51 protein-coding genes and 1 tRNA gene (1 of these 52 only partly in view) are annotated in these 56912 nt (G+C 61.8%); 30 read left to right on the top strand and 22 right to left on the bottom strand.

The features are described from left to right. The 4 genes in view from pstA to phoB are tightly spaced (at most 25 nt apart) and all read left to right on the top strand, a layout consistent with a single transcriptional unit that may run on beyond the window. Positions 1–756: the 3' portion of a phosphate ABC transporter permease PstA gene (pstA, locus tag JO965_RS21930; RefSeq protein ID WP_203441092.1), read on the top strand. It extends 147 nt beyond the left edge of the window; 756 of the gene's 903 nt are visible here — the last part of the coding sequence; the start codon falls outside the window, past its left edge; its stop codon occupies positions 754–756. Further along, a complete protein-coding gene (gene pstB, locus JO965_RS21925; protein WP_203441091.1) occupies positions 753–1571 on the top strand; it encodes a phosphate ABC transporter ATP-binding protein PstB in 819 nt (272 codons plus the stop codon). Before pstA ends, pstB begins: the two co-directional genes overlap by 4 nt. Positions 1572–1596: 25 nt before the next feature. Then, a complete protein-coding gene (phoU, locus tag JO965_RS21920) occupies positions 1597–2310 on the top strand; it encodes a phosphate signaling complex protein PhoU (RefSeq protein ID WP_203441090.1) in 714 nt (237 codons plus the stop codon). Positions 2311–2312: 2 nt separating this feature from the next. After that, on the top strand, positions 2313–3029 hold the full coding sequence (gene phoB, locus JO965_RS21915) for a phosphate regulon transcriptional regulator PhoB (RefSeq protein WP_203441089.1): 717 nt from the start codon (positions 2313–2315) through the stop codon (positions 3027–3029). A 75-nt stretch (positions 3030–3104) separates the two neighbouring features. Here the strand turns inward: phoB and JO965_RS21910 are convergent, their stop codons facing one another. After that, entirely contained in the window at positions 3105–3641 is a 537-nt protein-coding gene (locus tag JO965_RS21910) for a GcrA family cell cycle regulator (RefSeq protein ID WP_203441088.1), read from the bottom strand. A 373-nt stretch (positions 3642–4014) separates the two neighbouring features. On the opposite strand from JO965_RS21910, the gene JO965_RS21905 reads away from it, so the two are divergent. From JO965_RS21905 to JO965_RS21895, 3 genes are read left to right on the top strand one after another with little or no spacing between them, the layout of a single operon-like run. Further along, positions 4015–5223: an aspartate aminotransferase family protein gene (locus JO965_RS21905; RefSeq protein WP_203441087.1), complete on the top strand. Its 1209-nt coding sequence runs from the start codon at positions 4015–4017 to the stop codon at positions 5221–5223. Continuing rightward, positions 5220–6146 (top strand): ornithine carbamoyltransferase, encoded by a 927-nt coding sequence (gene argF / locus JO965_RS21900; protein WP_203441086.1) that lies wholly within the window; start codon positions 5220–5222, stop codon positions 6144–6146. Before JO965_RS21905 ends, argF begins: the two co-directional genes overlap by 4 nt. After that, entirely contained in the window at positions 6143–7132 is a 990-nt protein-coding gene (locus JO965_RS21895; RefSeq protein WP_203441085.1) for an Hsp33 family molecular chaperone, read from the top strand. Before argF ends, JO965_RS21895 begins: the two co-directional genes overlap by 4 nt. A gap of 135 nt (positions 7133–7267) precedes the next feature. Here JO965_RS21895 and argE read toward each other — a convergent pair whose 3' ends face one another. Both argE and apaG read right to left on the bottom strand, forming a co-directional pair. Beyond that, on the bottom strand, positions 7268–8440 hold the full coding sequence (argE, locus tag JO965_RS21890) for an acetylornithine deacetylase (RefSeq protein ID WP_203441084.1): 1173 nt from the start codon (positions 8438–8440) through the stop codon (positions 7268–7270). A gap of 8 nt (positions 8441–8448) precedes the next feature. Further along, entirely contained in the window at positions 8449–8841 is a 393-nt protein-coding gene (gene apaG / locus JO965_RS21885; RefSeq protein ID WP_203441083.1) for a Co2+/Mg2+ efflux protein ApaG, read from the bottom strand. A 203-nt stretch (positions 8842–9044) separates the two neighbouring features. Between apaG and JO965_RS21880 the strand changes: the two genes are divergently transcribed. The 4 genes from JO965_RS21880 to JO965_RS21865 all read left to right on the top strand — a co-directional run bounded on the left by JO965_RS21880 (position 9045) and on the right by JO965_RS21865 (position 12132). Continuing rightward, complete coding sequence (locus JO965_RS21880; protein WP_203441082.1) at positions 9045–10136, top strand: 2'-deoxycytidine 5'-triphosphate deaminase; 1092 nt, start codon at positions 9045–9047, stop codon at positions 10134–10136. A gap of 64 nt (positions 10137–10200) precedes the next feature. Continuing rightward, positions 10201–10275: transfer RNA gene (locus tag JO965_RS21875), tRNA-Gly, on the top strand. A 394-nt stretch (positions 10276–10669) separates the two neighbouring features. Further along, positions 10670–11167, top strand: a complete 498-nt coding sequence (locus JO965_RS21870) for a GNAT family N-acetyltransferase (protein WP_203441081.1) — start codon at positions 10670–10672, stop codon at positions 11165–11167. 98 nt (positions 11168–11265) lie between these two features. Next, entirely contained in the window at positions 11266–12132 is an 867-nt protein-coding gene (locus JO965_RS21865) for a polysaccharide deacetylase (RefSeq protein ID WP_203441080.1), read from the top strand. Positions 12133–12139: 7 nt separating this feature from the next. Here the strand turns inward: JO965_RS21865 and JO965_RS21860 are convergent, their stop codons facing one another. Next, positions 12140–13030 (bottom strand): LysR substrate-binding domain-containing protein, encoded by an 891-nt coding sequence (locus JO965_RS21860; RefSeq protein WP_246776648.1) that lies wholly within the window; start codon positions 13028–13030, stop codon positions 12140–12142. Between the two features lie 146 nt (positions 13031–13176). Between JO965_RS21860 and JO965_RS21855 the strand changes: the two genes are divergently transcribed. The 9 genes from JO965_RS21855 to speB all read left to right on the top strand — a co-directional run bounded on the left by JO965_RS21855 (position 13177) and on the right by speB (position 22820). After that, positions 13177–14163 (top strand): IS481 family transposase, encoded by a 987-nt coding sequence (locus JO965_RS21855; RefSeq protein WP_203444173.1) that lies wholly within the window; start codon positions 13177–13179, stop codon positions 14161–14163. Positions 14164–14290: 127 nt separating this feature from the next. Then, complete coding sequence (argH, locus tag JO965_RS21850) at positions 14291–15697, top strand: argininosuccinate lyase (RefSeq protein ID WP_203441078.1); 1407 nt, start codon at positions 14291–14293, stop codon at positions 15695–15697. 178 nt (positions 15698–15875) lie between these two features. Then, positions 15876–16673 carry a transporter substrate-binding domain-containing protein gene (locus tag JO965_RS21845; protein ID WP_246776647.1) on the top strand — a complete coding sequence of 266 codons (798 nt, stop codon included), beginning with the start codon at positions 15876–15878 and terminating at the stop codon, positions 16671–16673. Positions 16674–16696: 23 nt separating this feature from the next. Then, complete coding sequence (locus tag JO965_RS21840) at positions 16697–17689, top strand: NAD(P)H-quinone oxidoreductase (RefSeq protein WP_203441077.1); 993 nt, start codon at positions 16697–16699, stop codon at positions 17687–17689. Between the two features lie 28 nt (positions 17690–17717). Continuing rightward, positions 17718–18560, top strand: a complete 843-nt coding sequence (locus tag JO965_RS21835) for an amino acid ABC transporter permease (RefSeq protein WP_203441076.1) — start codon at positions 17718–17720, stop codon at positions 18558–18560. A 13-nt stretch (positions 18561–18573) separates the two neighbouring features. Beyond that, positions 18574–19362: an amino acid ABC transporter ATP-binding protein gene (locus JO965_RS21830; protein ID WP_203441075.1), complete on the top strand. Its 789-nt coding sequence runs from the start codon at positions 18574–18576 to the stop codon at positions 19360–19362. A 96-nt stretch (positions 19363–19458) separates the two neighbouring features. Beyond that, the gene (locus JO965_RS21825) at positions 19459–20241 is read left to right on the top strand and encodes an ABC transporter substrate-binding protein (protein ID WP_371826896.1); all 783 of its coding nucleotides are present in this window, start codon (positions 19459–19461) and stop codon (positions 20239–20241) included. 98 nt (positions 20242–20339) lie between these two features. Further along, positions 20340–21740, top strand: a complete 1401-nt coding sequence (locus JO965_RS21820; protein WP_203441073.1) for an MmgE/PrpD family protein — start codon at positions 20340–20342, stop codon at positions 21738–21740. Between the two features lie 24 nt (positions 21741–21764). Next, a complete protein-coding gene (gene speB, locus JO965_RS21815; RefSeq protein ID WP_203444304.1) occupies positions 21765–22820 on the top strand; it encodes an agmatinase in 1056 nt (351 codons plus the stop codon). A gap of 587 nt (positions 22821–23407) precedes the next feature. Here speB and JO965_RS21810 read toward each other — a convergent pair. The 13 genes from JO965_RS21810 to JO965_RS21750 form a co-directional block, all read right to left on the bottom strand. Beyond that, on the bottom strand, positions 23408–24703 hold the full coding sequence (locus tag JO965_RS21810; RefSeq protein WP_203441072.1) for a M20/M25/M40 family metallo-hydrolase: 1296 nt from the start codon (positions 24701–24703) through the stop codon (positions 23408–23410). A 156-nt stretch (positions 24704–24859) separates the two neighbouring features. Further along, positions 24860–26470 (bottom strand): amidohydrolase, encoded by a 1611-nt coding sequence (locus tag JO965_RS21805; protein ID WP_203441071.1) that lies wholly within the window; start codon positions 26468–26470, stop codon positions 24860–24862. Between the two features lie 458 nt (positions 26471–26928). After that, positions 26929–27945: an LLM class flavin-dependent oxidoreductase gene (locus tag JO965_RS21800; protein WP_203441070.1), complete on the bottom strand. Its 1017-nt coding sequence runs from the start codon at positions 27943–27945 to the stop codon at positions 26929–26931. A 190-nt stretch (positions 27946–28135) separates the two neighbouring features. Further along, on the bottom strand, positions 28136–29170 hold the full coding sequence (gene ltaE, locus JO965_RS21795) for a low-specificity L-threonine aldolase (RefSeq protein WP_246776646.1): 1035 nt from the start codon (positions 29168–29170) through the stop codon (positions 28136–28138). A 145-nt stretch (positions 29171–29315) separates the two neighbouring features. Then, on the bottom strand, positions 29316–30398 hold the full coding sequence (locus JO965_RS21790) for an NAD/NADP octopine/nopaline dehydrogenase family protein (protein WP_203441069.1): 1083 nt from the start codon (positions 30396–30398) through the stop codon (positions 29316–29318). Positions 30399–30460: 62 nt separating this feature from the next. Beyond that, positions 30461–31477 (bottom strand): ABC transporter ATP-binding protein, encoded by a 1017-nt coding sequence (locus tag JO965_RS21785; protein ID WP_203441068.1) that lies wholly within the window; start codon positions 31475–31477, stop codon positions 30461–30463. Then, positions 31477–32472: an ABC transporter ATP-binding protein gene (locus JO965_RS21780; protein WP_203441067.1), complete on the bottom strand. Its 996-nt coding sequence runs from the start codon at positions 32470–32472 to the stop codon at positions 31477–31479. The genes JO965_RS21785 and JO965_RS21780 overlap by 1 nt, the downstream gene beginning before the upstream one ends. 6 nt (positions 32473–32478) lie before the next feature. Then, positions 32479–33342 (bottom strand): ABC transporter permease, encoded by an 864-nt coding sequence (locus JO965_RS21775; RefSeq protein ID WP_203441066.1) that lies wholly within the window; start codon positions 33340–33342, stop codon positions 32479–32481. Further along, positions 33342–34283 (bottom strand): ABC transporter permease, encoded by a 942-nt coding sequence (locus JO965_RS21770; RefSeq protein ID WP_203441065.1) that lies wholly within the window; start codon positions 34281–34283, stop codon positions 33342–33344. The genes JO965_RS21775 and JO965_RS21770 overlap by 1 nt, the downstream gene beginning before the upstream one ends. Beyond that, complete coding sequence (locus JO965_RS21765; RefSeq protein WP_203441064.1) at positions 34280–35410, bottom strand: FAD-binding oxidoreductase; 1131 nt, start codon at positions 35408–35410, stop codon at positions 34280–34282. The genes JO965_RS21770 and JO965_RS21765 overlap by 4 nt, the downstream gene beginning before the upstream one ends. After that, entirely contained in the window at positions 35407–36801 is a 1395-nt protein-coding gene (locus JO965_RS21760; protein WP_203441063.1) for an NAD(P)/FAD-dependent oxidoreductase, read from the bottom strand. The genes JO965_RS21765 and JO965_RS21760 overlap by 4 nt, the downstream gene beginning before the upstream one ends. Then, the gene (locus tag JO965_RS21755; RefSeq protein WP_203441062.1) at positions 36798–37094 is read right to left on the bottom strand and encodes a (2Fe-2S)-binding protein; all 297 of its coding nucleotides are present in this window, start codon (positions 37092–37094) and stop codon (positions 36798–36800) included. The genes JO965_RS21760 and JO965_RS21755 overlap by 4 nt, the downstream gene beginning before the upstream one ends. Continuing rightward, positions 37075–38193, bottom strand: a complete 1119-nt coding sequence (locus JO965_RS21750; RefSeq protein ID WP_203441061.1) for an FAD-binding oxidoreductase — start codon at positions 38191–38193, stop codon at positions 37075–37077. Before JO965_RS21750 ends, JO965_RS21755 begins: the two co-directional genes overlap by 20 nt. A gap of 92 nt (positions 38194–38285) precedes the next feature. Between JO965_RS21750 and JO965_RS21745 the strand changes: the two genes are divergently transcribed. Next, the gene (locus JO965_RS21745) at positions 38286–39203 is read left to right on the top strand and encodes a LysR substrate-binding domain-containing protein (RefSeq protein ID WP_203441060.1); all 918 of its coding nucleotides are present in this window, start codon (positions 38286–38288) and stop codon (positions 39201–39203) included. On the opposite strand, the gene JO965_RS21740 is transcribed toward JO965_RS21745, so the two are convergent. Both JO965_RS21740 and JO965_RS21735 read right to left on the bottom strand, forming a co-directional pair. Further along, a complete protein-coding gene (locus JO965_RS21740) occupies positions 39190–40752 on the bottom strand; it encodes an ABC transporter substrate-binding protein (RefSeq protein ID WP_203441059.1) in 1563 nt (520 codons plus the stop codon). The two genes, JO965_RS21745 and JO965_RS21740, sit on opposite strands and share 14 nt — an antisense overlap. 299 nt (positions 40753–41051) lie before the next feature. Next, positions 41052–41315 (bottom strand): hypothetical protein, encoded by a 264-nt coding sequence (locus JO965_RS21735; protein ID WP_203441058.1) that lies wholly within the window; start codon positions 41313–41315, stop codon positions 41052–41054. Positions 41316–41932: 617 nt separating this feature from the next. Between JO965_RS21735 and repC the strand changes: the two genes are divergently transcribed. The 5 genes from repC to glgX all read left to right on the top strand — a co-directional run bounded on the left by repC (position 41933) and on the right by glgX (position 49737). Further along, complete coding sequence (gene repC / locus JO965_RS21730) at positions 41933–43081, top strand: plasmid replication protein RepC (protein WP_203441057.1); 1149 nt, start codon at positions 41933–41935, stop codon at positions 43079–43081. Between the two features lie 385 nt (positions 43082–43466). After that, complete coding sequence (locus JO965_RS21725) at positions 43467–43760, top strand: hypothetical protein (RefSeq protein ID WP_203441056.1); 294 nt, start codon at positions 43467–43469, stop codon at positions 43758–43760. Between the two features lie 223 nt (positions 43761–43983). Then, entirely contained in the window at positions 43984–44928 is a 945-nt protein-coding gene (locus tag JO965_RS21720; RefSeq protein ID WP_203441055.1) for a 1-phosphofructokinase family hexose kinase, read from the top strand. A 111-nt stretch (positions 44929–45039) separates the two neighbouring features. Further along, entirely contained in the window at positions 45040–47550 is a 2511-nt protein-coding gene (locus JO965_RS21715) for a glycogen/starch/alpha-glucan phosphorylase (protein ID WP_203441054.1), read from the top strand. A 150-nt stretch (positions 47551–47700) separates the two neighbouring features. Beyond that, entirely contained in the window at positions 47701–49737 is a 2037-nt protein-coding gene (gene glgX, locus JO965_RS21710) for a glycogen debranching protein GlgX (RefSeq protein ID WP_203441053.1), read from the top strand. 42 nt (positions 49738–49779) lie between these two features. Here glgX and JO965_RS21705 read toward each other — a convergent pair whose 3' ends face one another. Further along, complete coding sequence (locus JO965_RS21705) at positions 49780–50736, bottom strand: IS630 family transposase (protein ID WP_203440618.1); 957 nt, start codon at positions 50734–50736, stop codon at positions 49780–49782. Between the two features lie 80 nt (positions 50737–50816). Continuing rightward, positions 50817–52166 (bottom strand): family 1 glycosylhydrolase, encoded by a 1350-nt coding sequence (locus tag JO965_RS21700; RefSeq protein WP_203441052.1) that lies wholly within the window; start codon positions 52164–52166, stop codon positions 50817–50819. 481 nt (positions 52167–52647) lie between these two features. On the opposite strand from JO965_RS21700, the gene JO965_RS21695 reads away from it, so the two are divergent. Continuing rightward, positions 52648–53310, top strand: coding sequence for a hypothetical protein (locus JO965_RS21695; RefSeq protein WP_203441051.1), 663 nt, complete (start codon positions 52648–52650; stop codon positions 53308–53310). A 236-nt stretch (positions 53311–53546) separates the two neighbouring features. Here JO965_RS21695 and JO965_RS21690 read toward each other — a convergent pair whose 3' ends face one another. Then, positions 53547–54215 carry a transglutaminase-like cysteine peptidase gene (locus JO965_RS21690; protein WP_203441050.1) on the bottom strand — a complete coding sequence of 223 codons (669 nt, stop codon included), beginning with the start codon at positions 54213–54215 and terminating at the stop codon, positions 53547–53549. A 372-nt stretch (positions 54216–54587) separates the two neighbouring features. Between JO965_RS21690 and JO965_RS21685 the strand changes: the two genes are divergently transcribed. The 3 genes from JO965_RS21685 (at position 54588) to JO965_RS21675 (ending at position 56115) form a co-directional block, all read left to right on the top strand. Then, a complete protein-coding gene (locus JO965_RS21685; protein ID WP_203441049.1) occupies positions 54588–55400 on the top strand; it encodes a DUF2092 domain-containing protein in 813 nt (270 codons plus the stop codon). Further along, the gene (locus JO965_RS21680) at positions 55397–55696 is read left to right on the top strand and encodes a hypothetical protein (RefSeq protein WP_203441048.1); all 300 of its coding nucleotides are present in this window, start codon (positions 55397–55399) and stop codon (positions 55694–55696) included. The genes JO965_RS21685 and JO965_RS21680 overlap by 4 nt, the downstream gene beginning before the upstream one ends. Before the next feature lie 92 nt (positions 55697–55788). Then, the gene (locus tag JO965_RS21675) at positions 55789–56115 is read left to right on the top strand and encodes a hypothetical protein (RefSeq protein ID WP_203441047.1); all 327 of its coding nucleotides are present in this window, start codon (positions 55789–55791) and stop codon (positions 56113–56115) included. The last annotated feature ends 797 nt before the right edge of the window (positions 56116–56912 follow it).

The following is a 56912-nucleotide window of genomic DNA, read 5'->3' as shown; positions in this document are numbered from 1 at the left end:
TGGATCCTGCTCATGCTGCTCTACGAGGGCATCGGCGGTCTCTCGCCGGCGGTCTTCACCGAGACGACGCCAGGACCCGGAAGCCAGGGTGGCGGCATTGCCAATGCTCTAGTCGGCAGTCTCATTCTCACTTTCCTCGGCATCGTCGCTGCGACGCCCATCGGCGTTCTGGCCGGTACCTATCTCGCGGAATACGGCAAGGGCTCCAAGCTCGCCGAGATCATTCGCTTCGTGAACGACATTCTGCTCGCGGCGCCCAGCATTCTCATTGGCCTCTTCGTCTACATGCTGATGGTGCAGCCCATGGGCGGTTATTCCGGCTGGGCAGGCGGCGTAGCGCTGGCGATCATCGCCGTGCCCGTCATCGTGCGCACCACCGAGGACATGTTGCGGCTCGTGCCGGGCTCGCTGCGCGAGGCTGGAGCCGCGCTCGGCGCGCCCATGTCGACGGTGATCATCAAGATCAGCTGGAAGGCGGCCCGTGCCGGCATGGTCACCGGCGTGCTGCTCGCCACCGCCCGCATCGCCGGCGAGACGGCGCCGCTGCTCTTCACAGCCCTCAACAACAATTTCTGGTTCAACCCGACTCTGATGGGCGGTGTGTCGAACCTGCCGGTCATGATCTTCCAGTTCGCCCTGTCGCCTTATGAGAACTGGCGCGAGCTTGCCTGGGCCGGTGCCCTCATCATCACCATGTCGATCCTGGCGCTGTCGGTCGTCGCGCGCCTGCTCCTGAGGAAGGATAAAGCCCGATGAGCACGATTGCCCTCAACACGAGCAGCGCCATCGGAAACGCGGCCGCTGCGGATACCGGCGCGCCGGTACGCATCGCCGTCAAAGACCTCAATTTCTATTACGGCGACTTCCGCAGTCTGAAAGATATCTCGCTCGATTTCTACGACCGGCAGGTCACGGCTCTCATCGGTCCCTCCGGCTGCGGGAAGTCGACGCTGCTGCGCACCTTCAACCGCATCTACAGCCTGTATCCGGAACAGCGCGCCGACGGTCAGATCCTGCTCGACGGCCAGAATGTGCTTTCGCCTTCGATCGACGTGAACGAGCTTCGCGCCCGTGTCGGCATGGTGTTCCAGAAGCCGACGCCGTTCCCCATGTCGATCTACGACAACATCGCGTTTGGCATCCGCCTTTACGAAAAGCTGCCGAAATCCGAGCTCGACGGGCGCGTCGAGGAGGCTCTGCGCAAGGCAGCCCTGTGGGACGAGGTGAAGGACAAGCTGCGCCAGTCCGGTATGGGCCTGTCGGGCGGTCAGCAGCAGCGCCTGTGCATCGCACGCACCATCGCGCAGCGTCCGGAGGTAATCCTGCTCGACGAGCCAACCTCGGCGCTCGATCCGATCTCCACCGGCAAGATCGAGGAGCTGATCGAGCAGCTCCGCTCCGAGTTCACCATCGTGATCGTCACGCACAACATGCAGCAGGCGGCGCGCATCTCGCAATTCACGGCCTTCATGTATCTCGGCGAGCTCGTGGAGTTCGGGCCCACGACCAAGATGTTCATGAACCCGACCAAGAAACAAACCCAGGATTATATCACGGGCCGCTTCGGCTGATCGAAGCGGTTCACGGAGGACCTTCATGTCAGAGCATATCGTCAGCTCCTACGACACCGACCTCCAGGGGCTCAGGCAGCGTATCGCCGAGATGGGCGGCATTGCCGAAAAGATGCTGGTGGATTCCGTTGACGCACTGGCTCGCCACGACAAGCCCCTGGCCCAAACGGTGATCGCATCGGACCCTCGCCTCGATGTTCTTCATCGCGAGGTCGAGGAAAGCGCCATTCTCACCATCGCCCGGCGTCAGCCCCTCGCGGTCGATCTGCGCGAGACCATCTCCGCCATCCGCATCGCGGGCGACGTGGAGCGGATCGGCGATCTGGCCAAGAACATCGCCAAGCGCGCGGTTGCCATTGGGGACGATTTCCAGCCGCACAAGATCGTCGTTGGGCTCCGGCATATGAACGATCTGGTGCTCGGACAGCTCAAGGACGTGCTCGATGCCTATGCGCAGAAGGACACGGCGAAGGCTCTCGATGTCTGGAAGCGGGACGGCGCCATTGATGCGCTCTACACCTCCCTGTTCCGGGAACTTCTCACCTACATGATGGAAGATCCGCGCAACATCTCGTTCTGCACGCATCTTCTGTTCTGCGCCAAGAACATCGAGCGCATCGGCGATCACACCACCAACATTGCCGAGACGGTCCATTACCTTGTCACGGCTGAGACGCTGGCTATCGACCGGCCCAAGAATGACCGCTCCATCGATGCCACGGTTGGAACCGGAGCCTGACCATGGGACCTCGCGTTCTGATCGTCGAGGACGAAGAGCCCCTGATGCTGCTCCTGCGCTACAACCTCGAGGCCGAAGGCTACGAGGTGGACAGCGTATCGCGCGGTGACGAGGCGGAAATCCGGTTGCGCGAGCAGGTGCCCGACATCGTGCTGCTCGACTGGATGCTGCCGGGCCTCTCCGGGATCGAGCTGTGCCGGCGCATCCGCGCGCGGACGGAAACCGAGCGTCTGCCGATCATCATGCTCACGGCGCGCGGGGAGGAGGGCGACCGTATCCGCGGCCTCTCCACCGGCGCGGACGATTATATCGTCAAGCCGTTCTCGGTGCCGGAACTGCTCGCCCGCGTGCGTGCGCTCCTGCGCCGGGCGAAGCCGACGCATATCGCGACGCTTCTCAGGGCCGGCGATATTGAACTCGATCGCGAGACGCACCGGGTGCGTCGCGCCGGTCAGGAGCTGCATCTGGGTCCGACCGAGTTCCGCCTGCTGGAGTTCCTGATGCAGAGCCCTGGCCGCGTCTTTTCCCGCGAGCACCTGCTCAATGCCGTCTGGGGTCATGACGTCTATATCGACGAGCGCACCGTGGACGTGCATGTAGGCCGCCTGCGCAAGGCGATTGGCCTGCCGCGCCGGCCCGATCCCATCCGCACCGTGCGCGGCGCCGGCTACTCCTTCGACGAGACCTTCGCTCGCGAAGAGCAGGCTGTGAGCGCCTGAAACTCTAGAAGACATACAAACAAAAAGGCCGCTCTGAAGACGATCAGAGCGGCCTTTTTATTGGAAAGCTTTGCTTTAAGCGCGGGCGAGCTTGCGCTCACGCTTGCGGTCGGCCACAGGCTGGTAGGCGATGCGGGCGTGATGGGTGCAATAGGGCAGGCCCGTGATCGAGCGGGCGCCGCAGAAGCGGAACTCCGGCTTCGTCGGGTCGCCCATGGGCCAGCGGCACATGGACTCGCGCAGATCCATAATGGTCACGCGCTCGGACATGGGAACGGTGATGTCGTCCTCGGCGAAGACCGCAGGCTCGTCGGCCACGGCCTGCAGCGGGATCGGGGCCATCACCACGTTGTTGTTGTGCGGCTGGGGCGCAATCGGAGCTGGCGCGCTGGGAGCGCGGGTCGCCTTGCGCGGGCGGGCAGCGGCCGAAGCGGCAGGCTTCGCATCCTTGGCGCGGCCGGACAGGCCGAGGCGGTGAACCTTGCCGATCACCGCGTTGCGGGTGACGTTGCCAAGCTCGGCGGCGATCTGGCTCGCGCTCAAACCATCGGTCCAGAGCTTCTTGAGAAGCTCGACCCGCTCGTCCGTCCAAGTTCCGCCCGCATCCATCATTTTTAAACTTGCCTCCATCGTGACCGGCTTCAAGCTCAGAATCCCGTATGCCTCGCGGACAGGGTTTTGATGTCCGACCGCGTTGCTTGGGTCGCTCCTGAGGGTGAATGCCGTGGCACGAATGCCGTACTCGACTATCCTTGAACGTTACAGGATGGGTGGACTCCGGCGCAAGAGTCCCCGGACAGGCCCTGTCGTTTTCCCCAAGGAACTCACCCGAGCAAAAATTCCTTGTGATGAGTGACTTCATTTCTCTTGAATTGACAGGGTCTCGCACCTCGTTAGAATCCCCAGCCGTGCCGCCCCCGCTGGGGCGGCGCTTTCTTTTTCGGGCCCGGGTGCGACCTTGGGCCTCTCTAGGCGGAGACAACCTGTGACATCGCCATTGCTGCCGACTTTTGCCCGCGCCGAGCTTTCCTTCGAAAAGGGAGAGGGCCCCTGGCTCTACGGCCGAGATGGCGAGCGATATCTGGATTTCGGCGCCGGCATCGCCGTGAATGCCTTGGGTCATGCGCATCCTCATCTGGTGAAGGCTCTGACCGAGCAGGCCGCCAAGATCTGGCATAGTTCCAATCTGTTCCAGATCCCGGAAGGTGAGCGCCTTGCCCAGCGGCTCGTCGACAACACCTTCGCGGATTACGTGTTCTTCGCCAATTCCGGCGCAGAGGCGAACGAGGCCGCGATCAAGATGACGCGCCGCTATCATTATGTGAACGGCAACCCTGAGCGCTTCCACATTGTTACCTTCGAGGGCGCCTTCCATGGTCGCACGCTTGGCACCATCGCGGCCGGCGGTCAGGCCAAGTATCTGGAAGGCTTCGGCCCCAAGGTGCAGGGCTTCGATCAGGTTCCCGCCGAGGATCTGGAGGCCTTGAAGGCCGTCATCGGCCCGCACACCGCGGCCCTGATGATCGAGCCGATCCAGGGTGAAGGCGGTGTCAGGAACGTGTCGAACGCCTTCCTGCGCGAACTGCGTGCCCTGTGCGACAGCCAAGGCCTGCTTCTGATCTTCGACGAGATCCAGACCGGGGTCGGCCGCACCGGCAAGCTCTTCGCCTATGAATGGAGTGGCGTGACGCCTGACATCATGACGGTCGCCAAGGGCATCGGCGGCGGCTTCCCACTGGGGGCGTGCCTTGCCACGGCAGAGGCCGGCAAGGGCTTGACGCTCGGCACTCACGGCACGACCTTCGGCGGCAACCCGCTCGCCATGGCGGTCGGCAATGCCGTGCTCGACGTGATCCTGGAGCCGGGCTTCCTAGAGAGCGTTGAGCGTAAGGGCCTGCTGCTCAAGCAGCGCCTCGCCGAGCTGAAGGACCGTCATCCCAGCGTCATCGCCGAGGTGAGAGGGCAGGGGCTCATCGTGGGCCTGCGCACGGTCGTGCCCAACACGGATTTCGTCAAAGCCGCCCGCGATCAGAAGCTCATCGTGATCGGGGCTGGCGACAATGTCGTTCGACTTCTGCCGCCGCTGATCATCACGGAGGCCGATCTCGCAGAAGCCATCGATCGTCTGGATGCCGCCTGCGCGGCTATCGAAGCTGAGCAGAAAACCGCCGCTCAGCCGGGAGCAGTTCAATGAAGACCCGCCATTTCCTCGATCTCAGCGATTTTTCCGGTGCGGAGATCCGGCACCTCCTGAATGTCGGCCTGGAGATCAAGTCCAAGCGCCGTCGCGGTGAGAAGGCCAAGGACCGCCCGCTTGAGAGCAAGGTCCTGGCAATGGTGTTCGACAAGCCCTCCACCCGCACCCGCGTCTCCTTCGATGTCGGCATGCGCGAGCTTGGCGGCGAGACGCTGATGCTCACGGGCAAGGAGATGCAGCTCGGCCGCGGCGAGAGCATCGCCGATACGGCGCGCGTCCTCTCGCGCTACGTTGATGCCATCATGATCCGCACCCTCGATCATGCCATGGTGACGGAATTGGCCCAGTACGCCTCGATCCCCGTGATCAACGGCCTGACCAAGGTGACGCATCCGTGCCAGATCATGGCTGATATCATGACCTTCGAGGAGCATCGCGGCTCCATCGAAGGCCGGACGATTGCCTGGACGGGCGATGCCAACAACGTGCTCGCCTCGTGGATCCATGCGGCCGCGCGTCTCAATTTCACGCTGAACATCGCGTCTCCGCCGGAACTTGCCCCGCGCCCGGAGCTTTTGTCCTGGGCGAAAAAGGAAGGGGCTCGGATCAGCGTGACCACCGATGCCTTCGAGGCCGCCGAGGGAGCCCATGCGATCGTCACCGATTGCTGGGTATCCATGGGCGACGACGACGAGTTCCGCCGCCAGAACCTGCTGAAGCCCTATCAGGTCAATGGCAGGCTCATGGGCGTGGCCGACAAGGATGCGATCTTCATGCATTGCCTTCCCGCTCATCGCGGCGAGGAGGTAACGGATGAGGTCATGGACGGATCGCAATCGGTGGTCTTCGACGAGGCCGAGAACCGGCTTCACGCACAAAAGGGCATCTTGGCGTGGTGCCTCGGAGCAGCAAACGCATGAGTTCAGCTTCGCTTGAAGGAATCGATGACGTCGTTCTGCCTTTCGCGGTCGAGCCTCTCGACGTGCGCGGGCGTGTGGTGCGCCTCGGAGCCTCCATCGACACCATTATCTCCCGTCACGGCTATCCAGACATCGTTGCGCGCGTCATCGGCGAGGCGGCAGCCTTGACGGCCATGCTCGGCGCGTCCCTCAAGCTCGAGGGACGCTTCCAGCTACAAACCAAGACCGACGGCATCATCGACATGGTGGTGGTCGACTTCAATGCACCGGACCGCCTGCGCGCGACTGCCCGCTTCGACAAGGACAGGCTCGAGGCGCTCGGGCAGAATTCGCCGGGAACAGGCGAACTCTTAGGGTCCGGCTACCTCGCCATGACCATCGATCAGGGTTCCGAGCGCAGCCGCTATCAGGGCGTCGTCGCGCTCGATGGCCAGGGCTTCGAAGAGGCCGCTCATCAGTATTTCCGCCAGTCCGAGCAGATCCCGACGCAGGTGCGCCTGGCCGTGGCCGAGCAGTTCGAGGACGGCCGCCACACCTATCGCGCCGGCGGCCTGATGATCCAGTTCCTGCCTTCCTCGTCGGAGCGGCTGCGGCAGGCCGATCTGCATCCGGGCGACATCCCGGAGGGGCATCCCTCGAACGATCTGTCATCGCCGTCGGAGGACGATGCCTGGCTCGAGGCCAAATCCCTGGTCGGCACGGTCGAGGATCATGAACTGGTCGATCCGACCGTCTCCAGCGAGACGCTTCTTTATCGCCTGTTCCACGAGCGCGGCGTGCGCGTCTTCGAAGGCCAGCACGTGCATGAGGAATGCACATGCTCGCATGAGCGCATCATGGGCATGATGCGCCGCTTCTCAGTCGAGGATCGCCGCGACATGGTCGGCGACAACGGACGCATCGGCATCACCTGCGAGTTCTGCTCGCGCTTCTACGATCTCGATCCGGCGGAAGTCGAGGCCGAGATCGCGAAGTCGGAAGCTTAGTCCGCAATCTGCCGCAACTGTCTCATCTCACCTTCGTCATGGCCGGGCTTGTCCCGGCCATCCGCGTCTTCGAGGCACAGTGCTGACAAGACCTGGATACCCGCAACAAGTGCGGGCATGACGGTGTGCTGATTGTCACGAATTCGCGCAGGTCGCTGCGAGCCTGCGCATGAACGCCAGACCTGCCTCGAACTGCTCCAGCGTAATGTATTCATCAGGCTGATGTGCCTGATTGATCGAGCCGGGGCCACAGACGATTGTGGGAATGCCAGCGGCCTGATAATGGCCCGCCTCCGTGCCATAGGGCACCGTCTGCGTGTGGTTCTTGCCCGCCAAGCGCAGAGCCAGGACTTCCGCCTCCGAACCGGGATCCGGCGCAAGGCCTGGCACGTCTGCGTGAAGAGCGGTTTCGATCCGCCCGAACTCGCCGAAGCGGTTGAGGCGCTTCAGGGCAACCTCCTCGACAAACTTGTTGAACCGGTTGGGAATTTCCTGCGGATCGAGGCTCGGCAGGCCGCGGAATTCCCAATGGAAGGTGCAGCTCTTCGAGAGGATATTGCGCGCCGTGCCGCCCGAGATCGTGCCCACATGCACCGTCGTGTAGGGGGGATCGAAGCGCCCGCTGGTGTCGCCGCGCTCCATCATCTCGTCGGCGATGCGGTTCAGTTCCGCAATCAGTTCGGCCGCTGTCATCACGGCGCTGGCGCCGAGATAGGGCTTCGACGAATGCGCCTCGAAACCATGCACCGTGGTAGAGAAGGTCACGACACTTTTGTGCGCATCCACCACCTCCAGCATCGTCGGCTCGCCAACGATGACGGCTTTCGGCAAGGGCAGGTCATGTCCGAGGCGACGGATGGTGTCGACGACGCCGAAGCATGTCGTCTCCTCGTCGTAGGAGAGCATGATGTGGATCGGCGTCGTGAGGTTGGCTGCCTGGAATTCGGGCACCATGGCGAGCGCCAGCGCATCGAAGGCCTTCATGTCCACCGCGCCGCGCCCATAGGCTCGTCCATTCTCCACGCGAAGGGTGAAGGGATCGGACGTCCAGGCCTGCCCCGTCACCGGCACCACATCCGTATGGCCGGAGAGCACGATCCCGCCCTGGTCCTGCGGACCGATCGTGGCATAGATTGCCGCCTTGTCGCCCGTCTCGTTCGGCACGCGCACATAAGGCACGTTCCAGCTCTGCAGATAGTTTTCGACGAACTCGATCAAGGGCAGGTTGGACTTCGAACTCACGGTGTCGAAGGACACAAGCTTCGCCAGCATTTCGAGCGGCGTCAGCCGCTGACCGTTAGGGGACATCAAAAACCTCAGTGCAGCACGCGCTTGGTGCGGGGAATGTCGAGAGAGAAGGCGGGAATTTCGGCGTCGAAAGTTTCGCCGCTGGCGGTCTCCATCAGATAGGTGCCCTGCATGGTGCCGCTCGGCGTCGGCAGAGGACAGCCGCTCGTATAGCTGAAGCTCTCGCCAGGGCCCAGCACCGGCTCCTCTCCGACCACGCCGGCGCCGCGCACCTCCTGCACATGGCCATGCTCGTCGGTGATCTGCCAGTGACGCGCGCGGAGCTGAACCCGTTCCAGGCTCGTGTTGATGATCTCGACCGTATAGGCAAAGAAATAGCGCCCTTGCTCGGGAGAGGATTCTTCCGGCATGTAACGGGGTGTCACTGTCACGCTGATGCCGCGGGTCACAGCTTGATACATGAGCCTGTCTCACGCCGGTCGAAGAGTTTATGGACCGTGGTACGGCGACCTTCGAGCCTCGTCAATCGAAGGGGAGGGGTTTAGACCGGTGCGTCAGAACATCCCCCAAGGCTTAAGGAAAGCGATTGAGAATTCCGTAACAACCCTTACAGATACTGCCGGGCTCAACAAATCAATGAGGGCAGGTCCCTCGGAAGACAGACATGGTTGCGTTGAAGGATGGAATCCAATCGGCTGATGCCATCATGCGCCTTGCGGAAACAGGCGTCATCAAACCGGAGACGCCCTTCGCGTCCGACCAGGTCCAGCCGGCAAGCCTCGATCTGAGGCTGGGCCGCCGCGCCTACCGGGTTCGCGCGAGCTTCCTGCCGGGCCGCAATCACACGGTTCGGGATCGCCTCGACCAGTTGAGCTTCCACGAAATCGACCTGAGCAAAGGCGCCATCCTGGAAACGGGCAGCGTCTATATCGCCGAACTGCAGGAAGAGCTGGCCCTGCCGGAGGATCTGTCCGCGGCCGCCAATCCCAAAAGCTCCACCGGCCGCATCGACGTGTTCACCCGGGTCATCACCGATCGCAGCCAGGAATTCGACACCATCGGCGCCGGCTATCGCGGCCGCCTCTATGCCGAGATCTCCCCGCGCACTTTCCCGGTGCTGGTCAGGACCGGAACGCGCCTGTCGCAGCTGCGCCTGCGCAAGGGCGATGTGCGCCTGAGCGATGCCGAGCTCCAGGCCGTTCATGAGAAGGAGCGGGTCGTGACCTCGGCCGAGCCATCCATTCAGGACGGTGTCGCTGTCAGCGTGGATCTCTCAGGGTTCGGCTCCGATAACCTCATCGGTTATCGCGCCAAGCGCCATACGGGCCTCGTCGACGTGGACAAGCCCGGCTCCTGCCGCGTCGCGGATTTCTGGGAGCCGCTCTATGCCGATGCGAGCCGGACCCTGATCCTGGATCCCGGCCAGTTCTACATCCTCGCCTCCAAGGAGGCAGTGCATGTGCCGCCGGATTACGCCGCCGAGATGGTGCCCTTCGACCCCCTCGTGGGCGAGTTCCGGGTCCACTATGCCGGCTTCTTCGATCCGGGCTTCGGCCACGCGGAGGCAGGAGGGGAGGGGGCCCGCGCAGTGCTCGAGGTCCGCTCCCGCGACGTCCCCTTCATCCTGGAGGACGGGCAGATCGTGGGACGACTCGTCTACGAGCGCATGGCCGAGCGGCCCAAGGTGCTTTATGGCTCAGGCGCAGGGTCGAATTATCAGGCGCAAGGCCTGAAGCTCTCGAAACACTTCCGGTAACTCTCTTGGCAATTCCGCTGCCCCCTTGCCGGATCGCGGCAAGGCCGGATATGAATAAAGGAACGCGGGTGTAGTTCAGAGGTAGAACGTCAGCTTCCCAAGCTGAATGTCGTGGGTTCGATTCCCATCGCCCGCTCCATCCAATCCTTTGGCAGATAAGACTTTTCGACGCTCTGCCGCTGATCTTGCGTTCCCCATCAGGCCCCTCAAGGGCCGTTCAGGCTCCGTTCTTCGCGTTGCGGAGCCCGATTCGATGCTCGGCTGCCTTCCGCGATCTCCCAACAGCACCCCTCTCCTGCAAGCGCGGTGGATACACAGGCCGCGGATTAGTACCAAGGCGGCATGCAACGGCAGAAATCTCTGCTTTTGTCTTTGCGTCCCAGCTTCGTGGATCGAGTTACCTCCAGTCACTGTCTGAGATGGGTAGACGGGCGGACGTTCACTGCGTTGCGCTTAAGGAACGCCTTTGATCCTTTGCAGTCCTTCAGGTGACTGACTAAGCATGGCTTCGATTCCTCAATGGAGGCTGAGCCATGGCTGACGATATCCGGATTGCGAACCTTGAAGACGCCGCTGCTGTGGCGCAGTTGGTGCGGGCAATGGATCGTCATTATCGTCCGGGCGAGGATCTCCGGCCTGAGGCTGATTATCGCCGGATCATGGAAGAAACGATCGCCAATGATGAAGGCACTCGATTTGTGCTCGCGCGGGATGCAGGGGGGTGGGATGTTGGTCTTGCCTGTGTGGCAATCATGCGGCCTGGTCGAGACTTACGGGGGTTGTTGTATCTGAAGGACCTCTATGTGGTCGAGGCCGCCCGGGGACTGGGCATCGGCACCCGCATCATCCAATTTCTTGCCGCCTTTGCGATCGAGAACGGGATCGGGCGGATAGATTTTACGACGGATCGCGACAATGCTTCGGCGCAGAGGCTCTATGGCGCATTGGGCGGTGTCGTGAAGGAGAAGGTGTACTACACACTTCCGACGGAGGTGCTGGGCGCTCTCGCGGCCGGATGGTCGGAGACCTGAAAGCGGCCTATTCCGTTCGCGACTGGCAGAGCGGAAAACTATTCAATTGCCAAATGTCCTCAGGTTGTCAGCATCAAGGTCCTTGAAAAGAGAATGCCATGGCGACCGACCACACTCCACGTCCCGCGAATTTGGCTCCTCCTGCCCCTGACTTCCCATGGCCGGATGGCAAGAAATGCGCCTTGTTCCCGGGCTTCGACGTCGATGCCGAATCCGTCTGGCTCGGCATGGATCGCCGCAACGTCGACCGCCTCGTCACCATGTCCTATGGGGGGTACGAGGCCCGAGTTGGTATTCCGAAACTCCTCGAGCTGCTAGCCCGTTACGAGGTCAAGGCGACTTTCTTCATCACAGGATGGACCGTAGAGGCGCATCCGGCCGCCTGCGAGTCCATCCTCAAAGCAGGCCACGAGATCGGTCATCACGGCTACTGGCATCTGCGGCCGGAACCCGGTGATCTCGCCACCATGGTAGAGGAGGTGGATCGCGGCTTTGACGCCATCAAGCGCGTTCTCGGGGTGATGCCGATCGGCTATCGTGCCCCATCGGGTGAAAGTTTCACCGAGCTCCTCGCTCTGCTGCGAGACCGCGGCATCCGCTACTCCAGCTCATGGCGCGACGATATCCGGCCGTATCGGCATGTCCTGCCGGATGGACCGGGGCCCTTGGAAATCCCGGTCAATTACAGCTTCGACGATTGGAATTTCGGCATCACGCACCGCATGAGCTCTCGCGCTCTGTTCGGTCGCGAGGAAGTGCTGTCCATCTGGCGCGACGAGTTCGACCAGACGCGGGAGTGGGGCGGCGTCGCAACGATGATCATGCATCCACAGGTCTCCCGACGCCCGATGCGCTACCGTATTCTCGAAGAGTTCCTGCAATATGTCCGGCGTTACGACGACGTATGGTGGACGACGGGGCGCGAGATCACGGAACATTTCGAGGCGTGCGAACGCGCGGCGTAATAAGCCTTCAGGAGGCGATATTTTGGAGGAGTGTCGTCTCCTCCGGAGGCTCCGATTGCCGTGCCTCCTTGAGAAGCCAATCACGCAAAATGACAAGACCTGCGCTGAGCGGTTTGTTCGCAGGCGTCGTCAGCCAATAACAATTCCGGCTCGCATATCCGAGGCCAAGCGGATTGATCAGCTGGCCGCCTGCAAGCTCGTCGGAGATGAGGCTGCGCGGCACAAGGGCGAGGCCCTGGCCACCGATGGCGGCACGAATGACGAGAGAATAATAGCCGAAGCGGGTGATCCGCGCCGGCACAAACTCGTCGATGTGTAATGCCTGGGCAAAATCGCTCCAGCGCAACGGAGTCTGACGGTGCTCGAGCACCGGATAACGACAAAGATCCTCCAGCGAACTGATACCACCGCCTCGGGTAATGAGCTGAGGGGCGCCGACCAGGATCACGTCGCGTCCCAGGACGTAGTCCGCCTTCCAGCCTGGCCATTGTCCGTCACCAAAGCGAAAGACCGCATCCGCTTCTTCCACGATATCGCTCGATGCGAAGGTCGTGAACTCGACCTCGATCTGTGGATGAAGCTCCGCAAACCGCGAGAAGCGGGGCATGAACCATCGATCGCCGAGAATGGGAAGGACGTGAAGGCGGATTGCCGGTTCGGAGCGACGCAAGGTTGCCACGCGGACCGCAGCGGTTTCCATCGCACCGAGCGCGATGCGGGCCTGCTCGATATAGACCATCCCGGCTTCCGTGGGAGACAGCCCCTGACTCGTGCGGTCGAAGAGCGCCACTCCTACAAGCGTCTCGATGTTCTTGAGCTGCTTGCTCACGGCGCTCTGGGTGAGATGGAGCGCGTCCGCCGCGGAGGACACCGTGCCGTGCTGCGCCAGCGCCGCCACAACCCGCAATCCGATCGTACTCGGTAGGTGCGTCCTAGATGTCTGGTGGCGGAACGTTGTTGGGACCAAGTGCGTTGCGCGATTGAGGAGTATGCTTGGCGCTTTGACGGCCTGCGGCGCCGAGCTCCTCATCGCAGGAGGACATGATGCACTCCCTTCATCCGCAAGCCCGCACCACTCCAGCCGTCCGCCAGGAGATTGCCCGCTCATCCGAGCCGACGGGCGTGCTGGCCCAGCGCTTCAGTGTGAGCACCGAGACGGTCCGCAAATGGCGCAAGCGCGGCCCCAAAGACTGTCAGGACCACAGCAGCCGGCCGCACAAGCTGCCCTGGAGGGCCACCGAGGAGGAACGCGCCATCGTCTGCGCCCTGAGGCAGGCCACCGGCTTTCCGCTCGACGATCTGACCTTCGTGGTCACGCATTTCCTGCCGCATCTCAACCGTGATGCGGTCTACCGCATCCTCAAGGCTGAAGGCTTAGGCCGCCTGCCACCGGCGCAGCAGCGCCAGCGCCGGAGCGGCACCTTCAAGGACTACGATCTCGGCTTCGTGCACATGGACATCAAACACCTGCCCAAGCTGAGAACCGCCAATGGCGAGAGCCGCAAACGCTTCCTCTATGTCGCCATCGACCGCTGCTCGCGCTGGGTGCACCTGGCCGTCAAAGACGACGAGCTGGCCATAAGCGCGATTGCCTTCCTCAAAGAAGCGATCCGCGCGTTTCCCTTCAAGGTCACCCACGTGCTCACCGACCGTGGCTCGTGCTTTACCGCTGATGGCTTCGAGGACGCCTGCCACCAGTTGAAGGTGGAGCATCGCAGGACCAAGCCGTATACGCCGCAAACCAACGGTCTCGCCGAGCGCTTCAATGGACGGGTGCAGCGTGAAGTGCTCGGCATCACGATCTACAGCCATGGGGATCTGGAGACGCTGCTCAAGGGCTTCAACCAAGCCTACAACAGAAGACGCCAGCGCGTGCTCAAGGGGCGATCACCGGACGAGGTCGTGCGAAGCCGCTTGGTCGCTGAGCCGAAGCTGGCCAATCGGCGCGCGAAGCCACCCGATCCACACGCTTTGCCTCAAGCCCTCCAGGTCGTCGCTCACGCCAAGGAGGTCTCGCATCCAGACACCTAGACATCGAACTCCGTCGTCCTCTTACGCTACAGAGTTTCTATTCCATTTTGGACTATCGTCGGGGAAATCAATTCAATTGTCCATATGGGAAACGGGTGCAAGCATTCCTCAGTCAAGAGGAATACCAATGACCCAACCCGTTCGACTCTGGGGAGCAAGGTTCCGGACACCTCCCTCCGCCGCCCTGATGCGCCTTTCACGCGCACCCGAGACTTACTTCCGTCTCGTTCCGGAAGATCTCCAATCCTCCATCGCCCATGCACGCGAATTGGTGCGCGCCGGTATCCTGACGCAGGACGAAGGTGACAGGATCAGCGAGACCCTCGCAGTGATCGGTGAGGACTTCGCTCAAGGAAACATCTCGCCGTCCTCCGCCGATGAGGACGTGCATACCTTCCTCGAGCGCGTCCTCGTGGAGCGCCTCGGTCCGCTCGGCGGCAAGCTGCGGGCGGGGCGGTCGCGCAACGATCAGGCCGCCAACGATCTCAAGCTCCATCTGCGCCGTGCGGCGAAGCGGATCGCGAACGATCTGCTTGCGCTTCAGGAGGCGTTGATCGCGCAGGCCAGCGAACACCAGAACACGCTCGCTCCGGGGTTCACGCATCTGCAGCCCGCCCAGCCGGTCACGTTCGCCCATCAGCTCCTGGCTCATGCCCAGGGATTTTCGCGGGATATCGAGCGTTTGCAGGATTGGGACCGTCGCTCGTCCCGTTCGCCGCTCGGTGCCGCGGCGCTGGCAGGTTCCGCCATTGCGCTCCATCCGGAACTCTCGGCCAAGGAACTCGGTTACGAATCGGCCTGCGAGAATTCGATCGATGCAGTCGGGAGCCGCGACCATGTGGCGGAATTCCTGTTCGCCTCCGCAATGATCGGCGTGAACCTCTCGCGTCTGGCTGAGGAAGTGTTCCTCTGGTCGTCGCGCCAGTTTCGTTGGGTTGTTCTCGACGACGGTTATGCGACCGGCTCCTCGATCATGCCGCAAAAAAAGAATGCGGATATCGCGGAGCTAACCCGTGGCCGGGCCGCACGCCTGATCGGCGGTCTCAATGCGATGATGACGGCCCTGAAAGGGCTTCCTTTCGCCTATAACCGCGACCTTTCCGAAGACAAATGGGCCGCCTTCGAGGCCATCGACACCCTTGAAGTGGTTCTGCCGGCCATGTCGGGCATGATCGCGACCATGCGGGTCGATGTCTCCCGTGTCAGGGCCCAGGCGACCGAGGGCTTCACGCTCGCGACGGAGGTCGCCGACTGGCTCGCCCGCAATGGCGTGCCCTTCAGCGAAGCGCATGAGATCACCGGCGCGCTGGTGCGCTACTGCGAGGAGAAGAATATCGAGCTTTCGGATCTGACACCCGCCGATCTCCAGGCCGTCGATCCGCGCTTGGGCGAGGAGATGCTCGGCTGTCTCACGCCGGAGGCTGCCGTCGCCGCGCGCACGGGCTATGGCGGAACTGCGCCGGTACGGGTTGCAGAACAGATCGCACGCCTGAAGGAAACCGTCACTCGCCAGCGTGCCTGGGCCCAAATCTGATCGATGTCTGATCGGATCCGGCGCGGAGGAAGCACGCCGGGCCCGAACTCCCCTTAACAAAAGCAACGAGCCGCGGAGCAACCGCAGCCTTTCGCTAGCCAAAGGGAACCATATGATGACAAGAGGAAATCGGTCCGCTCGGACCTTCTGCCATGCTGCGTTCGGAGCGGCTCTCACAATGCTCGTGCCGGCGGTCGCATCGGCACAGAGCGCCAATCTCCCGGAGAAGGTGAAGGCTGCCGGCGCCATCACGGTCGGCATCGAGTCCACCTATCCGCCCATGGCCTATAAGGATCCGAAGACCAACGAGCGGATCGGCGTGAACATCGATCTGGTCGAAAGCATCGCCAAGGAACTCGGGGTCAAGGTGAAGTGGGAGGAGATGAGCTTCGAGCAGCTCATGACCTCTCTCACCACCGGCCGTATCGATATGATCGGCACCGCAATCAGCGATCTGCCGTCGCGGCGGGAAAAGCTGACTTTCGTCGACTATCTGGTGACCGGTTCACAACCCTTCACCGTTACGTCGAAGAAAGACAGCATCAAGACTGAAGCCGACCTGTGCGGAAAGACCGTGGGTGCGCCGCGCACGACGAACTATTTCCCGGTCCTGCAGGCCTGGAGCGAGAAGAACTGCGTCGCTGCCGGCAAACCTGCCGCGAGCGTCAACGGCACGGCCGGCGCCACGGCGACGCGCCTCGACCTCAAGCAGGGACGCCTCGATGCGGCGGTTCTGGGCCCTGAATATGTCGCCTATCTCATGGCGGACGAACCGAATACCTATGTCCTGGCGGGCGAGCCTCTGACCAAGACGCTCTTCGGTTTCGCATTCAACAAGAACGACGCCGCCTTGCGGGACGCCGTCGCTGCAGCCCTGACGGCGACGATCAAGAGCGGAGCCTACAAGCAGGCGCTGCAGAAGTTCGGCCTTGAACGCCAGGCCGTGACCGACGTGAAGATCGACGCCGGCACCTGAGCCGGCTTGCTTCGGAGACCGTCATGCGTGCTGTCGTTCTGCCTCATATCGGTGGACCAGAGGCCTTGGTTCTGGTCGAAGTCCCCGATCCGCACCCTTCCTCAGGTGAGGTCGTCATCGACGTTCACGCGACCGCGCTGAACTTCGCCGATCTCCTGCAGCGGAAGGGAGCCTACGGAACACCGGCGACGCTGCCGGGCATCCTCGGCATCGAATGTTCCGGGACGATCCTCGCCCTCGGATCTGACGTCGAGGGCTGGAACGTGGGAGATGAGGTCTGCGCGTTGGTTTCCAGTGGCACCTATGCCGAGAGGGTGGCGGTTCCCGCCACCCAACTCCTTCGACGCCCGCGCAATGTCGATCTCATCTCGGCGGCGGCACTGCCCGAGGCGGCGTGCACCGTGTGGTCCAATCTCGTCGATATCGCGGCGCTCCGCGCAGGCGACGTTCTTCTTGTCCATGGCGGCGCGGGCGGCATCGGCACCTTCGCTATCCAGGCGGCCCGCGCGATCGGCGCGCGCGTCTTTGCCACTGCGGGCGGTGACGAGAAGATGCAACGTTGCGTCGAATTCGGAGCCGAGCGCGCCATTTCCTACCGTGACGAGGATTTCGTGGCTGCCGTCAAGAACGCAACCGGGCAGCGCGGCGCCGACATCATCCTCGACAATATGGGCGCAGCCTACCTCGTCCGTAACATCGAAGCGCTTGCGCCCGATGGTCGGATCGCAATGATCGGCCTGCAGAGCGGACGCGATGTGGAAATCCCGCTGGGCCGCATGATGGCCAAGCGCGCTTCTCTCTTCACCACGTCTCTCAGAGATCGGGCGCTCGACGCCAAGGCCCGGATCGTCGAGGGAGTGCGGCGGGATTTGTGGCCCCATGTGGAACGCGGGGCGATCACGCCGGTGGTTGACCGAATCTTCCCCTTGGCCGAGATGGCCGAGGCGCACCGCTACATGGAGAGCGGCAGCCATGTTGGAAAAATCGTTGTGAGCGTAAAAGATTGGCAGGCATGAAGAAGAACAGCGAAGAAAGAACAGGCCCATGACCGATACAGTCTATCAAGTCAGTCACCTCACGCTCGTCCCGCGCCGCCACTACGGGCGGATGCTCGCCGCCGCATTGGTGATCGCCGCGCTTGCCGTCATCGTCCATGCCTTTGCGGTCGGGCAGATCGAATGGAGGTTCGTCGGTGAGTTCCTGACGGTGCCGGCCATCATGAGCGGACTCGTCAACACCATCGTGATGGCCATCCTCGCCATGGTTCTGGGCATCGTCCTCGGGATTGTCTTTGCCATCATGCGCCTGTCCGAGAACCCGGTCCTCTCGACGACGGCTTTGGGCTATGTCTGGTTCTTCCGTGCCATCCCCGCGCTGCTGCAATTGCTGATCTGGTTCAACCTGGCGCTGGTTTTCCCGACCATCGGAATTCCTGGCCTGTTCTCGGTGAAAACCGTCGAAGTCATGACACCTTTCGTGGCAGCGCTTCTCGGGCTCGGCATTCAGCAGGGGGCCTTTACGGCGGAAGTCGTCCGCGCTGGCCTGCTCTCGGTCGACCGGGGGCAATACGAGGCGGCGCAGACCATCGGCATGACGCGGTTGCAGATGCTGCGCCGGATCATCATGCCGCAGGCGATGCGCGTGATCGTCCCGCCGGTCGGCAACGAGTTCATCGGCATGGTCAAGCTCACGTCCCTCGCGAGCGTCATTCAGTACGCCGAAATCCTCCATAGCGCGCAGAACATCTACTACGCCAACTCGCGCGTCATCGAACTCCTGATCGTGGCGGCGATCTGGTACCTCGTCGTGGTCACGATCTTGAGCCTGATTCAGGGGCGAATCGAAAAGTATTTCTCCAAGGGCGTGGCCGCCGGCAATGCGAAGTGAAGAGGAGCGGGATATGGACGTTCAGAATCTTTCTCCTGATGCCCCGCTCGTCGTCGCGGCCGATGTCCGCAAGCATTTCGGCCCGCTGGAGGTCCTGAAGGGCATCAACGTCAAAGTGCAGAAGGGCGAGGTGCTGTGCATCATCGGACCGTCGGGCTCGGGCAAGAGCACCTTCCTGCGGTGCATCAACCAGCTCGAGCGCATCGATGGTGGTGCCATCTGGGTGGGCGGTGAGCTGGTCGGCTTCCGGCGCGAAGGCAACAACCTCCACCAACTCGACGATGCGCAGATCGCCCGGCAGCGACGATCCATCGGCATGGTCTTTCAGCGCTTCAATCTCTTTCCGCATCTCACGGTCACCGAGAACATCATCGAAGGCCCCGTGCAGGTGCTGAAGGAGAACCGGAACGAGGCGAGGGACCGCGCCCACGCATTGCTGGACCGTGTCGGCCTCATCGATAAGCGCGACGTCTATCCGGCACATCTCTCCGGCGGCCAGCAGCAGCGCGTCGCAATCGCCCGAGCGCTCGCCATGCGTCCTCAACTGCTACTGTTCGACGAGCCGACTTCGGCGCTGGATCCGGAGCTCGTCGGCGAAGTCCTGAATGTGATGCGGGACCTGGCGCAGACCGGAATGACGATGATCATCGTGACGCACGAATTGGGCTTCGCCCGCGAGGTAAGCCACCGGACGGCGTTCATGGATCAGGGGCAGCTCGTGGAGATCGGGGACTCGCGTTCCATCCTCGCAAGCCCGCAACAGGCGCGCACCCGGGAGTTCATCTCGGCCGTGCATAAATGAGATTGTCAGCAACCACAAAAGTGAAGGGAACCTACAATGACACCAAGAACCATCCTCTGCTCCGTCATCGCTCTCATCGCAGCCGGCGGCGTCGCAATGGCGCAGGAACTGCCGGAGCGGATCGCATCCAAGAAGACCATCATCGTGGCTAATGTGCCGAACTACCCGCCGCTTGAGTTCAAGGACCCGAAGACCAACACGCTCACCGGCCTCGATATCGACCTCGGCAATGCGCTCGCAAAGAAACTCGGCGTCGAGATCAAATGGGAAGAGATCAGCTTCGAGCAGATGGTGAGCGCCCTGACCACGGGCCGCGCCGACATGATCCTGTCGGGCATGAGCGATCTGCCTACTCGCCGGGATACGCTCGACTTCGTCGATTACCTGGAATCCGGTGCACAGTTCTATACGACGGCCGACCGCAAGGATGAGTACAAGACCCCGGCTGATCTGTGCGGCAAGACCGTCGGCGCGAGCCGCCGCACCTCGTTCCCCAAGGAGATGGAGACCTGGAGCAAGACCGCCTGTGAGGCGGCCGGAAAACCGGCTCTGAAGATCGTCGGCACGGAGGGTTCGGCGGATGCGCGCACGCAGCTTCGCCAGAAGCGTCTAGACGCTGCCGTGCAGGGCTCCGAGACGCTGCCCTATCTGATGGGCCTCGAGCCGAATACCTATGCGATCATCGGAGAGCCCTTCACCTCTGTCCATCAGGGCATGGGCTTCGCCAAGAAGGATACTCAGCTTCGCGATGCGGTCGCCAAGGCCTTCGCCGAGATGATCAAGGACGGCACTTACGCGGAAGTGCTCAAGAAGTGGGAACTGTCCTCCGCCAAAGTCGACGGCGTCATGATCAACGGTGAAGCCGCTCCGGCAAAATAACATCTGTCGTGGCGCCGGTTCCTCACGGGACTGGCGTCACGTTCGCTGATAATCGCCCGCTTGTCGGCCTCACAGGATCAGCAGGATCGCCAAAGCTCATGAGCACGCATGCCGGGACGTCGCGCGCGGCCACGCTCGCCCAGTTCGTTACCACGACCGCTGCATCGGATCTTCCGCTCGCCATTCGAACGAAGGCGGCGCGTCACACCCTCGATACGCTCGCATGCGGGATCGCAGGCGCCGCTTCGCAGGAAGCACAGGCGGCGCTCGATCTGATCCGGGCTACCGAACCACAGGGGACAGTTCCTGTCTGGGGAACGAGCGAGGCTCTGTCGGTTCGCTCCGCAACCCTCGTCAACGGCATTGCCTGTCATGCCTTCGAGCTGGATGATACCGGCGGATGCGATCATTCGGGCGCTGTCGTTCTTCCCGCCGCATTGGCGGCGCTCAGCCTTGCGGGGCGTCCGGTCCGCGGCGAGGAGTTCCTGCACGCGATTGTTCTCGGATACGAGATTGCGCGTCGTGTCCTGGAAGCCTGCGGAGGATATGCGCCACACAATGAGGCCGGTTGGCACTCCACGGCCACCTGCGGCACCTTCGGCGCAGCGGTCGCCGCGGCACGCATTCTTCAGCTTGACACCACAGGCGTGATGCATGCCCTCGGGCATGCGGCGAGCTTCAGTGGCGGCCTCTGGGCCTTCATTCACGACGGCAGCCAGACCAAGCGGATCCATGCGGGGAGGGCTGCCGAAGGCGGGCTGTTCGCGGCGCTTCTGGCACGTGCCGGCGTTACTGGCCCCTCCCGGATCTTCGAGGACGTTTGGGGCGGCTTTCTGGCGACCTTCGCATCCGCTTCGGCCCAACCGGACGCATTGACGGTCGGGCTCGGGGAACGCTGGCGCCTGGAACGGGTATCGCTGAAACCTTACGCCTCCTGCCGCGGTACGCATTCGTCGATCGACGCGTTGGGAATGCTCCTTGAACGCAATGGCTTGACGGCGGACGATGTCGAGCGGATCGACGTGCGGCTCAGTCCCTTCCTCTTCGAGATGTGTGGTGGCCAGGATGTCGTCACACTGCCGTTTGCGCAGATGAGCCTGCCCTACGCCCTTGCGGCGCGCCTTGTCCTGGGACATGCCGGTCTGACGGCCTATGCGGCGAGCGAGCGGCAGAATCCGTCGCTTCTGGCCGTCATGAATCGGGTCAACCAGATCGTCGATCCCACCATTGAGGCCAATGACGAACCCTTTGTGCAGGTGGTGGCGCGTGATGGCCGTACGGACGAAACACGGGTGCCGATGGCGCTCGGCTCTCCGGCGAATCCGGTCACGGACGAGGCCTATTTCGCGAAGATCCGCAGCCTTGCTGCCATGGCTCTCGATGATACTCGCACCCAGCGCTTGATCGACGGCGTGCTTGGCCTGTGGGAGCAGGACGATGTCCGGTGGCTGGAGGACGCAGTGCGCTCCGATCAAACGCGCCCGAAGATCTTTCGATGATGTTCCTAACGACTGGAGAAGACGATCGTGGACCAGAACAAGCTCGAAGCTCTACGGGCCCGCTACCAAGGAGCAACCGGCGGCGACATTGATGATGCGGATTTCCGCAAGGCAGCAAGCCTTCAATTCTCGGAAAGTGACCGGCGCAAATGGCCGTTCGCCGATCCGGCGACCTTCCTGGACGCGCCTTTTCGCCCAGATGTCGTTGAACTGCCCGATTTCGGTGGGCTCGACGTAGCGCTCATCGGCGTGCCGATGGATCTCGGCGTCACAAACCGGGCAGGCGCTCGCCTCGGGCCCCGCGCGGTGCGCGCCATCGAGCGCATCGGGCCCTATGAACATGTTCTGCGAATGACGCCTATGGCGGATGCAAAGGTAGCCGATATCGGCGATGTGCCGTTCCGCAGTCGTTTCAGTCTCGAGTCTTGTCACGCCGATATCGAGGACTTCTTCAGGAGAGTTGTCAGCGCTGGAGTCCTTCCGCTCGCGGTCGGGGGCGATCATTCAATCACCCGAGCCATCCTTGCTGCTGTCGGCAGGGATCGACCCGTGGGCATGATTCACATTGACGCCCATTGCGACACCGGCGGCATCTATGAGAACTCCAAGTTTCATCATGGCGGACCGTTTCGTCAGGCCGTTCTGGAGGGCACCTTGGACCCAGACCGCGTGATCCAGATCGGCATTCGCGGTGGTGCGGAGTATCTGTGGGAGTTCTCCTATGTGTCCGGCATGACGGTGATTCATGCCGAGGAGGTCCCAAGGATGGGAGTTGCCGCTGTTGTTGAAAAGGCACGGGCTGTCGTCGGCGACGGGCCGATCTATGTGTCCTTTGACATTGACAGTCTGGATCCGGGGTTCGCCCCGGGGACAGGCACACCGGAGGTCGGCGGCCTCCAGCCACGCGAGGTTCTGGAGATTCTGCGCGGCCTCGTCGGCATCGACATCATAGGGGGTGATGTCGTGGAGGTCGCGCCTCAATATGATTCGACGAGCAATACGGCACAAGCTGGTGCACAGGTACTCTTCGAACTGCTTTGCCTCGCCTCCAGCAATCTGGCTCGCCGCCGCAAAATCTGAGAACTTCACTTCAGAAGGCGGTGGACAATACCGATGCATGCATTCTGCGAGCACGGCTATGTCCGTAACGCAGCCCTTTTATGAGGCATGCTGCATTGCAAATAAGCGCCATGCAGCCGATATCACCCTTGGCTGATTTAAACGCGGCACCGCTTTCTTCCTCCCGGCGTTGCCGGGTCGGCCGTTCCCTCTGGAAGGTTTTGACTTTTGTCGGACCTCTACTTTAGCCGGGCTTCGAGCCCGGCTTTTTTCTTTTCAGGGGGCTTAGCGCATCGAATGCCCGCTCACTCAGGGAGTGCCAGATATTCCGAGACGTCGGCGAACTTCGCTGCCTGATCCTGAGCCAGCCTTCGTTGTTCAAGTTGAAGTGAGTGTTTCCGTTGCAGTCCGTCTTGGCTGTTGAAGAAGAGCCGTATGGGATGCGCGCACTTTCTATGGCTCCAAGACTAAGAACGGTGACGGGGAATAGCCCTACCGATGATATCCGGCGCATTTACCTGGACCTTTGGCTGTCGGCCGCCACCTGCCTTCGCTTCTCTATCGACGCAATGGGCTGGACCGGGTGCATGCACCCGGTCCATTGATCCTTACTGCGCTCCTGCAACGGCCAGCATCGTGGTGAGAACTGTCCTCTTCACGGCGTGGTTGCTCTCCGGTTCCGTGTCGATCCACTCATCGAGGGAGTGAGAGCGCTCGGACTTGCCGACACGCGGGATCGTCAGTGCCGGGATATTCAGGCTCATCGGCATGTTGGAGTCGGTCGAGCCGCACTCGTAGGTTGGCTTGCTGCCATTCGCCAGGAAGGCTGCCGTCGTCAGTTGCACCAGATCCGTCTTCTCGTCCGTGCGTCCCGCAGGCCGATCACCCACGAGCTTGATGTCGGCCGAGATCGTTCCCTCCTTGGTGGACCGACCGAAGTTCTCCGTCTCCAGGGACTGGTTCACGATCGCGAGGAAGCGCTTCTCGAGGCGGTCCAGCTCCTTGGCGTCCTCGGAGCGCATGTCGAACTCCATCCAGACCTCGTTCGGGATCGCGTTCACCGAGGTTCCGCCTTGCGTGACGCTCGCCGAATAGGTGGTCTTCGGCTTGGTCGGGGTCTGGACCTTGTAGAGTTCGACGACTGTCTGGGCCATGGCGGTCATGGGGTTGACGAGGCCGAAGGCGCCGAAGCTGTGTCCGCCAGGCCCCTTATAGGTCACGCGGTAACGCTTCGAGCCGACGCCACAGTTCGTGATCCGGGTCGTCCCGCCGCCATCGAGGGAGAAGAAGTACTTGGCTTGGTCCTTGTACTTGCCCTTCGTGAAGAAGTACCGCACGCCGCGCAGGTCGCCCAGGCCTTCCTCGCCGACGTCACCCAGGAACACGATGTCGCTTTTCGTCTTGATTCCGGCGGCATCCATCGCGCGCACGATGCTGAGCAGGGTGGCGAGGCCGCTGCTGTCGTCGCCAACGCCCGGGGCCGCAAGGCGGGTTCCCTCACGTTTGACCTTCACGTCCGTCCCCTCTGGAAAGACGGTGTCAAGATGGGCGGAGACGACGACCAATGGCCCGCCCCCGGTGCCTTTCCGGACGCCCATGGCGTTGCCTTCCTGGTCGATCTCGACATCGCTCAGGCCATGGGCCTTGAGCATCTCCGCATAGGCCTTGGCGCGGGCCTCCTCCTTGAAGGGCGGGGCGGGAATTTCCGTCAGCTTGATCACCTCGCCGACCCAGCGGTCGTGATCTTTTTGGAGCGCATCGACGGCCGTCTTGAAGAATTGGCTGTCCATGATGCGCTTGACAGTCTCGGTGTGGGCTGGCGCAACCTCCTGCGCGAGGACGGGACCGGCCGACAACGTTCCGACGGTCAGCGCAGACAGGATTGCTCTCGACACTATATGCATAAAACTTCCTCCCTCATGACTTCATCTCGGCTCACTCGTGCGAAGGAGCCTTCTTCAGCCAGATATGTCCGGGTGAGATAGCGACGGCGGTCTCCGGAGATCGCCGTCGATTGCGTCCTTGGCCCTCGCGAAGGGGCTTCGGCGCGATTGCGAGCTTCAGTTCTTCGGCTTTTCGAGAACCGGGAACTTGATGCCCAACTGATCGAGATACGTCGCGTACTTGGACGGGTCGTAATAGTACTTCTTCATCTCGGGGCGGTACTGCGCCATGATGTCGGCGTTGATCTGCACCTGAGGTTTGTCCTCGGCCGAGATCATTGGCACATACTTCTGGTTCTTCTGCTGATCCTTGGTGAAGTATTCCTTGGCCTGCCCCAGCAGCTCCGGCTTCGACAGCAGGTCGATGGTTGTCATCGCGATCACCTTCGCTCCCGCAACGATGCCCTTGTGCGCAATCGGTGTCGCCATCGACATCGCGTTCGACCAGTGATGCCCTGGCAGGTTGGGAATGTTCGACGGATAGTTCAGCGTGATCGTCGGCACCGTCCAGGAGATGTCACCGATGTCGTCAGAGCCACCGCTTTCGGGCTTCTCCACGGGTGGCTCGAGCTTCTTCAATTGGGTGGCGAGGCCTTCCTCCTTGCCCTTGACCGTACGCTGCACGGCCTTGGCGAAGACCTGTTCGTCCTCGGTCCATTGCGGCAGCCCGACCTGCTGGATGTTGGCGTAGGCGGCTTCCGCGATCGGCTTGTTGAAGTGGCGGGGCGCTGCCGTGCCGATGATTTTTCGGGTGACGGTGGTGTCCGTCATCTTCGCTGCGGCCTCCGAGATGGTGTTGGCGATCTCGAAGTTCTTGCGGATGTTCTCGAAATCCTGCTCGCGGATGAAGTACCAGACGCTGGCGACCGACGGCACGACATTGGGCTGATCGCCGCCGTCCGGGATGACATAGTGGGAGCGCTGCTCGGGCCGGAGGTGCTCGCGGCGCATGTTCCAGCCGATGTTCATGACTTCAACGCCATCGAGCGCGCTGCGTCCCCGCCAGGGAGCTGAGGCCGAGTGGGCAGACTCGCCACTGAACGTGTACTCGACCGATACCAGACCTGTGCCCGTTGGCTGTCCCCAGGTGGTCTGGAGATTGTTGCCGACATGGGTGAAGAGAACGGCGTCGACACCATTGAACACGCCGTCGCGGACCATGTAGGCCTTGCCGCCGAGAAGCTCCTCGGCCACGCCCGGCCAGAGCATGATGGTGCCGGGGATCTTCTCCCGTTCCATGATCTCCTTCAGGGCAAGCGCCGCGACCACATTGAGCGCCTGGCCGGAGTTGTGTCCCTCGCCGTGTCCCGGCGCACCTTCGATCATGGGGTCGCGATACGCGACGCCTGGCTTCTGGGAAGCCTTCGGGATGCAGTCGATGTCGCTGCCGAGCGCGATCACGGGACCGCCCGAGCCCCACTTGGCGACCCATCCTGTCGGCAGTCCGGCGACATTCCTCTGAATGGTGAAGCCGTTCTTCTCGAGGATATCCGTGATGTACTTCGAGGTCTCGAACTCCTGGAAGGCGAGCTCGCCGAAGCTGAAGATCGAGTCGTTCATCTCCTGGGCGAGCTTGGCGCGGGCTTCGACGCCTTCAATGGCGCTCTTCTTCAGCTCCGCGATCCGCTCGACCAGGGCGGAACTCGGCGCGCTGGTCTGAGCGAGGACGGGTGCAGTGGTCGTGAGCAGGGACGCGAGTAGCAGACTGGGCAGCAGACCGTTTTTCATAAGATCCTCCCGGGTCTTCCGATTGGCGCCGCCAAATCAAGCGGCGCAAACATCATCCGATCAGATTAGGAGCGTCTAAGCTTCACCGTAGGGCACAACCCAGCCATAAAGCAGTGACATGGCTCGCCATGGAACTTTTCCTGACTTCACGAAATCAAGGAGCGTTTGGCAAAGCGCGTCAGAGATATGAGGCGGCCGATGGTGGGTTTGGAACCTGCATTGGAAGGGCGGCTCCTGGCATTCCTTAGACGTCAGCGCTTGGTCCGCTTCTGCACCTAAGAGCCGATATTCGGTGATCTGCCGAATGTGAACGTTTGGCCCCACAGCCGACATTTCGGCTTTCATGCAGCAGGCTTGGCACTCGCACATCTTGCCTCGCAGAGGTATTCGTTCGCTCCAAAGGCACGAACGTTTCTATTGGGCTGTAACCTCTTATGGGCGAGCGACTGTCCGGATCGTCATCGCCAGCCCAGCGCTGGAGCGACATGCTTCAGAATGGCCTCGATGACATGAGCGTTGTAATCGACGCCGAGCTGATTCGGCACGGTCAGGAGCAGCGTATCGGCCTCGGCAATCGCCTCGTCGGCCTTCAGGTCTTCCACGAGCCTGTCCGGCTCCGCGGCGTAGGAGCGGCCGAAGATCGCGCGCATGTTGTCGATGATGCCGATCTGGTCGCTGTCCTTGCCATGCCCGAAATAGGCGCGGTCGCGGTCATCCACGAGTGCGAAGATAGAGCGTGAGACAGAGACGCGGGGCTCGCGGGCGTGCCCCACCTCCTTCCACGCTTCCCTGTAGCGGCGGATCTGCTTGGCCTGCTGGACATGGAAGGGCTCGCCCGTCTCGTCCTCCTTCAGGGTCGAACTCTGGAGGTTCATGCCCCGCTGTGCGGCCCACACCGCCGTTGCATTGGAGGCGGATCCCCACCAGATGCGCTCGCGCAGGCTCTCCGCATGCGGCTCTAGGCGCAGCAAGCCGGGCGGGTTGGGAAACATCGGGCGTGGGTTCGGCTGGGCAAAGCCCTCGCCCTTGAGGACGTTGAGAAGTACTTCCGTGTGACGGCGAGCCATGTCTGCGTCGCTTTGGCCCTCTTCGGGCACGTAGCCGAAATAGCGCCATCCGTCGATCACCTGCTCAGGCGAGCCGCGGCTGATGCCGAGCTGGAGACGCCCGCCACTGATCAGATCGGCCGCGCCAGCATCCTCGGCCATATAGAGAGGATTCTCGTAGCGCATGTCGATGACGGCAGTACCGATCTCGATCCGGCTCGTCTTCGCGCCGATCGCCGCGAGCAGCGGGAAGGGCGAAGCGAGCTGGCGCGCGAAGTGATGAACGCGGAAGTAAGCGCCGTCAGCGCCGAGTTCCTCGGCCGCCACAGCCAGGTCGATGGATTGGAGGAGGGCATCGCCGGCCGAGCGCGTCTGTGACTGTGGCGAGGGTGACCAGTGCCCAAACGAGAGAAAGCCGATCTTCTTCATGAGCCAGTCCTGTGCAAATGCCTTCAATCGATTCGACACGATATCAGGCAGATTGTCCGTTGAAGGAGGACAAACCAAGCAACGAGATTGCTATGGATCTCAGTTCCACGCTAGCTCATGCCGTCCTGGTCTGAAAAGCGTCCGTCACAGTGAGGCTTCCAAATCAGAGTGATCAGTCACGGACCTTGCATTAATGGGCCCTATACGGGCCAGATGTTCCCATCGCCTGAGCCATTGCTTCTGCCCCGTCGGATCGTCCGTTTCCTTGAAGCCGAAAGTAACCCTTGATCGTGCTAACGACCCTATGCAGTTGGTCCGCTCCTACATCCAGATGTGTTACGAAACGGGTGGTCCGGCCGACCGCAGCAAGGATTCCGTTGTCGCGTAGATAGTCCTGCAACGGATTGCAGTGTTCGGCGGGAACTTCGGCAAAGACCATGTTGGTCGCGACCGCTTTCACGCGGATCTCGTCAACTCCATCGAGCCCCGCCGCCAGGATCTGCGCATTGGCGTGATCTTCACTTAAACGGCTGACGTGGTGTTCGAGGGCATATAGACAGGCGGCAGCGAGATAGCCACTTTGGCGCATACCTCCACCCAACACCTTCCGCCACCGCCGGGCAATATCCATCAAGTCCTTGCTGCCAACGAGCACTGAGCCAATCGGCGCGCCCAGCCCCTTGGAGAAGCAGAGCGAGACCGAATCGTAGGGTGCACAAATGTCAGCAATCGAGCGACCACTCGCAACGCCAGCGTTCCATGCTCGAGCTCCGTCGAGATGAAACCCGATGCCGAGATCCCGCACTAACCGTGCGGCCTCCTGCACATAGGCTTCAGGCAGAACTTTGCCGCCGATCGTGTTTTCGAGGGCAAGTAGCTGGGTTCGGGCGAAGTGTGAATCGTCGGGTTTGACTGCAGCACGGATCTTCTCAAGCGGCAGCGTGCCATCGAGCGCATTTTCGATAGGTTGAGGCTGAATGCTGCCCAGAACGGCTGCGCCCCCGCCCTCATACCGGTATGTGTGGGCGTCCTGTCCGACGATGTATTCGTCACCGCGCTGACAATGGGCCATCAGAGCAGCGAGATTGCTCTGTGTCCCGGATGGAAAGAAGACCGCCGCCTCCTTGCCTGCCTGCTCCGCTGCCACCTGCTGTAGCTTGCTAACAGTGGGATCATCGCCCCAGACATCATCCCCGACCAGCGCGGCACTCATCGCCTCGAGCATGCCGCGCGTCGGACGTGTCACCGTATCGCTCCGCAAATCGATCGGGGCATTGGGCGTCGTTTCGATAGGCATCGTCATCAACCCTTCAATGTCTCTTCGTCTTAAATGCCATGGATACGGTGCAAGGGCAGGAGGCCTCTTCGCCTCATGTGGCGCCTGTCCACCCCTCACGTGCAAGACGCTGGAGCTCGGATTTCGACAGGTTCTCCAGACCAAGCTCTGGCAGGAGATTGTTCTCCTTCCGGAAGTCACGGCCGTAAAGGGCCGAGAAAACGTTCAAGCCAGCCTCGTGAAGCGTGGCGGGCGTATTGGTCAATTTGCCAAGCAGCACTGTCGGCAGAAGACCGAAGGGCGCATCCTCCGTCACATAGCGGGTATCGAGAGTGGTGGGGCCCATGGGGCCGCCGCCTCGCTCCGCCAGGACCTGGGCCATTTCACCGACCGGCCCCATAGGGACTCCGTAGGAGAAATGATAGTGCTCGCGAACCGTCCGTACCGATAGGTCGAAGCTGTGGGCAATGTTCAGACGTTCCTCGTCAAGGGCCTCGAAGAGGCGTCCCACGGCCGTCGTCACGTTCTGGTGCTGACCCCAGGTCTCGCCTCGCTCCATGCGCGTCAGGTTGCACAGCGCGATGCCCATATGATTCTGCGGATTCAGGTTGCTCAGCGCAATGGCGAGCAGATCGTCCTTTTCATTGAAGCGATCACCGAACAGCGCGCGGCACATGGCCAGCCCCCGCTCACTGGCCGAGAGAGGCAGAGTCGCCATATCGACCTTGCTTCGCACTGTGGAAACATGAACCTCGGTTCCACTCTTCTGTCGCCCTGTGGTGACCGTCGTTCCCCACGCCACGATGGGTGCCTTCGTCCCCAGCTCGGCGAGCTTCTTGGACAGGTAGAGCGCTCCGAACGATGCGTGAGAGCTGATGATCACAACCTGCTCGCCTGTCACATGGGGTGCGATGGCGTCCATGACCGTACGATGGCCATAGGCAGGAAGCGCGATCAGGACTGCATCGGCGCCGGAGACCAACTCCGAAGCCGAGGAGGCCACCTTCGGGCGATAGGTGCCGGAAACCGCACCGGTCGCTGTCAGGGCCTGCCCGGCGGCCAGCTCCGCCGTCCGTTGCCCCGATGGTGACCAGAGGATCGGGGCATGGCCGTTCTCACTGACAAAGGCTGCAGCGGCAAAGGCGATGCCTCCCGCGCCGGCAATGGCGACACGCATTGTATTCTCCATGTGAAATTGGCAGGCCAGCGGCCGCGAGAAGCTGTCGAAGGTCGAGGTTTTTAGCTCGCTGCAGCGACGGTTCGCAGGTTCGGCCAGCTTTCGGGGTGATAGCAGGCCGCCAGTCGGCCGGAGCCATGCTCTTCGAGCGCGGGAATTTCGGTCAGACACGGACCGGCAGCCCGAGGGCAGCGGGGATGGAACGTGCAACCCGGGGGTGGATTGGCAGGCGAGGGGACCTCTCCCATGATTTTGGTCAGGGTAAGGCGTGCCGTCGGGTCCGGCACTGGCGAACTGTCGCGCAAGAGCTTCGTGTAAGGGTGCAAAGGTGTATCAAGCACTTCGGCCGTCTTACCCTGCTCCACGATGCGCCCGAGATACATGACACAGACGCGGTCGCAGAAATGTCGGACGACGCCAAGGTCGTGCGAGACGAAGAGGAAGGAGAGGCCGCGCCGCTCGCGCAGGCTATCGAGCAGGCGAAGGATCTGCGCCTGAACGGAAACGTCGAGTGCCGAAACCGGCTCGTCGGCGACGATGAGTTCCGGATCGAGCACGAGTGCACGCGCGATGCCGATGCGCTGCCGCTGGCCGCCGGAAAACTCGTGCGGGTAGCGGTCGATGGCCTCCTTCGGCAAGCCGACCTCGGCGATCGCCATCTCCGCCCTCTCGGAGATCTCCCGGCCTGAACCGAGCCGATGCACGCTCAGTGGCTCTTCGAGTGCCTGGCGGATGGTGCGGCGCGGATTGAGCGACGAGTAGGGATCCTGAAAGACAATTTGCATGCGCCGCCGGAGCTGGCGCAGGGCGCTCCCCTTGGCTGCTCTAACGTCAATTCCGTCGAAGATTACCGATCCCGCATCCGGCTCGATCAGGCGAAGGAGTGAGCGCGCAACGGTCGATTTCCCGCAGCCGGACTCACCGACCAGCCCGACGGATGTTCCCTTCGGAATGGTGAACGATACGTCGTTGACGGCCCGGACAACCTTCCGCTCGGGGCCGAAAAGCCCGCCGCCAATTGTAAAGTGCTTCGCGAGGTTTCGGACCTCGAGATTCCCGTTCCCAGTTCCCACGGTCATCAGCCTCTTCCTTTCGCAAGGCGAACGGGACAACGAACGAGGTGTCCGGTATCGTCCAAGGGCATAAGCTCCGGCCGCTTCTCCTCGCAGCTCGGCTGCCTGTAAGGGCAGCGTGGCGCATAAGCGCAGCCGCCCGGCATGGCGCTGACGGCCGGCACGCCGCCAGGGATCGGCTCAAGATTGTCGGTCGCCCGGTCCGCGCGCGGCATGGCGCGCAGGAGCGCAGATGTGTAGGGGTGAGTAGGCTGTGCGAACAACGCGTCGACGGTGGCAAGCTCTACGACCTCACCCGCATACATCACTGCAACGCGGTCCGCGATCTGCGCCACCACGCCGAGATTGTGCGTGATGAACAGGACGGACATGCCGTAGGTCTCTTTCAACTCGTCGAGCTGCATCAGCACTTGCGCCTGAATGGTCACGTCGAGGGCCGTGGTCGGCTCGTCGGCCAAGAGCACCTTGGGGCGGCAGGCGAGTGCCATGGCGATCATCACGCGCTGGCGCATGCCGCCCGAGAACTGGTGCGGATAGTCATGCAGGCGGCTCTCCGCCGAAGGAATCTTCACCTCCTTCAAAAGACGAAGCGCCTCCGCCATGGCCTCGGATCGCGACACCTTCCGATGAATCGTGATGGCTTCGGCGATCTGTTCTCCGACAGTCATCGTCGGGTTCAACGATGTCATAGGCTCCTGAAAGATCATTGCGATCGAGTTGCCGCGGATGTTGCTCATCTCGCGCTCGGAGAGCTGGACGAGGTCCCGTCCGTCGAACTGAATCTCGCCTGCGCCGATCCGGGCACCGGCCTGCGGCAGGAGCCGTAGGATCGATAGAGCGGTGACGCTCTTGCCGCTTCCCGACTCACCGACTATGGCAAGCGTTTCGTTCTTCGCGACCGAGAGCGACAGATCCCGGACGGCGGGGTACCAGCGACCACCGATGCGGAACTCGGTGCGCAGGCCGCGGATCTCGAGGGCTGTTTCTTGAGTGTGCGTCATGGCGGACTACTCGGCCCTCAGCTTCGGGTCGATCGCGTCCCGTAGCGCGTCGCCCAGGAGGTTGAGCGCGAGGACGGTGAGGAGGATGGCCAAGCTCGGGAAGACGGCGAGCCACCAGGCATCCAGGATGTTCTCGAATCCCTCGCGGATCATGCTGCCCCAGGTGGCGGTCGGCGGCGGCACGCCGAGACCGATGAAGCTAAGCGAGGCTTCCGTCCGGATGGCCGATGCCATCCACAGGGAGCCCATGACCACCACGTCTGAGATCATGTTGGGCAGGATATGGACCCCCATGATGCGGACGGGGCCGAAGCCCAGGGCCCTGCCGGCTTCGACGAAGTCCCTCTGCTTGAGAGCAATCGTCGGCGCGCGGGCAATGCGGGCGAAAGGAGCGATCTCGGTGATCGCAATGGCGATGATGAGATTCTCCAGACTCGCCCCGAGCATTGCCGCGATCATCAGGCCGAGCAGAAGGGTCGGGAAGGACAGCATGACGTCAAGCAGGCCCATCACGATCTGGTCGAAGAGCCCTCCCACATAACCAGCAAGAATGCCGATCGTGGAACCGATCGTCATGGCAATCAGGATTGCGATGAAACCGACGGTGAGCGAGATACGTGTGCCGTAGATCAGACGGGAGAGAACGTCGCGTCCATAGCTGTCCGTGCCGAGCAGAAACTCGGCGGACGGCGGCTCGAGCCGGGCGACAATGTTCTGCTCCAGCGGATCATATGGAGCGATGAGCGGTGCGAAGATTGCGACCAGGATGATGGCCGCGAGAAGGACGAGCCCAACCCATGACAGGCGGTTCCTGGAGAACGCCAGCCAGAGGCCTCCGGGCCGTACGGGGGAGGAGACAGCGCTAGCCATTATTTGTACTTCACCCTTGGATCAACGAGGCCATAAGCTAGATCGGTCAAGGTATTCACGATGATCACGCAAATGGCGAATATGATCATCAGGCCTTGCAGCAGCGTGTAGTCGCGGGCGTTGAGCGCACCGAGGATCAGCTTGCCCAGCCCGGGACGGTTGAAGATGATCTCTGTCAGCACCGAGTTGCCGATCAGGGTGCCAAAGTAGAGACCGACGACCGTGATGATCGGAATGAGACCGTTTCGCAGGGCATGTCGGAGGATGAGTTTCGCCGGACGCACGCCTTTCGCACGTGCCGTACGGATGTAATCCTCGCCAAGAACTCCCAGCATGGACGAGCGGGTCACGCGCACCACATAGGCCATCATGATGATGCCGAGATTGAGCGCCGGCAGCGCGAGGTTGCGCAGGCGCTCGATCGGATCGCTGGTATTGCCGGAGTTGAGTACGGGAAACCACCCTAGCTCGATTGCGAACACGATGAGAAGGAGGATTCCGGACACGAAGGCTGGAAACGAAAGGCCTACGAGAGAGACGAGCCTGCCGATATAATCGGTCCAGCCGTTCCGATGGACTGCTGTCACAATGCCGAGAGGCAGGCCGAGCACGATGCCGATCACGATCGACGCCAAAGTCAGCTCGATCGTGTAAGGAAGGACGAGCAGCACCTCGTGGACCACCGAGCGGCCACTGCTGAGCGACTGTCCGAGATTGCCGGTCAATACGTCTCCCAGAAAGCTCAAATATTGTATGTAGACCGGCTGGTCGATCCCAAGTTGCGCGCGGAGGGCACGTAGCGAGGCCTCCGTCGCCTGATCGCCGAGGATGACGGACGCCGCATCTCCAGGCACCAGCCGGACCAGCACGAAGATGGCTGTCAGCATGATGAACAGGGTAGGGACTGCCAGCAGGAGGCGCTTGATGGTGTATCTGATCATGCTGCCGCTCGTGTGGTCATGAGCCGTTCGGCCGAGAAGGGACTGATGTGACGCCGAGTTTCGCCCTGGACCACGAGATCCGAAATGATGGATCCGATAACGGGCACGAGCTGGAAGCCATGCCCAGAGAATCCGAAAGCATGGAAAACACCCGGCGCATTGGGTGAGGGGCCGACGACGGGCAGAAGATCTTTCGTCTTGGCCTCCATTCCAGCCCATGTTCGGGCGATCCGAACATCGCGCACGCTCGGGAAGAGGTCAGTTGCAGCCTGCGCGCCTTTGGCGAGTTCGATAAAATTCACCGTGCTCTTCAACGTGTCGATATCGGCGCTGCCCTGCAGGCCGCCGCCGATGACGAGAGTGCCCTGATCCGACTGCTTGAAGGACAGGGAACGTCCGACGACGCTGACGACCGGATCCAGCAAGGGGGCCAAGCGCTCGGTGGCGATCATCATCGAGGCCTTGAGACCCAAAGGGATGACGTCGCCGACCATGGCGGCGAGCCGGGCCGCCCAAGCTCCGGCTGCGTTCACGATGACCGGCACTGTGAATTCCTGCTCACCGGTACGGATGTGCCAGTCTGATCCGCGCTGTTCAATGGCCGTGACGCCGCAGCCCTCATGGATGACGACGCCGCGAGCTTCGCAGCTGCGCCGGAAGGCATGAATCGTACGGTGCGGATCGGCCGCCCCGTCTCGACGCGCGACGAGTGCGCCCACGCAATGCGGGCTCAAGGCAGGAACCAGGCGCCTCAGCTCCGAGCGATCGATCATTTCCTCATGGCTGTAGCCATGCTGACGCATCGCGTCGGCACGCTTTTCCAAGGCCGGAAGATGGTCGTCAAACTCCGCGACCCTGATCTGGCCATAGGAATGGAAGCCGCAACTGTCGCCGACGATCGTCTCGATTCGATGCCACATGTCCATGGCTTCGAGCGAGATCGGCACCTCGGCCAGATCGCGCCCCAAGGTGCGCACGCCCGCTGCCGTTGCGCCGGAGGCATGACGGCCGACCCACGATCTCTCAAGGACGACGACGCGCCTCCCGGCGCGCGCCAAGTGGAGCGCGGCTGACAAACCGTGCAGTCCGCCACCGATCACCGCGGTATCGGGAATGATCCTGCTCACGAAGCCTTCTCCTGCTCGAGAGAGGCAAGCTCGCCGAGCGTTACCGGTTTAAGCGGCGGACGGACACGGTAGAAACCGACGTCCTTCGGCAGGCGCCCCTCGGCAGCGGCGAGGATCTGCGTGACCGTGTAGCCGCATTGCCGTCCCTGGCATGGGCCCATCCCCGCACGTGTGAAGGCCTTGACCTGATTGGGGCCTGGACGTCCCACGGCCGCCATGGCGCGGATATCGCCTGCCGTAACCTCTTCGCATCGGCACACGATGGTTGCATCGCTCGGGGCAAACACCTCAGGACGGGGTTTGTACATGGCGTCGAGGAATGGCCGGAGCGCAAGTTCCCGGGCGAGCTTCTGCCGGATGGGTCTTGCGGCCTCCTCCGCTGCACGCTCCCCGACGCGCCCGAGTTTCATGGCCACGCCGAGCCCCGCCAGCCTACCGCGATGCAGTGCTGCCTGCGCACCTGCGATACCCGCTCCATCTCCAGCGATGAAGATCCCGGATTGAGAGCTTTCTCCCCAGGCGTTCAGCACCGGCACGTAGCAGTCCTGGTTTTCGCTCCATCCCACCGCACAGCCCAGGGCCAGCGCCGCATGGATGCTCGGCACGACGCCTTCATGCACGAGAAGGACGTTCGCGGGAGAGGTCCGCTCCTGTCCATCCCGCGTGCGATACCGGATGGCCTCGATGCGCTCCGAGCCGATCGCTTCGATATCGGCGACATGCTTTATGATCGGAATCCCGGCCTTGCGGAGCATTCCCCACCAGGCAAGGCCTTTCAGGAGATCGCCCGCTGCACCGACTGCCTTGGCGAGATGGGGCAGGGCGGCCCGGCGCCGGCCTGGAGGAGTCGTGTCGAGATATCCGGCAATCTTGCCACCGGCACGCAGGAGTTGGACCATGTAAAGGAGAGGCAGCGGGCCGCTGCCTGCGATCCATACGGGTGTGCTCGGGATTTGTCCGGATGTTTTCAGAAGGATCTGGGCTGCACCGACAGTGAGGACGCCTGGCAATGTCCAGCCCGGGAAAGGAACGGGGCGTTCCTGAGCCCCCGTCGCCAGGATCGCGCTTTTGGCCTGGATCACGGACGCTTGTCGGTTGCGGGTCACGAAGGCGCGAAAGCCGGGTTCGATCTGCCATAGCTGGGTGCCCGGCTCATACTTCGCACCACTGGCACGAAAGGCCTCCGCGCACGTCTTTCCTGACTGATAAGCCTTGCCAAGAAGCGCGCCGCGCGGCGCCGCAGCAACCGTCTCGACAGAACGCCAGATCTGACCGCCGGGCTCCGGCTGGTCATCGATCACCAGCACGTCGAGGCCGTGGCGCCGCGCCTCGACGGCTGCGGCCATTCCAGCCGGACCGGCACCGACAATCAAAAGATCCACGCTCGTCATGCGCTGAGACTCCGCTTTCCGTATTGGCGCTCGATGCGCATTCCGTCGCGCACGGGGGTGAGGCAGGTTTGAACGGAGGCGACGCCATCGACGATGGCGAGACATTCGAAGCAGACTCCCATCATGCAATAGGGGGCGCGCTTGCTCTGAGTCACCGGCGTCGTGCGGGACCAGTGAGGAGCCTCGCGCAACAATACGGCGGCGACGCTCTCGCCCAGTTCTGCCGGCGCGGGAACGCCGTCGATGAAGACGGTAACAGCCCTCTCGGAGGGCTCATGCAGCTTTCGGAACATCGAAACGCCTATGGTGGAAGGGGGCGAGGGTGGAGGGCAGCTCACCAGCGATGATAGCCTCCGCAATGATCGTGGCATGGACGGCGGCGAGCGTGACGCCGGAATGACATAAGGTCACGAACGCGCCCGGATGGACCGGCGACTGGGCGTAGATCGGATAGCTGTCCGGGGTCATGACCCGCAGCCCGGCCCACTGCCGCACGAGTGTGAGATCGGCAAGCGCCGGCACCAGCTGCGCCGTCTTGCGGCTGAGAAGTGAGGCGGCGTGGCCTGTTGTCGACGTGTCGAAGCCGACTTCCTCCTGCGTCGCACCGATCATGATCGTACCCTCACGGGTCTGACGCAGACCGCTCGCCGGCAAAGGTAGCAAAGGTGCGATCCGTTCCGTCACCAAAACCTGCCCACGCTGCGGACGAAGCGGCACATGAAGGCCGACCTGCGCAGCCAGGGCCGTGGATCCGAGCCCTGCGGCGATGACCACACGGGAGGCAGAGAAGCGTTCCTCCTGCGTCTCGACGGTAAAGCCCTGCAAGCCGGGGATGATTGCTGTAACCCTGCTGCAGTGGCGTAGGGCGCCTCCCTGCTTGGTGATGCCTGAATGCAATGCGCCAAGCAATTTCAGGGGATTCGCGTGGCCATCATGCAGCCCTAGGCTTGCACCGCTGACCTCCCGCCCGAAGCGTACACGGGGGAAAAGCTTTTCGAGCGCCGTCCGGTCGAGCATTTCAAAGCCGAGATCGTTGCCGCCCCGCTGCTCATGCAGGGTATGGAGGTACTGCCGACGCTTCTCGAGCCCTTCTTCGCCGAGACAGAAAGCAAGGCCGCCGTTGTTCTCATATTGGAGATCGGTTGCGGTCAGATCTGCCAGCTCGTTGTTGAACTCCGTCCAGAGATCGACGCTGCGCCGCGTCCATTCCTGATAGGCCGGCATGTTCATGCCTTTGCCCTGCAGCCAGACGAGGCCGAAATTCGCGCGCGCCGCGCGGTAATCCCCGTCGTCGCCATCGAGCACGAGGACACGCTGCCCCCGTTGCGTCAATCCGAAGGCGATTGCGGCTCCGACAGTTCCTGCTCCGATGACGATAACGTCAGTCTGCATTGATTTTCCTCTTGCAGAACATGACGGTACGAAGACAGTGTCTATTTCGTCAAAGTCGTAATTATTGCCGGCCTATTCACGAAGGTTATAGGATGCGTCGCCCACTCAATCTTCGCCAAGTCGAAGCGTTCAAGTCCGTAATTGAGAACGGAACAGTCAGCCGAGCGGCCGAAATGCTTAGCATTTCGCAGCCCGCGGTCAGCAAGCTGATTGCTCACCTGGAAGAGGACACCGGTCTTGAGCTTTTCGATCGGGTGAAGGGTCGCTTAGCGCCAACGGAGCGCGGCATGCGCCTCTATGAGGAGATCGACAGAATCTTCGCTGGCATCCGGCAGGTTGAGAACGCCGTTGCGGCCATCCGCAGGGAGGAGCAGGGGCAATTGCTGGTCGGAGTGATGCCCGCTCTAGCGGGCGCATTCATCCAGCAGGCGACCATGAGCTTCCTCCGCTCGCACCCGAATGTCTACTGTTCAATTCAGACGCGAAGCTCGCAATGGATCGCGGATTGGCTGGTGACCCGCAAGCTGGACGTCGGGCTCATCAGCTCGCGCATAGATAATCCTTACATCATGTCCGAGCCGCTCATGGAGCATCCGCTCGTCTGCATCATGCCGCTCGACCATCCTCTTGCGGAGCGCAGCGTGATCGAGCCTAACGATCTGGACAGCGTACCGTTTCTCTCATTCGATCCGGAGAGCTCTACCGGCCAGCGGATCACGTCAATTTTCGAGAGCTACTCCGTCAGGCTGAACGTCGTTCTGATGACCACGACAGCTCCCACGCTCTGCGAATTCGTCGCCGCGGGCCTTGGCGTATCTCTGGTCCACCCCCTGTTCATCAGCGGAATGAAGGGCCGTGTCGCTGTCCGTCGGTTCGAGCCGCTCGTGCCATTCGACTTTCAGCTCTGTCGCATTCGCGAGAATCGCAATGCGGGTCTTGTCGAGACATTTCTGCGGGAGACACGCCTGACGGCCGAGCGCATCTCCCGCGAACTGCTTAGCGAGACTTGAGCGTGGTTGCTTCGGTAATCGGCGGAGCGAGGTTCATGGCGCCTTTCAGCTCATAACCAAGATCCACCCGCTCATTGCGGGCCCAGACTTGCTGAAGATCGAACAGGGGAATGGCACAGACATCCTCATGGATTTTGCGCTGAGCCTCCTTCCAGAGCGCGAGCTGCTTGGCAGGATCGCTCTCCGCGCGCCCGCCGTCGATTTCCGCATCAGCCACGGAGCAGTGGGAGAAGTTGGTGACCGCGGTAGGCTTACTGACAATGGAATTCGAGTGATAGAATTCCGTCAGATAGGTATCGGCGATCGGAAAGCGTGCCGCACCATAGAAAACAATGGCGCTTGCGTCCTTTCTGCTCTGGCTCTGGTATGTCGGGTGATCGACCACGTTCATATCGAGCTTGATCCCGACCTTGGCGAGCTGCGACTGCACAATCTCCATGATCGGCAGCTGCGCCGAGATGTTGGAGACGACAGACTTGAGAACGAGCCCATTACCGTGTCCGGCCTCAGCGAGAAGCGCCTTGGCCTTCTCCGGGTTATACTCGTAGCTGCCTGCCGAGCAGTCTTCACCAAGATAGCCCGGAGGAACAACCGAGCAGCCCCTCGGGCCCACATCCTTGCCGACATAGCGCACGATGTCGTCGACATTCACGGCATATGCGATGGCCTTACGGACGCGAACGTCATCAAGCGGCGGAATGCTGCGGTTGAGGTGAAGTGTGCGGAACTCCCCCGGCCGGAAGATATCCACGACCATGTTTCCGCGTTTGCGCGCCGTATTGACCCAACGCTGCTCACGCTTCCCGTACATCACGTCCAGTTCACCCGACGCGAATGCCAGCTCACGAGCACTGTCCGACGGGATCATGCGATACATGATCGAATCGATCTTCGGAGCGCCGCGGAAGTAGTCTTTGTGGGCGACGAGCTTGACGTATTGCTGGGTCACATGCTCGGCAAACTTGAACGGCCCCGTGCCGACCGGTTGTGAGGCATATTTGGTGCCGAGTTCCTCTGCCGCCTTTTTGCTGACGATGTTGCCGCCATGGTAATTGGATACGGTCCCGAGGAAGTTCGCATCCGGATATTTCAAGGTGATCCGCACGGTATAATCGTCGACCTTTTCGACGGTACCGATGCTGGCGAAATTGGCAGCGAAGGTTGAGGATTTAGCATCGGCGGCACGCTTGAGCGAGTAGACGACATCGTCTGCCGTGAGTTCACCCCAGTTATCGTGGAACTTTATCCCCTTGCGAAGAAAGAACGTCCAAGTCTTCCGATCGGCAGAGGTCTCCCAACGCTCGGCAAGATCGGGCTGCAGATCCTTCGGATCGGCGCTTCCCGGAGGGAAGCGGACAAGGCCATTGTACATCCAGCCGACCAATGCTTTATCGGTCGTCGCACTTGCCCGGTGAGCGTCGAGGGTCGCGATGTCGGTGCCGCCGGCGCTGATCTGCAGCACCTTCTCCTGAGCCGCAGTGCCCGCGAAGGCGCCGCCCAGCATAAGCATAGCGAGAGCCGAAGTTGCCGATAAAATATTGCGCTTCATAGCCTTTATTCTCCCGTCTGGAAGCCAGAGGCTGTAAGGCAGACAAACTTATGTCAAAGTCGAAAAATTGGGCACTTTATTCCTGAAGGTTATAGGAATGCTCAAAGACCTGTCCGTTATGATGATCGCAATCCGGCCTGCAGCGACTAAAGTAGTATCTGCTTGCTTGCCAGTGGGTTTTCCTAAATGAAACAGCGTCCGCACCCGAGATTTTTCAATAGCGGTTGCCACAATGGAAGGCTCCGGCTCGTCTCTGCTACTGAGTCAGTGGTCCGCATTTGACGCCGCAACGACAGTCTTTAGCCGATTATCGCTCGATGGATGGCCTCACTGCGCCCAAGGTCGACGTCGATCAGTGGCAGGTTGCTATGCGAGTGAAGCTGTGCCTGCTCGCCGCACGCTATATCGAGCGCACGGAAGAATAGCTTCAACGGCAGCTTCATCGCGCTCTTTGGCGGATTGCGGGCAAGCACCAGCATACGTGCGACTGCATCACCCGAGATCACCGATGCTGAATTAAGGCATCGATCAAGATGTAATCTGAAATATACCTGGTAGTCCATCCAGCATTCCGTGGATAACTCCGAGGCCGTTTCAGTAAAAGCTGGATAGCAGTCGAATCAAGCGGTCGCCGTGTAGTCAATATCAGCTTTGTCTTGACTCGGCGGTTCTACCCCGGCGAATCGCATGGCTTCCGCCTTTTCAACAAATCTGTGGTCAGCCTTAACCAATTCTTACAGATCGACTCCACCCGTAACACCGAATCGGACATCTCTGGCGGCGTTACGAGACAATGGAGTTTGCACCGTCGGTACGCTGAGTACCGCGGTCATCGGCACTTCCGAGAAACCTGTCGTTGAGCAGGATTCCGGGAGGCCGACGTGCTTGGCATCTGAGGTCATCGGCGTGGGTTCGACACCCTCGCGAGGGGTGATCGAGCAAGCCGGCATGCGATCGCCCATCGCCCCGCAGCGCTCTTCGATCAGGAGAAGACAAACGTGAACCAAGGCTAGGCAAAGCAAAAGGCCCACGAAGCGGGAACTTCGAGGGCCTTTGGAGTCACCGAGGGACGGCGACGGATTCGTTTGACAGTAATCCTTATGCCATCCCGATAAGCTGGGTGTCAACAACATCGGTTTCGGTGGACGCTCCCGCTTTGCCCTCAACATGGAGGGATACGATGCAGCTTGCATCGTCAGGAGGCCGGCGGCTGAGACATGCTGCTTTGGCCGCGAGGAAGTTTGCGCTCGAAGCCGGGCGCGCCGTGACACGCAAAGAACTCTCGGCGTCCGCTCGCGAAGCCGAGAAGGCGCTTGGATTGAGTGCTCCGCAGCGTCTGGTGTTGAGCCAACTGGTGGCGTGCTGGGGCGAACAGGAGATGGACCGGCTGCTTGTCTGGCCTTCCAATCAGCGTCTGATGTCCACGACGGGGCTATCGGAACGTGCCGTTCGCAATGCCGTTCGGGCCCTCATCGAATGTCAGCTGGTGATCCCGAAGGACTCGTCCAACGGCAAACGCTATGCTGTGCGCGATGCTGCCGGCACCATCGTGGATGCCTTCGGATTCGATCTGACACCACTCTATGCCCGCAGAGGCGAGTGGACCGCGGTCATTGCCGAACAGAAGCGCCTGAAGGAACACCTGAAGCGTTCCTTTGACGAGATTACCATCTGCCGCCGTGCGGTCGAGGAAGCGCTCAGTGCGCTCGCTCAATATCACCCTGCCGTTAATCGCGGTCAGATCGAGAGCAGCCTCGCCACACTGAAGGCCCGCACCCCCAGGCGTTCTGGATCGACCCTTCCAGAGGGGCTGCTCAAAGCGTGGAAAGAGGTCCGGCAACTCGCCGAAGAAGCCTTCTATCAGGCGGGCTGTGGCGGCACGGAATGCCGACAAATAGAAACAGAGAAAGGATTGCCTAGTGAGACTTGTGACAAGGGCATCCGAGTTGATGCTCAGCCTGCCGGTCGAAACCAGCTGCCATCCCGGCCGCTGCTGCCGACTTTGATTTCCGAAGCCTGTCCGGTGGTTTCCCATTGTTCCCATCCCATCCGCGACATCGTCGATGTTGTTGCGGCGGGGCGCTTCCTGAGAGCGTCTCTCGCGGCTCACTCGAGCGCGTGGGATGAGGCCGTCGAGGAGATCGGCGCTGTCCAAGCTGCGACGGCCGCGATTTATGTCCTGCAGCTCTATGACGATGACGTCTCAAGCGGTCGAAACCGCATCCGGAATGCTGGCGGCTATTTCCGTTCCATCGTGCGCATGATCAAGGCTGGTCGAATTGATCTCGAAGCGGAACTGTTGACTTTGAGGAGGCGCAGAATGGTTTGAGGATTTGTGATCTGACACTCTGTTACTCTGAGCGCAGCATGTGTGCTGCGTCCGGCTTTACTCGGTTCAATATCGAAGGGGACAATGTCTTGACAGTTTGAACCACACCGCTCCGGATCCCCAGCCACAGAGGCCAGAGCTGACCGCGTCCGCATTGGCCGATTTGCGTCGTTGTCGCATTATTCGGTCGCGCACCATCACGGCAGGATCAGTGTCGGGCCTGACTCGTGCCCTGAGACCATTCATGACTACCTAAGTGACGGCATATCCCATTTTGATCGTGCGACCGGGAGACAATCGGCGATAGAATGGGCGGCCCCATCCCTGCTGGGACAACGTATGTCTCCGGGACGGCATAATCCGAGGTCATTCGGGGAGGCTTCCCATGGATGCTCTTTGGTCGAACATGACACCTCAGGACTGGATCGCGCTGGGACTGATCGCCCTTGTGCCGATGCTGATGGTCATTGCGATTTACTTGATCCACAGTGACGTGAAGCAAGGCGCACCTCGCACTCCCGTTGAGCCTCCGAGGTCCAGTACGCCGCCACTCCAGTTGAAGACAACTGCGTCGCAGCGTGAGCAGTGGCGCATGGGGAAGCAGCGACATCCGCGGGCCATCGTGGATCTGACGGATGACATCGAGACTCTTCTGAAGCGGGTCAAGGCTGGCGGCTAGCACCCGGGCATCGCTGCAGCGATGCCCGATGACCCAAAGTGTCAAGGGATCGTTACTTTCTATCAAGCTCCGCGACAACAGGATCGATGGGCGCGTCGTCATGAGGATCCAGCCATCCGGACGGGACAGCGAGATCGACTGCGCTATTTGGGAGTGAGTGGCGCGGACTCTCCCGATAGGTCGGGTCCTTTACGCGACCGGCTTCAACGTCAAGGATAATGTGATGACAGGAGTTGTGACGCTGACTCTGAACCCTGCCATCGATGGCGCAGCGGAGGCGGAGGAGGTCCGGCCCATACACAAGATCAGGACCTGGGCTGAGCGCTATGATCCTGGCGGGGGCGGGATCAACGTTGCCCGTGTCGTCAAGGAGCTTGGTGGCTCCGCCCTAGCCGTCTACCTGTCGGGGGGAGCGACAGGGCCGATCCTCGATCAATTGGTGCAGGCTGCCGGTATCGACATCAGGCGCATTCCCATCAGGGGACATACGCGTGTCAGCCACACCGTGCATGAGAGATCGTCCGGCCTGGAGTTTCGCTTTGTCCCCGAAGGTCCCGCCGTGACTGCGGATGAATGGCAGGTCTGCCTTTCCGTGCTGGAAGGAATCGATTGCGATTATCTGGTCGCGAGCGGCAGCCTGCCTCGTGGTGTCCCGCATGACTTCTATGTCCGAGTGGGCCAGATCGCCGCCCGGAAGGGAGCGAAGCTGGTTCTCGACACCTCCGGTGAGGCTCTCCGTCATGCCACACGGCAAGGTGTCTACCTGATCAAGCCGAGTCTGGGCGAACTGGAAAGCTTGATCGGCCGGAAACTCCCGGATCCTGCGGACCAGGAGGCAGCACTTCAGGAACTCATTGCCTCGGGAGCGGCGGAAATCGTCGCCCTGACGCTCGGTCGCGACGGGGCGCTGCTCGGGACCCGAGGCAAGTGTGTCCGTATCCGGGGCGTAGAGGTGGTGCCCAAAAGCGCCGTCGGTGCCGGTGACAGCTTCCTGGCCGGCATGATCTTCGGCCTGTCGCAAGGGCGAAGTCCGGAGGATGCCTTCGTCCTGGGCATGGCGGCCGGGACTGCCGCAGTCCTGACGGCGGGAACCGAACTGTGCCGGCAGGCCGACGTGGAGCGTATCTATCACGATCTCAAGCGAGGCAACCCGGGAGCCTCGGGCTGAGCGATATCTCGAACTTTGAGGGACCGAAGGCCGCGTATCGAGCCGGCAGCGGATCGGAATGATGGACTTACCTTTGACAGCAGCGCCCGGCGACACGAGAGGGATGAAAGTATGAACAGCGACAGGACCAGAACCGTCGCGAAGATCTCATCTTCTCCCACGGCCAGGGAACTCCTCAAGCAATATGCATGTGGACCGGTTCAGCTCACAGGGGCGAGTAACGCGCTCTACGAGCGCCATCTCATGTTCGACAATGTCATGGATCCGAAGGCGATCGGCCCGCGCGAGCAGTACGAGGCCGCCGCCAAGTCCGTAAGAGACGTCCTCTCGCAGCGCTGGCTCCTCACAGAGCGGACCTATGAGCGCGAGAACGCCAAGCGCATCTACTATCTCTCCATGGAGTTCCTCATCGGGCGCTCCCTGGCCAACAACATCATGAACCTCCTTCTTGACCCGATGGTAAAGCAGGCTGTCGATGAGAAGAGGCTCGACTGGCTCGCCCTGCTTGAACAGGAGCCCGATGCCGGCCTGGGGAATGGCGGGCTCGGCCGGCTGGCGGCCTGCTTCCTCGACTCGATGGCAACGATGCAGCTTCCTGCCATGGGCTACGGGTTACGGTACGAGTACGGCATCTTCCGTCAGTCGATCCGGGATGGCTGGCAGCACGAGGAGGCGGACAACTGGTTGCGGCGACCCGATCCGTGGGAGGCCGCCCGGCCGCAGGAGCAGGTGGAGGTCAGGCTCGGCTGCTCGTTCGAGGTGCGGAGCGGAAAGCTCGCCGCAGTCCTTGGTGAGCCATCGATCCTTCTGGGGATCCCCTATGATCGGCCTGTCGTCGGTTACGGTGGCAGGACCATCAACACGCTCCGGCTCTGGGCGGCTGCGGCGCCCGAGGCGTTCGACTTCCATGAGTTCAGCGCCGGCGACTTCGTGGGTGCGCTGGCCGAGCGGCTCTCGGCCGAAACCCTGACGCGCGTGCTTTATCCCGACGACTCCACGAGCATGGGGCAAGGCCTGCGCTTCGTGCAGGAGTACTTCCTCGTCGCCTGCTCGCTGGCCGACCTCGTGCGGCGCTTCCGTCGGAACAATCCCGATTGGCGCGCCCTTCCCGACAGGGCCGCCATCCAGTTCAACGACACGCATCCCAGCCTTGCCGTTGCCGAGTTGATGCGGATCCTCCTCGATGAGGCGCATCTCGGATGGGACGAGGCCTGGGACCTTACCCGGCGGACGCTGGCCTATACGAACCACACCCTCCTGCCCGAGGCATTGGAGAAGTGGCCCCTGCGGTGGTTCGAGGTGCTGCTGCCGCGGCAGCTTGAGATCATCCTGGAGATCAATCGCCGCCTCCTTGACGATGTGCGGAACCGGTTCCCCGGCGACGAGGGCCGTGTCGAACGCGTGAGCCTCATCGACGAACGCGGCGGGCGCAAGGTCCGGATGGCGAACCTCGCCATCGTCGGCTCGCATAGTACGAACGGCGTTGCCGCGATCCATTCCGGTCTGCTGCGAAGGGTGACCGTCAAGGATCTCGCCGAGATGTTTCCGGAGCGCTTCAGCAACAAGACGAACGGCGTGACGCCGCGTCGGTGGCTGCTGTTGGCCAACCCGGCCCTTGCCGGGATCATCACCGACGCCATCGGCGACCGCTGGATCACGGATCTTGCCGAATTGGAAAAACTCAAGCCGCTCGCTGACGACAGGAGCTTCAGGGATGACATCCGCAGGGCCAAGCAGGATGCCAAGTCGCGGTTCGCCGAGTGGCTCAAGTCGACGTCCGGAGTGGTCGTGGATCCGGCATCGATCTTCGATAGCCAGATCAAGCGCATTCACGAGTACAAGCGGCAACTGCTGAATGGGCTGCGCATTGTCGTGCTCTACAATCGGCTGCGGGAGAACCCAGACCTTGAGATGGCTCCGCGCACGTTCGTCTTCGCGGGCAAGGCGGCGCCGGCCTATCAGCTGGCCAAGATCATCATCAAGTTCCTCAACAATCTGGCTGACACGATTGACGCAGATCCGGCCGTCAAGGGGCGCCTGAAGGTGGTGTTCCTGCCCGAGTATTGCGTGTCGCTGGCCGAGAGACTGATTCCCGCCAGCGACGTCTCCAACCAGATCTCGACGGCGGGCTATGAGGCGAGCGGCACGAGCAACATGAAGTTCATGATGAACGGGGCCCTGACGCTCGGGACCCGCGACGGAGCGACGATCGAGATGGCCGAGGCCGCCGGCGAGGACAACTTTTTCCTGTTCGGGCTAACGGCCGAACAGGTGGCGGGCAGCCGAGGCTGGTATAGTCCGTACTGGCATTACGACAACGAGCCGGAAACGCGTGCCGCGCTGGATCTCATCTTCTCAAATCACTTCAGCCGCTATGAGCCCGGCATCTTCGAACCGTTGCGCGATGTCCTGCTCACGCATGGCGACCATTACAGACACTTGGCCGATCTGACGTCTTATCTCGAAGCGGACCAGCGGCTGCTCGATCTCTATGCTGATCCGGATGCTTGGGTGCGAAAAGTCATCCTGAACGTTGCCAGTTCGGGAAGGTTCTCCAGCGACCGGACGATTGCAGAATATGCGTCCCAGATCTGGAACGTGCAGCCGTGCCCGGTGCCCTGAGAGCATCGGCGATACCGAGGGGTGATGCGGCAGGATTGGAGCGGGCCTGAGGGGACCACGACGATGCATCAGCGTAAGGACGAGGGGACGCACCCAAGCCGTTTCCGGGCCTCTGCACTGGGAGTTCCATCGCCGCTGGGAGCGACACCCATGTGCGAGGGAGTGAACTTCAGCGTCTTTTCCAAGCATGCGACTGGGGTGGAGCTACTACTGTTCGACCACGCCGACGAGGCACAGGCGCGGCAGGTGGTCCGCCTGGATCCTACCATCAATCGCACCTATCACTATTGGCACGTCTTCGTCCCGGGTCTGGCGGCGGGACAACTCTACGGCTATCGCATGGATGGGCCGTTCGAGCCCGCGAGGGGCATGCGATTCGATCCCCGCAAGCTTCTCCTCGATCCCTACGGCCGCGGTGTGGCCGTGCCGAAGAATTACAGCCGCGATGCTGCGCGAAAGCCGGGCGAGAACACTTCCACGGCGATGAAGAGCGTGGTTGTGGACCCGTCCGCTTACGACTGGGAAGGCGATGCCCCCCTGCGGCGGTTCTCTGCCCAGACCATCATCTACGAGATGCATGTGCGTGGGTTCACATGTCACCCCAGCTCCGGTGTCGATGAGAAGGTCCGTGGCACTTTCGCCGGTCTAGTCGAGAAGATCCCGTACCTTCAGGAATTGGGTATCACGGCCGTCGAGCTGATGCCGGTGTTCCAGTTCGATGCGCAGGATTGTCCACCGGGCAAGGTCAACTATTGGGGCTATGCGCCCGTCTCCTTTTTCTCGCCGCATCAGGCTTACAGCTCGCGCCAGGACCTGCTCGGGCCGGTGAACGAGTTCCGTGATATGGTCAAGGCCCTGCACCGGGCCGGCATAGAGGTTATCCTCGACGTCGTGTTCAATCACACCGCGGAGGGTGACCGTGATGGGCCGACTCTCTGCTTCCGTGGGGTGGATAACACCGCATATTACACTCTTGAGAGGGATCGCTCGCGCTACGCGGACTACACTGGTACCGGCAACACCCTCAATGCCGGCCACGCCGTCGTGCGCCGGATGATCGCCGACAGCCTCCGGTATTGGGTGGAGGTGATGCATGTGGACGGGTTTCGGTTCGATCTTGCGTCGGTTCTTGCGCGGGATGCGATGGGGCAGCCGATCCCGAACCCGCCGATCCTGTGGGACATCGAGTCGGATCCTGTGCTCGCCGGTACGAAGCTTATCGCGGAAGCGTGGGATGCGGCGGGACTCTATCAAGTCGGCAGCTTCATCGGGGACAGTTGGAAGGAATGGAACGGACGCTTCCGTGACGATGTGCGCGCATTCTTCCGAAGCGATCCGGGTTCAGTGGCGCGAATTGCCGACAGACTGTTGGGAAGTCCCGAGATTTACGGACATAAAGGGCGCGAGGCCGAGCAAAGCGTCAACTTCGTCACGTGCCACGATGGCTTCACCCTCAACGATCTCGTGTCCTATGACCGCAAGCACAACGAGGCCAATGGTGAGAATAATCGCGATGGGGCGGACGACAACCATAGCTGGAACTGCGGTGTAGAGGGCGCGACCGATGATCCCGCCGTGGAGAGGCTGCGAAATCGGCAGGTCAAGAACTTCCTGACGGTGACGATGCTCTCCCTCGGCATGCCCATGATCCTGATGGGCGACGAGGTGCGGCGGACCCAGGCCGGCAACAACAATGCCTATTGTCAGGACAATGAAACAAGCTGGTTCGATTGGTCGCTGCTCGCCAGACACCCGGACGTGCACCGGTTCATGCGTCTGCTTACCGCGCGGCGGGCCCGGCGGGGAACCGAGCATGAGCGTCAGCGCGTGAGCCTGAGCCGCCTGCTCCAGCAAGCGCAGAAGACATGGCATGGCGTTCGGGTCGGCCAGCCCGACTGGGGCCACGACTCCCACAGTCTCGCGCTCGAGGCGGAGGTGCGACAGGAGGGAATCTGCGTCTATCTGATCCTGAATGCATATTGGGAACCCTTGGATTTCGAATTGCCGCCGGGAGCTGATGGCGGACCCGGCACATGGCGCCGATGGATCGATACATCACTCGAATCTCCGGCAGATATTGTCCCGTGGCGGACAGCGCCTTCGCTCGTTGGGCCGATATACCGAGCCGAGGCGCGCACCGTCGTCGTGCTGTTCAGGCGTGATCAAGGCCACGAAACATCCATCTGAACGCCAATCGCAGGATGACGCCGATGTTAGAGCACCGGACGGTTAAACGGACGCATATCCGGCCGCCCTGAGGAAGTTCCAACACTCGTGCGGCTCGAAGAGATTGCAGATGTCGCCGAGGGCGCGCCAAAGCGCGTCAAAGGTTCGGGCTTCAGCTTTGCGCAGGTGTGCCTTGATCTTGGCGAAGGCCTGTTCAATGGGATTAAGATCGGGCGAATAAGCAGGCAGGAACAGAAACCAGGCTCCGCGTTGCTTCAGGCATTGGGCGGCCTTCTCGCTCTTGTGGACCGCCAGGTTGTCGAGGATTACCACGTCTCCTTGGTGCAGCGTCGGCGCGAGCTGGGTCTCGATATAAGCCTCAAACGCCAAGCGGGTGATCGGGCCATCAATCACCCACGGAGCGCTCAACTCGCTGCACCGTAGCCCGGCTACAAAGGTATGGGTTGTCCAGTGTCCAAAGGGAGCTTTCATGCGCAGGCGCTGGCCGCGGCGAGAACGTCCGCGCAGGCGCGTCATCTTGGTGTTGACGTACGTCTCATCGAGAAAGATCAAGCGGTGCGGCTCTTGGCGCATATGCGGCTGACGGTGGGTATGCCAGACGCGGCGCTCATCCCGCACGGCGGCGTGTGCGCATTCCGCCGCCATCAGGACTTTTTTATAGCTGAAGCCGCGGTGGCACAGAAAGCGCGAGAGCATTGCGGGAGCTGCCATCACCCCGTGTTCCTCCAGCAGCCTCGCGGCCAGTTCGGGCATGGTGATGGCGGGGTGGGCCTCGACCGTCTGGATCAGGAAGCTCTCATAAGCCACCAGCTTGCCGCGTCCGGGCGGGCGGCCTTGCCGGGCCGGCGCCGGCGAGCCGGTGTCCCGCGTTCGCCGCACCAGCTTGATGGCGAAGCTCTCGCTGACGTCAAAGTGCTCGGCTGCCGCTCGGCAGGAATGACCGGCCTCGACAAAGTCGGCGACGCGCACCCGCAGATCCAGGGAATAGCAATGACCCATGATCCACCTCCCGTTCCAGCAAGTGAATCACGGATCGCGCCAGCCCAAAACCCCGGGAGTCGGATTTCCAGTCCGGTGCTCTAGCTCCTGAGTTCGGGCTTCGTCTTCAGTTCATGGCGCAAGTACCGGCGCCATCCCTCGCGGCGGCGGGCGGCCACAGGCTCATCGTACTCGCTCGGCAGCATGACCGGCACGAACAGGCAGACGCTCTGCGTCGGCAGAACCTGACGCCATTGCGAGAGAAGCTTCTTGAAGGCCTTTCCCGCGGGACGGATGTTGCGTTCGAGATCATATAGTCCTCGAGGGTTCACGTGGCCCCGCTGCTCGCGGAGAGCGATGTCCCAGTCGATCTGGTCGGTGAGCGAGTACCAGGTGAAGCCGACGATGGGCACGCGGTTATTGCGCACCCGCAGCACGTTGGCCCATTGCTTCCAAAGCCAGTCCACGGCCTCGTCGCCTTCATGGCCCTGGTCGAAGTTGGTCTCGGTATGCATCACGGGCAGCCCATAGCGGTCATGATACTGGCGCGTGATCTCGTCGTAGCCGAACACCTCTCCGGCAGGCAGGATCCTGCCGCTGGCATCCACCCGATGCTCGTTCGAGTGATAGAAATCGTTGCCCATGATGCAGTGGTGGCGAAGCGTGTTGTCGAGGAAGAAATGGTATTCGTCGCGGGTCATCCCGTTGTCCAGCATGTATTCGTGCATGTGCGAGTTGACCGGATAGCCGTAGTTCAGGTCGAGCGAGAGGAACCGCCGCGCGTTGTAGAACTCCGCCGACTTGATGGCCTGGGGATTGTCGGCGTGGAAGTATTCGGTCGACTCGCTCTGGATGAAGATGGCGTCAGGGCGCTCCTCCAGAATGGCGTACATGGCCAGCACATTCGCCTTGGCCATATGCTTCAACGCAGTGACGAAGGCACGGTCGCTCGTCAGTTGTTCGTTCCACCAGCCGAAAGCGGCCGAGAATTGGGCGCAGATGAACATCTCGTTGACCGGGGTGTAGAACTGGACCCATGGGAAGCGGTGCGCAAAGGCTCGGGCGTACTCGGCGAAGAGCACCGGGAAGTCCGGGTTCTGGAAATCGCCAATCCAGTCCGGCACGCCGAAATGGCACAGGTCGACGATGGGGATGACGTCGCGTTCTTTCAGCCAGGCGAACGTCAGGTCGGCGAAGTCCCAGTCATATCGGCCCTGTCCGAGGAAGGTCTTGTACAGCGGAGGACCATAGCGCAGGAAGCGGATGCTCAGATCGTCGAGGAGTTCGAAGTCACGCTGCCAAAGGCGGTAGTGACCGCATTCCTCCATCTGGTCCCGGCGCACACGGCCGTTCTGGATCGTGGGGTAGCTGTTTTCGATGCCGGTCGCGAACAGGAAGAGGGTGACGCGGGTCGGTTGGCGGTCGCCGTCACTGCGCGAATGATCATTCATGATGCCTCTCGTCGATTTCTTCGTCAGGGCATTCAGGATTCTCCAGCCTGGACCGAGGGCTGGAGGCGTAATGCCGAAAGGAAGCCGGGCATGGTCCGGTGCGGCGACGGTCCTTCGGCGGCCGAATGGCGCTCGTCCGACCAGCCCGAGTATGGCACCGGTTGAGCAACTTGCTTGACCGAATGTGTCAGTCCCTTGGCATGTTGGGACAATGGCATGTCGCTGCTGGTGACGTGGCATGTGGAAGTAGGCGAAGAGTGTCAGGCAAGGCCTGAAGTGGATCCTCTTGGCCTTTCCTGGATGACAAGCCCGGGATGCGCTCGTCGACGGGTGTAAGGTTCCCGTGCAGCCTCATGGCAACAAATGCCAAGCGCTTGTCCCAAACGATCAAGCAAGTTTTCGCAGCGGGCACAATGTATTCCACTCATGTCAGCCTGCCCCGCGCGGTGCAGTGCGCCGGGCAGTGAAAGGGAGAACGTCGATGAACAGGACTCTCCTGGCTCTGTGCGCTCTCGCAACGGGCGCGCTTCTGATCCCGGATGTTGCCGATGCCCAGCGTGGTGGTCGCGGCGGAGGGGGCGCCCGCATTGGCGGCGGCGGGTTCGGCGGAGGCGGTGCCTTCCGGGGTGGAGGCGGCTTCCGGGGCGGCGGTATCGGAGGCCAGAGGATGTACGTCCCTCGGGCCGGCATGGGCGGCGGGAATTTCCGCGGCCGGGCGATCGCCGCGCGGCCAGGCGGCGCGCCCGTCCGCGCAGCCGCCATACGTCCCGGTCGTGGAGATTTTCGCCAGGCGGCGATCAACAACCCGGGCGGCCGCTTCGACAATCGCTTCGTCAATCGTGGTGATTGGCGTGGACGTTATCCGTACTATTATGGTGGGCGTTATCCCTATTATGGGCGCTACCCGTATTACGGGAATTATTACGGCGGATGGGGACTGGCCACGGGTGCCGTGATCGGGGCAGCGGCTACATACCCATATTACAACTACCCATACTCCACCTACCAGACACCGGTTTCGTCAACGGTTGGTGGGGCCTGCGTGACGGCGGTCCGAACCTGCGCTTTGACCGATCCGGCGCCGGTCGGGACGGGATGCTCCTGCCGTACCCCGGGAGGGCGGGCCCGCGGCACCGTGCGGTGATCCTCGAGACCACGTGGCTGTTCGACGGCTTCGGATGATTGATCGGGGGCCGCTCGATCAGACCGGCGCAATGTGCGATCCATAGAGGAGTGCACTTTTGGGGCCGATGCTTCTTCTCTTGGCTGGCGCATCGTTGGACGCGGAGCCGGAGGTCCGCGTCAGCGAAAACCGGATCCACTTTTCACTGGCGTGGCCCTTCGAGCCGCCGACGCGGCCCTCTGGGTCCGCACGATGTGCTAGCGACCCGCCGTGGCGACAGGTGAGGTGAAGGCCCCACCAAGCGAAACCCAGGTCGACCCTGTTTCGACTTCACGCTGCAAGTAGACGTAGCCGGTCTGCCGCCATGGCAGGATCGCGTCGCGCTTGTTGTCGAGAATGAAGTCACCACGGTCGGTGCGAACCATCATGACCGCATGGGGTTCGCCATCCTGATCGATCACGGCTGTCATGCGCAATGCCCGCCGGGGAAACCCGGCCGCAACGAGGCGTTTGCGCTTGACGAGTTGGTAATCCTCGCAATCGCCGTAGCCATCCTCGGCAAGATCCCAGCGATCCATCTCGCCCCAATGCTCATGATCGGTGATGGGCCTGATGGCGGCATTCACCTGGCGATTGACCCTCGTGAGGGTCGTCCAAGCCTGTGGCGTGAGGGTGATTGTCGACGGTTCCGAAGACCTGAATGCACATTCCTCAGGTCTTTGCTTGCAGAAGCGGATCCAGCCCGGGACCGGCATGACGGCGTGGTTCTTTGCGGCAAGAGAGTTGGACCGGGAGAGCGAAGTGGTGATTGTTTGGGCCTCCGATCCGCTGCTGACCAGCATGAGAGCCATGGCCAGGGTCGTCAAATGAAACCAACCATTGAAGAAAGTCCGGGCGTTCAAACGCCCGAGGAGAAATTCCCGCATTAACCCCGCCGCTTTGCTGCTGCGATTATTCTGACAAGACCTGATACGGCAAGTCGGGCGATCTCAAGGCAAGAGCCGATAAACAACTCGTTGCCGTGGCGCACAGCGTCCAACTCGCCCAGAGGTTGGGGCTAGGATTCCGGTCCGCGCCAACCTCAAAAGCGGATCTCCAGGACGTCCGGGCGAGCCCATGACTGTTGCGGGTCTCCCTCGCGACCAAAACTGTCAAGAAATTGTCCCCGCCGATCAAGCACGCCGCCGCGACTGGTCTATGCTAATCCCAAGGGATGGCGAATGATCCGCGGGCATCTGCGCAGTCTCCGTGCTGACGGCCGACTGAGGTGCGGGAGGCAGACCAAGGAGGCACCGACAATGAAGCATGTTACCTTTCGACCTCAGGGCGCGACATCCACGAGGACGGCTCTCTGTCTTCTTGCCGCTATGGCCATCACGGGCGCTTATGCGCCTGCCGCATGGGCGGAGGACGGGGAGGCCCAGAAAATCCTGAAAACCATGGCCGACTATGTCGGTCGTCAGGAGAACTTGGCGCTGAAATATGATGCCGATATCGAGGTGGTGACCCCGGCGGTCGAGAAGATCCAGTTCAGCGCCTCGGGCGACGTCACCTTGAGCCGTCCGAACAAGTTCCGCATCAGCCGCACCGGTGGCTACGCCGATGTCGAACTCATCTCGGATGGATCCAACGTGACGATCTATGACCGTGGCGGCAATCGGTTTGCGCAGGTGACCGGGTCCACCTCCTTCGATGAGGCTGTCGACAGGCTCCGCACCGACGCTGCGCTCGAACTTCCGGGTGCCGATCTCCTGCTGTCGAAGCCTTACGAGGAACTGATGGCGGGGGTGCTGGAGGCCAAACACATCGGCCGCGGCGTCGTCGAAGGTGTCGAGTGCGAGCACCTTGCCTTCCGCAACCTCGACACCGACTGGCAGATCTGGGTCGAGATCGGCGACAAGCCGGTGCCACGCAAATATGTCATCACCAGCAAGGCGGTCGGCGCCGCGCCCCAGTACACGCTGCGGCTCCGGGACTGGAAGACCGGCGTCAGCCCGGCGCCGGATGCGTTCGCATTCAAGCCGCCGGATGGCTCCAGCGGCGTGACGATTGCTGTCCTTAAAGACATCGATGAGATCCCCGAGGGCATCGTTCCCGGAGGCACCAAATGAGCACGCTCAAATCCGCAGGCCTTGCGGCCCTCACGTTGTTGGCTGTCGGTGCGGCCCTGCTCTGGAGCGGTAACGGGCCAGCGCCGTTCGGCTCGTTCATCGGTCAGGCGGAGGCAAGGATCGGGCGGCCGGCAACGCCCATGAGCTATGCCGGCGTGGCCCGCCGAACCACCCGTCGTTCCGTAGCCTATGGGGCGGCCGCCGGAGCTGCGGCAGCGGGGACGTACTATTACGCTGCTCCCGGCTGCCGGCAGGTTGTGAATTCCTACGGCCAGATCGTCTACCGCTGCCCGTAACTGACATCGCTTGAATGGGACGGTCGTGGCACGGGCGGCCCGGCATCCTCGGAACATATGCTCAGGCCGATCGGACGAGGTCTGACGCGACGTTGTTCCAGCCGAGCACAGATGTTTGCATCGTCGTCGCATCATCAGAAGTGAGGGCCGACGCAAAACAAGCCATTGGTTTGCATGACGCTGCCGATGAAGTGGAGCAGGCTGGGCTCTGTATTCTGGAGGCGGCAAACGCCAATGAGGCTCTGGCGATGCTGGAGGCCCGCTCGGACGACGTGCAGGTGCTCTTCACGGCTTTGGACATTCCCGGCTCAATGATAGCCTGGCGCTGGCCGAGCGCGTGTACCAGTACGGCCGCACGCCCCATGGGCAATATGAGTGGGGTCTCTCAGCCATTCGCCGCGCAGGCGCTCAACTGGTAGAGGGCGTGCGGAACAGATCCCAAGCCATCATTTCGCAACCTCCCGATGCCCTAGGCCGGCAATTTCTCCGAGGAGTGGGGCAGAGCGGCGTCTGGACCAAGGAAGGGACCACCCATGGAAGGATCTCCCAATCTTGAAAGTATCACCGGTCCTCGCTCCAAATGGGCGCGAGCTCTGCCAGGGGAGGGGACGGTGATTTATGATCTCCGCTAGCGCATCGTGCGGAAAAGTGGACCCGGTTTTCCGCTCAAACGATGCGCTCTTCAAAGAATGGAGCATCGGAATGGATCCCAGAAGTGCAAATCCACTTTTGGGTCCGATGCTCTGGAAGTTGTTCCTAGCTTCTCGCTTTGATTTCAGCCGCTCCCGGGACCAGCCGGTGCGGCGGTTTTCACTTGCAAGGGTCGACTGTCTCGCACGAGAGGTTCCTTTCGTCCGTTCTGGACGAGGAACGTGGGCAAGCTAGACTAACGGCCTGCTTGAAACACCCAAGCTGAATGTCGTGGGTTCGATTCTGTTCGCCCGCTCCAACTTTTCCTAAAACCATCTGCATTGAAGGTGGCTCTTCAAGGAGTGCAGGCCTCCCGGAAACCACGTGCCGTTAATCGGCCGCTCGGGTGTTGACAAACGATCTGGGAATCGACATATCCGCAGCCCCGCCGGAACTTCAGTTCGGGCGAGCTTCAATCTCACAAGACGCCGACGCTGCCGCGATCTTCGGATCTCGCCTTTCGTCCGGGTCTCGATCTCGATCTTAATTGATCCTGATCAACGACACGAGCCTGGATGTCAGTATA

Origin of the sequence: Microvirga sp. VF16, from assembly GCF_016864375.1 — a bacterium.
Lineage (GTDB): Bacteria > Pseudomonadota > Alphaproteobacteria > Rhizobiales > Beijerinckiaceae > Microvirga.
This window is presented reverse-complemented; position numbering and strand designations above follow the sequence as displayed.

What these genes read in the sequence shown, in the direction of transcription:
- pstB (WP_203441091.1), top strand. Translation starts at nt 753, where the DNA reads ATGAGCACGATTGCCCTCAACACGAGCAGCGCCATCGGAAACGCGGCC.
- phoU (WP_203441090.1), top strand. Translation starts at nt 1,597, where the DNA reads ATGTCAGAGCATATCGTCAGCTCCTACGACACCGACCTCCAGGGGCTC.
- phoB (WP_203441089.1), top strand. Translation starts at nt 2,313, where the DNA reads ATGGGACCTCGCGTTCTGATCGTCGAGGACGAAGAGCCCCTGATGCTG.
- JO965_RS21910 (WP_203441088.1), bottom strand. Translation starts at nt 3,641, where the DNA reads ATGATGGATGCGGGCGGAACTTGGACGGACGAGCGGGTCGAGCTTCTC.
- argF (WP_203441086.1), top strand. Translation starts at nt 5,220, where the DNA reads ATGAAGACCCGCCATTTCCTCGATCTCAGCGATTTTTCCGGTGCGGAG.
- JO965_RS21895 (WP_203441085.1), top strand. Translation starts at nt 6,143, where the DNA reads ATGAGTTCAGCTTCGCTTGAAGGAATCGATGACGTCGTTCTGCCTTTC.
- argE (WP_203441084.1), bottom strand. Translation starts at nt 8,440, where the DNA reads ATGTCCCCTAACGGTCAGCGGCTGACGCCGCTCGAAATGCTGGCGAAG.
- apaG (WP_203441083.1), bottom strand. Translation starts at nt 8,841, where the DNA reads ATGTATCAAGCTGTGACCCGCGGCATCAGCGTGACAGTGACACCCCGT.
- JO965_RS21880 (WP_203441082.1), top strand. Translation starts at nt 9,045, where the DNA reads ATGGTTGCGTTGAAGGATGGAATCCAATCGGCTGATGCCATCATGCGC.
- JO965_RS21870 (WP_203441081.1), top strand. Translation starts at nt 10,670, where the DNA reads ATGGCTGACGATATCCGGATTGCGAACCTTGAAGACGCCGCTGCTGTG.
- JO965_RS21865 (WP_203441080.1), top strand. Translation starts at nt 11,266, where the DNA reads ATGGCGACCGACCACACTCCACGTCCCGCGAATTTGGCTCCTCCTGCC.
- JO965_RS21855 (WP_203444173.1), top strand. Translation starts at nt 13,177, where the DNA reads ATGCACTCCCTTCATCCGCAAGCCCGCACCACTCCAGCCGTCCGCCAG.
- argH (WP_203441078.1), top strand. Translation starts at nt 14,291, where the DNA reads ATGACCCAACCCGTTCGACTCTGGGGAGCAAGGTTCCGGACACCTCCC.
- JO965_RS21845 (WP_246776647.1), top strand. Translation starts at nt 15,876, where the DNA reads ATGCTCGTGCCGGCGGTCGCATCGGCACAGAGCGCCAATCTCCCGGAG.
- JO965_RS21840 (WP_203441077.1), top strand. Translation starts at nt 16,697, where the DNA reads ATGCGTGCTGTCGTTCTGCCTCATATCGGTGGACCAGAGGCCTTGGTT.
- JO965_RS21835 (WP_203441076.1), top strand. Translation starts at nt 17,718, where the DNA reads ATGACCGATACAGTCTATCAAGTCAGTCACCTCACGCTCGTCCCGCGC.
- JO965_RS21830 (WP_203441075.1), top strand. Translation starts at nt 18,574, where the DNA reads ATGGACGTTCAGAATCTTTCTCCTGATGCCCCGCTCGTCGTCGCGGCC.
- JO965_RS21825 (WP_371826896.1), top strand. Translation starts at nt 19,459, where the DNA reads ATGGCGCAGGAACTGCCGGAGCGGATCGCATCCAAGAAGACCATCATC.
- JO965_RS21820 (WP_203441073.1), top strand. Translation starts at nt 20,340, where the DNA reads ATGAGCACGCATGCCGGGACGTCGCGCGCGGCCACGCTCGCCCAGTTC.
- JO965_RS21810 (WP_203441072.1), bottom strand. Translation starts at nt 24,703, where the DNA reads ATGCATATAGTGTCGAGAGCAATCCTGTCTGCGCTGACCGTCGGAACG.
- JO965_RS21805 (WP_203441071.1), bottom strand. Translation starts at nt 26,470, where the DNA reads ATGAAAAACGGTCTGCTGCCCAGTCTGCTACTCGCGTCCCTGCTCACG.
- JO965_RS21800 (WP_203441070.1), bottom strand. Translation starts at nt 27,945, where the DNA reads ATGAAGAAGATCGGCTTTCTCTCGTTTGGGCACTGGTCACCCTCGCCA.
- ltaE (WP_246776646.1), bottom strand. Translation starts at nt 29,170, where the DNA reads ATGCTCGAGGCGATGAGTGCCGCGCTGGTCGGGGATGATGTCTGGGGC.
- JO965_RS21790 (WP_203441069.1), bottom strand. Translation starts at nt 30,398, where the DNA reads ATGCGTGTCGCCATTGCCGGCGCGGGAGGCATCGCCTTTGCCGCTGCA.
- JO965_RS21785 (WP_203441068.1), bottom strand. Translation starts at nt 31,477, where the DNA reads ATGACCGTGGGAACTGGGAACGGGAATCTCGAGGTCCGAAACCTCGCG.
- JO965_RS21780 (WP_203441067.1), bottom strand. Translation starts at nt 32,472, where the DNA reads ATGACGCACACTCAAGAAACAGCCCTCGAGATCCGCGGCCTGCGCACC.
- JO965_RS21775 (WP_203441066.1), bottom strand. Translation starts at nt 33,342, where the DNA reads ATGGCTAGCGCTGTCTCCTCCCCCGTACGGCCCGGAGGCCTCTGGCTG.
- JO965_RS21770 (WP_203441065.1), bottom strand. Translation starts at nt 34,283, where the DNA reads ATGATCAGATACACCATCAAGCGCCTCCTGCTGGCAGTCCCTACCCTG.
- JO965_RS21760 (WP_203441063.1), bottom strand. Translation starts at nt 36,801, where the DNA reads ATGACGAGCGTGGATCTTTTGATTGTCGGTGCCGGTCCGGCTGGAATG.
- JO965_RS21755 (WP_203441062.1), bottom strand. Translation starts at nt 37,094, where the DNA reads ATGTTCCGAAAGCTGCATGAGCCCTCCGAGAGGGCTGTTACCGTCTTC.
- JO965_RS21750 (WP_203441061.1), bottom strand. Translation starts at nt 38,193, where the DNA reads ATGCAGACTGACGTTATCGTCATCGGAGCAGGAACTGTCGGAGCCGCA.
- JO965_RS21745 (WP_203441060.1), top strand. Translation starts at nt 38,286, where the DNA reads ATGCGTCGCCCACTCAATCTTCGCCAAGTCGAAGCGTTCAAGTCCGTA.
- JO965_RS21740 (WP_203441059.1), bottom strand. Translation starts at nt 40,752, where the DNA reads ATGAAGCGCAATATTTTATCGGCAACTTCGGCTCTCGCTATGCTTATG.
- JO965_RS21735 (WP_203441058.1), bottom strand. Translation starts at nt 41,315, where the DNA reads ATGGACTACCAGGTATATTTCAGATTACATCTTGATCGATGCCTTAAT.
- repC (WP_203441057.1), top strand. Translation starts at nt 41,933, where the DNA reads ATGCAGCTTGCATCGTCAGGAGGCCGGCGGCTGAGACATGCTGCTTTG.
- JO965_RS21725 (WP_203441056.1), top strand. Translation starts at nt 43,467, where the DNA reads ATGGATGCTCTTTGGTCGAACATGACACCTCAGGACTGGATCGCGCTG.
- JO965_RS21720 (WP_203441055.1), top strand. Translation starts at nt 43,984, where the DNA reads ATGACAGGAGTTGTGACGCTGACTCTGAACCCTGCCATCGATGGCGCA.
- JO965_RS21715 (WP_203441054.1), top strand. Translation starts at nt 45,040, where the DNA reads ATGAACAGCGACAGGACCAGAACCGTCGCGAAGATCTCATCTTCTCCC.
- glgX (WP_203441053.1), top strand. Translation starts at nt 47,701, where the DNA reads ATGTGCGAGGGAGTGAACTTCAGCGTCTTTTCCAAGCATGCGACTGGG.
- JO965_RS21705 (WP_203440618.1), bottom strand. Translation starts at nt 50,736, where the DNA reads ATGGGTCATTGCTATTCCCTGGATCTGCGGGTGCGCGTCGCCGACTTT.
- JO965_RS21700 (WP_203441052.1), bottom strand. Translation starts at nt 52,166, where the DNA reads ATGAATGATCATTCGCGCAGTGACGGCGACCGCCAACCGACCCGCGTC.
- JO965_RS21695 (WP_203441051.1), top strand. Translation starts at nt 52,648, where the DNA reads ATGAACAGGACTCTCCTGGCTCTGTGCGCTCTCGCAACGGGCGCGCTT.
- JO965_RS21690 (WP_203441050.1), bottom strand. Translation starts at nt 54,215, where the DNA reads ATGCGGGAATTTCTCCTCGGGCGTTTGAACGCCCGGACTTTCTTCAAT.
- JO965_RS21685 (WP_203441049.1), top strand. Translation starts at nt 54,588, where the DNA reads ATGAAGCATGTTACCTTTCGACCTCAGGGCGCGACATCCACGAGGACG.
- JO965_RS21680 (WP_203441048.1), top strand. Translation starts at nt 55,397, where the DNA reads ATGAGCACGCTCAAATCCGCAGGCCTTGCGGCCCTCACGTTGTTGGCT.